Below are 57,259 nucleotides of genomic sequence, written 5' to 3'. Positions count from 1 at the left end.
GAAGGCGAGACCGAGTTCCTCTACCAGCGCCGCAAGATCGCCCCGCGCGCCGGCGACCTGTTGATCGCGCCGGCCGCCTTCACCCACACCCATCGCGGCAACCGGCCCAAGGGCGGCGACAAGTACATCGCCACCAGCTGGATCCTGTTCCAACGCGCCGAACGCCTGTACGCCGCCGGCTGAGCATCGCGGCGGCGCGCGCTCAGCGGCCGCCGCGGCCGAGCGCGGCGTAGACGGCCGGCGCGCGCCGCTTCAGCGCCGCGGCATACAGCGCGGCCAGCACGGCGATGCCCGCCAGCGCGGCTACGATCGACCAGGCCGCCGCGTCGCTGCCGCCGGTCAGCAGCCGCAGGTTGGCCAGGATGGTGCCGAGCAGCGCCGACAACGCCAACACGCTCAACGCCGGCGCGATCCGCGTCGCCAGCGCGCCGCCGCCGCCGTGGGCGCGGAAGTAGCCGATCACCGCCAGGCTGGTGAGAATCTGCGCGCACAGCAGGCTGGCCGCGGCCAGCGCCGAAACCGAGCCCAGCGCGATGCGCAGCGGGTCCTGTTCGACCAAGCCCAGCGCCGACAGCATCAGGATCGACACCATCGCCTGGACCAGGTTGGCGATGTACGGCGTTTCCTGCACCGGGTGCATCTGCGCCAGCGTCGGCCAGATCGCGCCGTCGCGGCCCAGCGCGTAGAGATAGCGCGAGACCACGTTCTGCAGGGCGACGATGGCCGCGAACAGGCTGGTCAACAGCAGGCCCGCCATCGCCGCGGCGACGCCGGCGGGCACGAAATTCGGCGCCACCGCGAACCACAGCTCGCCCGGATGGTGCCAGGCCGCGTCCACGACGCGGTCGGGGCCGTAGGCGGCGATCAAAGTCCACACCGCGACCGTGGTCGACAAGGCGACGGCGAAGATCGCCGCGTACAACGCGCGCGGCACGTTGCGCTGCGGCGCGCGCGCTTCCTCGGCGTAGACCGCGGCGGTCTCGAAGCCGGAAAACGACGCCACCGCGAACGCCATCGCCGCGCCGAAGCCGGCCGAGAACACCCGCGCCGGCGCGAACGGCTCCGCGCTCAGGCCCTGCGGGCCGCCGCCGTGCGCCAGCACCGAAACCGCGAAGGCGGCGATCATCGCGAACTCCGCCAGCGCCAGCGCGCCGATCAGCCACGCGGCGAACACGAGGTTGCGCTGGCTGCACAACGGCACCACCGCGTTGACCAGCAAGGCGTTGAACCACCACGGCCAGCCCTCGCCGAGCAGGCGCAGACTGAGCTGTTCGATGAAGAATCCGATCAGCACGTAGCAACACAGTTGCAAAGCCATGTAGGCGGTGACCGCGAACCCCGCCGTGACCAGTCCCGCCGACGGCGACAGCCCGCGCGCGACGCAGGCATAGAACGCGCCGGCATCGATCACCTGCCGCACCAACGCCGCGAAGCCGACGGTGAACACCAGGTAGGCCGCGCCGACGAGCAGGAAGCAACCGGCCAGGCCGATGCCGTTGCCCTGGGTCAGCCCGACCGGCACCGCGCCGACCAATCCGATCATCGGCCCGGTGGTGGCGAACACGAATGCGAAGATCCGCACCCACCCCACCGAGCCGGCCTTCAAACGTTGCTTGGCTGTATCGTCCATCCGTTCCCCCTGACCGGCCCGGCGCATGACTGCGCGCGGGCGCATCGGTTTCGATCCTCGCCTAGGTGGCTGCCCCCGGCCACCGTGGTCGGCGCCGATGAGCAGATGCACTGGAGTTATCGTGGAAACGGGGCGTTAGACGGACACGCAATCGGTGCGCCGCATTGCATCGATGCGGCGAGTGAGTGCTTTTTTGCGGTTCTTTTTGTGCCTGAAGGATCAGGGCGACGCTCGCCGTCGCCGTCCATCGACGCCAATCGGCCCGTGCGTCGGCCGGCAACGCGGCGCGTGCGTCGGCTCGTTCGTGCGTACGCATGTCGGCACATCCGTCGGCCGGGCGTCGCCTGGCGCGTGGCCCGCTCGAACGTCGGCGTGGCCGTTCGCCTGCCGGTGCGTGCCGAGGCGGCTGCGGTGTCCGCGGCCACGCGCGCGGGCCGAACGGCGCTGAACGCGCAGGGCGGCAACGCGCCGCGCGACCGGCGTTCGAGCGGTCCCGCGGGCGCTCGCCGCGCCGGTGAAGTTCATGGGATACGCCGCAAACCCGCCGGGCCGGGCCCGGTACCGCTTCGCCGGCGGACACGTCCGCCGATGGCCCCGCGCGATCGGCGCGGGCGCGCCGGTCTCAGGGATTGCGCGGGTGGTTCAGCACCAGCCAGTACAGCCCGACCTGCTTGACCGCCCAGACGAACTGTTCGAAATCCACCGGCTTCTGGATGTAGCTGTTGACCCCGAGCGCATAGCTGGCCTCGACGTCGAACGGCTCGGTGCTGGTGGTCAGCACCACCACCGGCAGGGTGCGGGTGGGTTCGTGCGCGCGGATCGCCTGCAGCACTTCGCGGCCGTCAACCTTGGGCAGGTTCAGGTCCAGCAGCACGATCGAGGGAAGATCGTTGGGGTCGCGGTCGGAATAGCGGCCACGGGCGAACAGGTAATCCAGCGCCTCGGCACCGTCGCCCATCACCACCAGCCTGTTGGCGATCTTGGCCTCGTCGAAGGCGAGCCGGGTCAGCTCGACGTCGTCGGGGTTGTCCTCGACCAGCAGGATCTCCTTATGCATCTGCGTCTTCCTCGCCGCTGGACACGAGCGGCAACTCCACTGTGAACGTACTGCCCCGGCCGGGCTCGGACTGGGCGCGCAGGCGGCCGCGGTGGCGTTCGGCCACCCGTTGCGCGATCGCCAGCCCCAGGCCGTGGCCGCCGCCCTGGTCCGGCCCGTGCAGGCGCTGGAAGGGCTCGAACAGCTTGTGAGCATAGCGCATGTCGAAACCGCTACCGTGATCACGCACGGTCAGGGCCAGGACGCCGCCGCGGACCTCGCCGGCGACCTCGATCCGCACCGGCGCGTCCGCGTCGGCCGCCACGCCGGAGAATTTCCAGGCGTTGTGCATCAGCTGGGTGAACATGACCTTGAGCAGGCGCTCGTCGCCCTCGACCTGCAGCCCGGGCTGCACCTCGACCTCGCCGCGGCGCGCCGGGTCGGCGTCCTGCAGCTCGGCGCCGACCCAGTCGGCGAGCAGGCTCAAATCCACCGGCGCGATCCGCATCTCCGCGCGGGTCACGTGCGACAGCTCGGTCAGCATCGCCAGCAGCCCGGTCATGCGCGAGGCGGCGGCGCGGATGCGCGCGAGGTAGTCGCGGTCGGTCTCGTTCAGGCGCTCGCTGGCGCGGTCGGCGAGCAACGCCGAGAAACTTTCGATCGAACGCAGCGGCGCGCGCAGGTCGTGGGCGACCGCGTCGGCGAACAGCTGCAGCTGGCGATGCGAGGCGTCCAGCGCGGCGCCGTGTTCGGCCACGCGCGCGCTCAGGGCGATGCCGGCCTCGCGCTCGCCGCGGATGTCGCGCATGTGCGAGATGAAATAGCGCGGCGCGCCGTCTTCATCGCGCATCACCGCCACGTTCAGCTGCACCCACAGCTCGGACCCGTCGCGGTGCAGGTAGCGCTTGTGCTCGTCCACCGAGGCCAGCTCGCCGCTGACCAGCGCCGCGACCAGGTTCTGGCTGATCGCCAGGTCGTCGGGGTGGGTCACTTCGCTGTAATGGTGGCCGCGCAATTCCTCCACGCGGTAGCCCAGCATCGCGCACAGCGCCGGGTTGAGCTCCAGCCATACGCCGTCGAGCGAGACGATCGCCATGCCGATGTTGGACGCCTTCATCGCCTCGCGGAAACGCCCATCGGCGGCCGCAGGATCGTCTCCGGCGGACAGCGTGGGCGGCAGGGGATGCGGCAGGTTCATCGGCTTGGCGCGTAGCGTCGGCCATCGGCGTCGAATTGACCGGGAAGTGTAGCCAATGCGGTCGTGACGGCAGGGTAGACGGCGCACACGGCGCGGACACGGCCAAGTCCCGCACAATCGCGGGCATGGACTTTTCTCAGATCGCTTTCCTCCTGATCCTGGGCGCCGCCCTGTACCTGTTCGTCAGCGAGCGCCTGCGGGTGGACGTGACCGCCATGCTGACCTTGCTGGCGCTGGTGCTGACCGGGGTGCTCGACGCCAAGCAGGCGCTGTCGGGCTTCGCCAGCGAGCCGGCGATCATCGTCGCGGCGGTGTTCGTGATCTCCGGCGGCCTGGCCGCGACCGGCATCACCGAGCGCCTGGGCCAGTGGATCGGCCGCGCCGCCGGCCACAGCGAGGGCCGCGCGATCGCGGTGACCATGCCGGCGGTGGCGGCGCTGTCCTCGTTCACCCACCACGTCATGGTCACGGCGATGATGCTGCCGATCCTGACCCGGTTCGCGAAGTCGCGCGGGCTGTCGGCCTCGCGCCTGCTGATGCCGATGTCGTTCGCCGCGTCGCTGGGCACGACGCTCACCCTGGTCAGCGCGCCGGCCTTCCTGCTCGCCGACAACCTGATCGAACGCACCGGCGCGCCCGGCCTGGGCATCTTCTCGATCACCCCGATTGGCCTGGCGCTGGTGGTGGTCGGCGTGCTGTACATGCTGGCCGCGCGCTGGATCCTGCCCAAGCGCAGCGGCGACCACGGCGACGACGGCTACCTGCGCCTGGACCGCTACCGCACCGAGCTGCTGGTGGTGGAAGGCTCGCGCTGGAGCACCCGGCCGCTGGCCGAACTGCAGAAGGCGCTCGGCGACCGCTTCGTGCTGACCGGCTGGCTGCGCGACGGCCTGCGCCGCCAGGACCTGGGCCCGAGCAGCCCGCTGATCAGCGGCGACATCCTGCTGGTGGAGGCCTCGGCCGACGCGCTGGCCTCGCTGCACGACGACGCCGGCCTGGACCTCAACGCGATCGCGCGCTTCGGCGAACACGCCCAGGGCGACGGCGAGGCGCAGCTGGTGCAGGCGCTGGTCGCGCCGGGCTCGGAGTTCGTCGGCCGCAGCGTGCGCGAGCTCGACTTCGCCCGCCAGTTCAACGCGGTGATCGCAGGGCTGTGGCGGCGCCAGGGCGCGGTCGCGCCGCGCCTGGCCGACGCGCGTCTGCGCGAGGGCGACCTGCTGGTGCTGTGGGGCCGGCCGGCGCGCTTCGCCGAACTGGCCGCGCACCACGGCTTCCTGATGCTGGTGCCGTTCGCCGGCGAAGCGCGGCGGCGGCTGCGCGCGCCGATCGCGCTGGCGATCCTGGCCGCGACCGTGCTCGCCGCGGCGACCGAATGGCTGCCCGCGCCGCTGGCGTTCCTGCTCGGCGCGGTGGCGATGGTGGCCACGCGCTGCGTCGATGTCGAACAGGCCTATCGCGAGATCGACGTGCGCATCTTCGTGATGATCGCCGGCGTGATTCCGCTCGGCGTGGCGATGGAGCAGACCGGCACCGCGCAGTTGCTCGCCCAGGGCATGCTGCACGTGATCGCCGGCTGGCCGCCGCTGGCGATCTTGCTGGTGATGTTCACCGTCGCCGCGTTGCTGACCCAGATCCTGTCGGACGCGGCGACCACGGTGTTGCTGGGGCCGATCGCGATTTCGCTGGCGCAGTCGCTGGGCCTGCCGGCGACGCCGTTCGTGGTGTGCACGGCGCTGGGCGCGGTGGTGGCGTTCCTGACCCCGATCGGTCACCACGGGAACCTTCTCATCCTCGGCCCGGGCCAGTACCGCTTCAGCGACTTCCTGCGCATCGGCTTGCCCTTGACCGTGCTCATCGCCTTGGTCAGCGCCTGGATGGCGCGCTGGCTCTGGCTCGGCGGTCCGTTCTGGCCGGGCGGCTGAGGCAGCGCCCGCGGGTCGATCTCGCCGGCGACCAGGCTGACCGTGCCGGCGCCGGTCGTCGCCGCCGCCGCCGCGCCGCAGGCCAGCAGCAGGGCCAGGGCCAGCCAGCGCCCGCGAACGCGCCGGGGCGAGCGGGCGGGGGCGGCGACCGGCGTCCTGGCGATGGCGGGCATGCGCGTTCCTTGGCGGCCGCGATGGCGCGGCAACGGCCAAGTTAGGCGCGCTTGCGGCACGGTTGATCCGCCGAAAGTCGTGGTGGCGCCAGCGGTTACAGCCGGCGTTCATCGAATCGGCGCGGTGGCGCGGCGAGGACGACGGCAACCGGCGCGGGTGCGGCGGCGCGGTTTTCGACCGTCGTCCGCTGCACCGCCCGGACGGACGCATCGCCCGGACCCGGGCCGATACCACGACTCGCGGGCCGCGGGCCGGAACCGCCTCGCGAGCGGTTGGTCAGAAATTTCCTACAGCGCGCCTCGGGTTCCCCCGAGGGTAAACAACTGCGGCATGCGTCACTTTATGCGCGCCCCGGCAGCACGATCCATGCGCCGCCAACGGACGCCGCTCAATACCGCTGTCGCTCGCGCGATCAGCCACACGATGGATCGCCGCCCTGAGCACGCGGCGAAGCTGGGCCGGGGCTACTTCGTTCGCCATCCACGCGGGGCGTCATGATCTTCACGGTGCAACTCAACGAATCCACCTACCACGGCCGCACGCTGTCGTGCGACGTATCCGGCGAGCGCTTCGCCGATGCGGCGTCGGCGTCCGCCGCGGCCAAGGCCGAGGCGTTCGACCTGTCGATGCAGCTGCGCGTGGCGGTGGCGATCCGGATCTTCGAAGACAGCCGCATCTATCTGTCGCACATCATGCCCGCGCCGCCGCGCTGAACCGGCGCGGCCGAGACCGCATCGACGTCGAGCAGCGCACGTGGCCCGACCGGCCGCGCAAACCAAACGCATCGGCACCGACATCCTTCTGCGCCGTCGTGGCAGGCACTTCGCTCCCGATGCTTTCCGCCCGGATCGCAACGCCGACCTTTTGCGTTTTTACGCATCGCTCTACGCCACGGCGAACTTCGCGCAAACGCGTAAATCCCGCCGTGCAACTACTTCGTGACCGCATCACGTCGTCGTTGCAACGCGCGCGCACGCAGTTAGACGCGCATCCCACTTCGCCGATCCTGCGTGCCAACACCGCACATGCAAGGTGGGGGGATGCGTATGCCGTCGCGTTCGCAGCAATGGGGAATCGCTGCAACGGATGCGTCTTCACTCGTCGTAAGGCGCATCCGCTGGGCACGAACACGCTCCCTGCCGTTGTGCAGTAACGCCAGGTGCGCGGCTGCGGCCGCGTACCGGCGCTTCGCGTTTCTTTCTCTTTTCGCTTTGCATGACCCGGAGACCCAATCCATGTCCATCAAGCACAAGGTGCTTACCGCATCGATCCTGCTCGCGATCACCGGCACCACCGCGACCGCGCTGGTGACCGCGCAGCGCGACCGCGACGCCGCCGACGCCACCGCCGGCACCCGCGCCGGCGCGCAGGCCGCCACCGCCACCGCGCGCAACGCCGCGCATGCGCCGACCGCGCGCGCCAGCCTCGAACATCCCTTCGCCGATGCCGCGGCGCGCTCGGGCGCGACGCCGACGGCGCAGCTGGAACGCCATCCCGCGGTCGAACGCGCGCGCGGACTGCTGCAGGCCGACAAGGCCCGCAACGCCGCCGCGCGCGGCCTGTCCGGCGCCGGCGCCGACACCGCGCTGGCGGCCGAGAGCTATCAGCCGCGCGACGTGATCGTCGAAGCCGACGGTAGCGAACACGTGCGCTTCCAGCGCGACTACCAGGGCCTGCCGGTGATCGGCGGCGACCTGGTCACCCACGCCCGCAACGGCCTGCTGACCTCGATCAGCAAGACCCTCGACCTCACCCTCGGCAACGGCGCCGCCGCGCCGAAGGCCAAGCTGTCCTCCGCGCAGGCCATCGCCGATGCCGGCACGCACTTCGCCGGCCGCTTCCTTGAGCAACCCAAGTCGCGCATGGTCTATTTCGCCAAGGACAACCAGCCGACGCTGGCGTTCGAGGTGACCTTCCGCGGCCTCAACCAGGCCCAGCGCCCGGTCCACGAACTGCTCTACGTCGATGCCGGCAACGGCGACCTGCTCGGCCGCGACAGCCGCATCTACAGCGCCGAATCCACCGAGGCCGAGGGCTACACCATCACCCGCGGCAAGGTCACCATCACCACCGCCAAGGTCGGCGCCGAGGAAAGCGACGGCCGCGGCCCGGGCTACCTGCTGCGCGACGACAAGCGCGGCGGCGGCAGCACCCACAACACCGGCGGCACCGTGGTCGACCTGATCTTCGGCGGCGGCGACTTCAGCGCGCCGGCGATGTTCGATGCCGACAACGTCTGGGGCAACGAGCAGATGACCAACATCGAGCGCACCGGCGTCGAGGCGCATTACGGCGTGGCCCGCACCTGGGACTACTACAAGAAGTTCTACGACCGCGTCGGCATCTTCGGCGACGGCGTCGGCGTGCAGAGCTTCGTCAACGTCACCTTCACCTACTTCGGCTTCATCGACGTCGGCGGCACCAACGCGTTCTGGGACGGCGACGCCAAGCGCATGGTCTACGGCAACGGCGACTTCGGCGTGTCCAACCCGGTGGTGGCGATCGACGTGGCCGGCCACGAGATGTCGCACGGCGTGACCCAGGCGACCTCGGGCCTGCTGTACTCCGGCGACGCCGGCGGCCTCAACGAAGCCACCTCCGACATCCACGGCACCCTGGTCGAGTTCTTCGACAACAGCCCGAAGGACCCGCCGGACTACCTGATCGGCGAGAACGTGATGCTCGACGGCAAGCCGCTGCGCTACATGTTCAAGCCGAGCCTGGACACCGACGCCGACGGCAACGGTTCCTTCGACTGCTACCCGGCCGGCGGCTTCGACGGCGAAGACCCGCACTACACCTCGGGCATCGGCAACCACTTCTTCTACCTGCTCGCCGAAGGCCAGAAGGTGCCCAAGTCACACCGCAAGACCGTGCTGCCGTCCGACCTGGTCTGCAACGGCGCGACCGGGCTCAAGGGCCTGACCCCGACCGTGGCCGGGCAGATCTGGTACCGCGCCAACACCTTGTACCTGACCTCGCAGGCCAGCTACCCGGATGCGCGCGTGGCGACCCAGACCGCGGCCCAGGACCTGGTCGATCGCGGCCTGCTCAAGGCCAGCGCGGTCAAGACCGTGGCCTGCGCGTGGGAAGCGGTGAACGTCGGCCTGCCGGAAGGCTCGGACGCGGCGCGCTGCAAGCAGTAAGCCGGCGGCGCCGGGGCCACGGGCTCCGGCGCCAAGTCCGGGCGCGGAATCGAAAACCCGAACGCCGGGACTTCCTCAGTCCCGGCGTTTTTCGTCGTCGCACGTCAGCGACTGTAGGAGCGGCTCGAGCCGCGACCGCGAACCGTGGGTGACGGCGCTGGCTCGATGCTCCGCGGTCGCGGCTTGCGCCGCTCCTACGGGAAGACTTCGCGCCGTCCCGCGATCAACGCTGCCCCGGCATGGACTGGAAGTACCAGCCATCGAACGAGCCGTTGTGGCCGCAGAACTCCGACGCGGGATGCGGCTGGCCCTGGGCGTCGAGTTCCCGCACGCGCAGGGCGTTGCCGATGCGGGTCAGTTCCAGCCCGGTGCCCTGGGCGTCGCCGTCGGCGCGTGCGAGCACGCGGTCGTCGCTGCCGCTGCCGCCGAGGTCGGCATCGCACACCCAACGTCCGTCGAGCGGATGGGCCGCGTTGCCGCGCACCCGGTACGCGCCCTTGGCGTCGCGGCTGATTTCCAGGCCGCCGGCGAAGTTGTTCCAGTCGCCGACCAGGCCCTTGCGCGGGTACTCGCGGATACGCTGCAGGTCCTTGAGCCGGCTGTCGAGTTGCTCGCGCAGCACCTGGGCGCGCTCGCCGCGATCGGCGCGTTCGTAGGCCGCGTCGCGCACGCCGACGAACCAGCGCTGGTCCTCGCGCAGGCCCTTGACCGCTTCGCCGCTGAAGCGCGGCAACAGCCCGGCGTAGAGGTGGGCGATCGCCGAGTCGGTGCGCGCGGCGGCCGGATCGGCGCAGATGCCGCGCTCCACCGGGGTCTTGGCCTTGGCGCAGTCGAACGAAGGATGCGCCTGGCCGTCGTCGAGGTAGCGGTAGGCGGAGAAGTCGACCGCGTCGATCTTGTCGCGCGCGACCCGGCGGTAGCGCGAGCCCTCGTCGATCTTGGCGTTGCACGCCGTCGTCTGCGCGTCGCCCCATTGCAGCTCGGCGCCGCATTGCAGCAGGTAGCTCGGCTGTTTCGACGGCGTGCGCGGTTCGCAACCGTTCGCGCCGATCGAGCAGCCTTCCGGATCGAACTCGACCCGTCCTTCGACCACCCGGCCCTTGAACAGGTTGGTGCCGCCGGTATTGCTGGCGCGCCAGTTCCAGGCGCCGCGGATCCGGTCGCCGCGCTGCTCCAGTTGCAGGCTCTGGCACCACAACTCGCCGTCGTAGCGCTGGCAGGCCTGCCAGGTGCCGTCGAACGAGGCGGCGGGAGCGGCGTGGGAGAACAGCGGCGCGGCGAGCAGCGCGGCGGCGGTGGCGATGCGGAAAAACGGGTTCGTCATGAAAGCGTCCTGGCTCAGGAATAGAACGGAATGCGCTGCAGCTTGTACACGCCGTCGACGCGCTTGAACACGCGCTGGCTGTAGATGTCGTCGTTCTCCAGCAGGTACTCGCCCTGCTCGATGACGCCCGGCGCCTGCACTTCGCCGTTCTCGTCCTGGCCCGAATCGCGCTTGCGCGAATACGCGCGCACGCGGTTGGCCTTGAGCGCGGCGCGCACCGAGGCGGTGAGGATGCGGTCGTACTTGGCCACCACTTCGGCCGCGTCGCGGGCGCTGGCCGACTGCTTGCGCTGCTGCGCGTCGCAGGGATCGTTGCCGGGCAGGCAGCTGCTGCCGTGGCTGAAGTCGGCGAACGGGCGCGCGGTCATCTTCGCCACTGCGGCGCGGTCGTCGGCGGCCACCGCCTTGCGGAAGTCGGCGATGAAGACCTTGAAGTCGCCGTGGCGGTCGTAGCGATAGTCGTACTTGTCCTTGGCCGGTGCGGCCTGGGCCGGCGCCGGCAGCGCCTGCGCCCAGTCGCGGCGCATCTGCGCGATGCGCTGCTGGTAGGCGCTGCGGATGCAGGCCGGGTCGCGGCATTCGTTGCGGCCTTCGAGCCAGCGCGCGTTCTCCGCCGCGATCGGATCGACCTCGCGGCCGCTCTCGCCGTCGACGCCGCGGGTTTCGGCGCGGATCTGCCGGTAGAGATCGTTCATTTCGCTGTCCAGGCGCGACAGCTCGGCGTCGGCGCAGATCATCTTTTCGACCGGGGTGCGCGCGCGCCGGCAATCGAAGCCGGCGGCCTGGCTGAGGCCGGCGACGGCGAGCAGGGCCAGCGCCGCACCGGCGCGCAAAGCGTGGGATCGGAACATGCGGAATCCTTGCAGGGAGAGGGAGGCGCGGACGGCCCGGCGCGATGCGTCGCGCATCGCCGCGGAAGCGGGCGGCAGGGCGGGGGACAGCGGAGACGTGGGCATCCTTGCGGGGGCGTCCTTACGTAAGCGTGCTCGGCCGATGCGCGTGCGCCGAGCGCGTTGTGGATCTGCGGGGATTCGACGGGACGCTGTGGACAAGCGCGCGCCTGGCCAGGCGCATCCCGGCGAACGCGCTTTCGCCCCGCGCGGTGCCAATGAAAACCGGCGATCGCGATCCGACCGCCGCGCGCCCGGTCCGCGGCGCGCAGGCCGCATTGTCGGCCACGCCGCACGCGCGTGCCACCGCGGCGGCGCTGCGGCCAGAGTCGGCCAGTTCCGGCCGGGTTCGGCCAGCGATTCGCCCGCGCGAACCCGCCGGCGCGTCCGCCACGACGGCGCCGCTCACGCGATCGGCTTGTACTGGAACAGCCGCTCGCCGATGAAGTCCAGGAACACCCGCAGCTTCGGCGACACGTGCCGGTGCGCCGGCCACAGCGCCCAGAACTGCCCGCGCTGGGTCTCGAACCCCGGCAGCACCCGCTGCAGCCGGCCGGCGGCGAGGTGCTCGCGGACCAGGAAATCCACCGAATACACGATGCCCAGCCCGTGCACCGCCGCCTGCACCGCCGCTTCGCTGTTGTTGCACACCAGCGCCGCCGGCAGGTGCGGCGCGGCCTCGCCGGGCGCCAGCCGCAGCGACCATTCCTGCAGCTTGCCGCTGTTGGCGAAACGGAAGTGGATGCAGTCGTGCCCGGCCAGGTCGGCCGGCGCGCGCGGTTCGCCGCGCCGGGCCAGGTACTGCGGCGCGGCGCAGAGCATGAAGCAGAACGGGCCGAGCCGGCGCGCGCGCAGGCGCGAGTCGGGCATGTCGCCGCTGCGGATGGCCGCGTCGAAACCGCCGTCGATGACGTCGACGATCTGGTCGTTGAAGTCCAGTTCCAGCTCGACCTCGGGATACCGCTGGCGGAACTCGCCCAGCACCGGCATCACGAAGCGGTAGCCCACGGTCGGCAGGCCGATGCGCAGTCGCCCGCGCGGCGCCTGCATGGCGTGGGTCAGCGCGGCCTCGGCGTCTTCGAGCTCGTCCAGCAGCGGCTTGCAGCGCTCGTAGAACTGGCGGCCTTCCTCGGTCAGCTGGACGTTGCGGGTGTTGCGCTGGAGCAGGCGCACGCCGAGCTGCTGTTCCAGCCGGGCCACGCTCTTGCCCACCGCCGAGGACGAGACCCCGAGCTGGCGCGCGGCGGCGACGAAGCTGCGCGCGTGGGCGGTGCGGACGAAGGCGAGCAGGCTGCCGAGCTTGTCCATGCGGCGGTTCTCGGGGGAGGAACAGGCGGGCATTATGTCCGTTTACTCCGCAAAGCATGAACCAATGCGGGGTTTTTCGCCGATTGCGGCCTGCCTAAGCTGTGGCACCGCCCCCACGGCCCTGTCCCATGCCTGCATCGACTCCCGCCGCCGCGCCCGCGCGCGGCCGCCACGACCGTTTCTGGATCCTCGGCGCGATCTGCCTGGCCGGGCTGGTGCTGCCGCTGAGCTTCACCGCCCCGCCGGTGGCGATCCCGGCCATCGCCGCCGAACTCGGCGGCAGCCCGGTGGCGCTGAACTGGATGACCAACGCCTTCATGCTCGCCTTCGGCAGCTGCCTGATGGCCGCCGGCACGCTCGCCGACACCTACGGCCGCAAGCGCGTGTTCGCCGTCGGCATCGTCGCCTTCGCCGCGGTCTCGCTGCTGCTGGCGCTGGCGCCGAGCCTGGCCGCGCTGAACGCGCTGCGGGTGCTGCAGGGCATCGCCGCGGCGCTGGCCCTGGCCGGCGGCAACGCGGCCTTGTCGCAGGAATTCCACGGCCCGGCGCGGATCCGCGCCTTCAGCCTGCTCGGCACCGCGTTCGGCCTGGGCCTGGCGTTCGGGCCGAGCCTGGCCGGCTGGCTGGTGCAGGCGCAGGGCTGGCGCTCGGTGTTCCTGTCGAGCCTGGCCATCGCGCTGCTGGCGACCGTGTTCGGCCTGCCGCGCATGCGCGAATCGCGCGATCCCGACGCCGGCGGCCTGGACTGGCGCGGCAGCCTGAGTTCCACCGCGATGCTGGCGCTGCTGACCATCGGCGTGCTGCAAGCGCCCGAGCGCGGCTGGGGCGATCGGTGGGTGCTCGGCGCGCTGGTCGGTTCGGCGGCGCTGCTGGTGTGGTTCGTGCGGATCGAGAACCGCGCCGAGCGGCCGATGCTCGACCTGAGCCTGCTGCGCTACCCGCGCTTCGTCGGCGCGCAGTTGCTGCCGATCGGCACCGGGCTGTGCTACCTCGCGCTGATCGTGCTGCTGCCGGTGCGGCTGATCGGCATCCACGGCCTGGGCACGCTCGACGCCGGGCTGATGATGATCGCGCTGTCGGCGCCGATGCTGGTGGTGCCGATGCTGGCGGCGGTGCTCAACCACCGCGTCGCCGCCTCGACCCTGTGCGCGTCGGGCCTGCTGCTGGCCGCGACCGGCCTGGCCTGGCTCGGCTGGGCCGCCGGCCGCGGCGAGGTCGCCGGCTTGATCGCGCCGATGCTGCTGATCGGCACCGGCTCGGCGATTCCGTGGGGCCTGATGGACGGCCTGGCGATCAGCGTGGTGCCGAAGGAACGCGCCGGCATGGCCGCGGGCGTGTTCGGCGCCAGCCGGGTGTCGGGCGAAGGCATCGCCCTGGCGGTGGTGGCCGCAGCGCTGGCCGGGCTGCTGCAGTGGCGGCTCGGCCAGGGCGGCGCGGCCGCCGGCGAAGCGCTCAACCAGGCCGCGCAACGGCTGGCCACCGGCGACGCCGTGCGCGCCCAGGCGCTGCTACCGCAGTTCGCGCCGGCGGCCTTGCGCGCGGCCTACGACAGCGCGTTCGCGTGGCTGATGTACGCGCTGGCCGGCGCGACCGTGCTGGTGGCGTGGATGGTGCATGCGCTGCTGGGGCCGGCGGAGGATGCGGCAGCGCCGGACGCTGTTCCCGGCGAGGCTTTGTGCGAGGACGCTGCGGGTTGAAGGCACCGGCGATCTGAAACAAAAGCGTCGGGCCTGAAGGCCCTCCCACAACAGCGGCGCCAAGCGACGGCGGCTCTTGTGGGAGGGGCTTCAGCCCCGACGCTCTTGTTCCCGGTCGCGCCGCATCGCCGCGCTCAGAACAACTCCATCTGCGGCGTCGGCTTGCGCGGCGCGACGAACCGGCTGGTGTCCAGCGCCGGCAGGCGTCCGAACCCATGCCGCTTCCACGCCTTCTGGAAGCGCTGCCCGATCAGCTGCGCGAACGGCCCATGCCCGCGCATGCGGTGGCCGAAGCGGCTGTCGTAGTCCTTGCCGCCGCTCATCTGCTGGATCAGGCTCATCACGTGTTCGGCGCGGTCGGGGTAGTGCAGGCGCAGCCAGTCGCGCCAGACCTGCTTGAGCTCATGCGGCAACCGCAGCAGCACATAGCCGGCGGCGCGCGCGCCGGCCTCGTGCGCGGCTTCGAGGATGCGCTCGATCTCGCCGTCGTTGATCATCGCGATCACCGGCGCCACCATCACCCCCACCGGCACCCCGGCCTGGGCCAGCGTGCGCATCGCCTTGAGCCGCGAATGCGGCGCCGAGGCGCGCGGCTCCATCCGCGCCGAGAGCTGGTTGTCGAGCGTGGTCACCGAGAAATACACCGACACCAATCCGCGCTGCGCCATCGATGCCAGCACCTCGACATCGCGCACGATCGAGGCGTTCTTGGTGATCAGGCTGAAGGGATGCGAGCAGGCGTCGAGCACCTCGATCACCCCGCGGGTGATGCGGAAGCGGCGCTCGATCGGCTGGTAGGAATCGGTGTTGATGCCCAGCGCGATCGGCGCGCAGCGGTAGCCGGGACGCGCGAGTTCGTTCTGCAGGCGCTCGGCGGCGTTGGTCTTGGCGAACAGCCGGGTCTCGAAGTCCAGGCCCGGCGACAGCTCCAGGTAGGCGTGCGAGGGGCGGGCGAAGCAGTAGACGCAGCCGTGCTCGCAGCCGCGGTACGGGTTCACCGACTGGCCGAAGGCGATGTCCGGCGAGTCGTTGCGGCTGATGATGCTGCGCGCGGTTTCCTCGGTGACGACGGTGTCGGCGCGCGAGGCCGGTTCGGCGTCTGCGTACACCGAGCCCCAGCCGTCGTCCTCGCCGTGGGCGGTGCGCACGGCGAAGCGGCCGTCGACGAAGCTGGCCGCGCCGCGGCCCTTGATCGCCGCCGGCTGCATCGAGAGCTGGGTTTTGCGCGCCGAATCCATGCGTCCCAGCCTAAGCCGGCGGCGTCGCAGCGGACGCGACAGGTCCGCGCGGCAGCTGAAGCGCTCAGCCACGCCTGTGGATAAGAATCGGGGCCGGGGGTGTGGACAACTGCGCCTGCGGATAAACGCATTCAGCCTTATCGACAGCAGTTATCCCCAGCCGGCCCCGTTCAGGAAAACCCGCGCCAGCCATCGCTTTGCGCAGGTTTGCGCACAGCGCTGCCCACTAGTTATCCCCAAGCTTGCCGGCGTTCTGTTTCTCGCCACGCAGCGCGACGCCGACAGGGTTCTGGCTACCCTTGTAGGAGCGGCGCAAGCCGCGACCGCGGGGCTGCGGGCTCGCGTCGGACCTTGCGATGCGCTGCATCGCCGGGCCAGCGACGGCTTCCGGCGTTTGTGCGCTGTCGCGGTCGCGGCTCGCGCCGCTCCTACAAAAAAGCGCCGTGGGCTCAGTCGATCGCGAAGCTCGCGTTGACCGTCGCATTGACGCTGATCTGGCCCACCGCCAGCGCGCTGCCCTCGCCGCCGTCGCCGCCGTCGCTGCCGCCCTGCTGGACCACGTTCTGCAACGCCTGCCCGCCGAAGTTGCCCCAGCCGCCGCCGCGCCACCAGCCGCCGGAATACGATTCCGAGGCGCTGTAGACCGCGCCGCGGCGCACGCCCAGCTCGCGCGCCAGGGCGTCGGCCTTGTCCTGCGCGACGCGGATCGCCAACGCGCGCGCCGCGTCGCGGTGCTTGCGCAGTTGCGAGGTGCGGAACTCGATCCCGTGCACGTGCTGCACGCCGTTGGCCAGCAGCCCCGCCAGCACCGGCTCGAACGCGTCGACCCGGGCCAGGCGCACGCCGATGCTCTTGCGCACGATGTAGAACTGCGGCCGCAGTTGGCTGGCCAGGTCGTGCTGGTCGCTGTATTGCGGCTCGATCGCCAGGTAGTCGGTCTGCACGTCCTTGTCGGGCACGCCGTGCGCGCGCAGGAACGCCAGCGCCTTGGCCACGTTCTTGTCGTTCTCGCGCCGGGCCTCGTCCAGGCCGGTCGCGCGCGATTCCACGCCGACGCTCAACAGCACTTCGTCCGGCGGCACCTTGATCTCGGCCGAACCGGACACGCTGATCAGCCGCGCCTCCGGGCCGGGCGCCGGCGGGTACGCGGCGGGCACCGCGGCGGCCGGTATGGCGGCGAGCAGGGCGCAGGACAACAACCAGCAGGCGAGGCGCGGCATGGGCTTGCTCCAACAGGTCGCGAAGGACGGTCATGGGCCAACGCACGGGCGGCGGCGGCGGGGTCGAGGCGGGGCAGACGGCGGTTGCCGGCCGCGGCCGGCGGCGGCTGTGTCTCGAACAGGCCGCGTTGTACGTCGATCGCCAACAAAGCCGCCGTGATCGTGCCGTGTCCTGTCGTTCTCGTCGGGGCCGGTCCAGCGCGCGTCCGCGCGTGCCGCAGCAACCGACCGAATGCACACTTCCGGCTTCAACGCCGCCGGGCTAGCCTAGCCCGGCGCCGGCTGCGGCCGCGCCACCGTCCGATGGAGCTTCCTGTGCCCGACTCGCTGACCGATCTGTGGCAGGACCTGGTCCACATCCCCCACATCGGTTTCTACCTCACCGCCGGCTGGGCGGTGTACCTGGTCTGGCTGGGCACCTGGATCGTGCTGCAGAAGCGCGAACCGGTCGCGACGCTGAGCTGGCTGTTCAGCCTGGCCCTGCTGCCCTACGTCGGCTTCCTGATCTATTTCTTCTTCGGCCCGCAGCGCATCCACCGCCAGCGCCTGCGCCGGGTGCGCGCGCGCGCCGCGCTGCCGCCGCCGCCGCCGGGGCTGACGCCCTCGCCGGAAGCGATCGAACTCTCGCGCCTGGGCCAGGCCACCACCGGCCTGCCGCCGACCACCGCCACCGACGCGCGCCTGCTGGTCGACGGCGGCGCCAAGTACGCATCGCTGCTGGCCGACATCGCCCAGGCCCGCGAGCACATCCACCTGGAGTACTACATCTACCAGCCCGACGGCGTCGGCACCGCGCTGCGCGACGCGCTGGTCGAACGCGCCCGCGCCGGGGTCAAGGTGCGCTTGCTGCTGGATGCGGTCGGCTCCGGCAGCACCTCCCAGCGCTTCCTGCAGCCGCTGATCGACGCCGGCGGCGAGGCGGCCTGGTTCCACCCGATGAAGCTGCGCTGGTTCTGGCACCGGCCGTGGCTCAACCTGCGCACCCACCGCAAGATCGTCGTCATCGATGGCCGCGTCGGCTACACCGGCGGCATCAACATCACCGACGAGGAAGACGAACGCGCGCGCAAGGACGCCTACCGCGACCTGCACCTGCGCCTGGAAGGCGACGTGGTGCGCGAGCTGGAACTGGTCTTCATCGAGGACTGGTGCTACGCCACCAGCCAGCCGCCGCTCAAGCAACTGCACCTGGCGCCGCGGCCGGGCACCATCGCCGCGCAGGTGGTCAGCTCGGGGCCGGACTCGAACTGGGAAGCGATCCACCGCGTCCACGTCGGCGCGATCCACTCCGCGCGCAAGCGGGTGTGGCTGGTGACCCCGTACTTCGTCCCCGGCGAAGCCGCGCGCATGGCCCTGACCTCGGCCGCGCTCGGCGGCCTGGACGTGCGCCTGCTGGTGCCCAAGCTCAGCGACAGCCGCCTGGTCACCTACGCCGCGCGTTCCTACTTCGACGAACTGCTCGAAGCCGGGGTCAAGATCCACGAGTACGGCCCGCGCATGCTGCACACCAAGGCGCTGCTGTGCGACGACGAGAGCGTCATCATCGGCTCGGCCAACTTCGACCACCGCAGCTTCCGGCTCAACTTCGAGATCTCGGTGATGTTCTACAACGCCGACCTCGGCGGCCGGCTGGCGACGCTGATCGAACAGGAATGCTCGCGCGCGCCGCGCGTGCGCAACGACCGCAACCGCTCGCTGTGGCGCGTGCGCCTGCCCGAAGCGCTGGCGCGGCTGGTGTCTCCGCTGCTTTGAGTCTTTCGTTGAGGCGCGCAGCCGCGGCGGGGTTTCGTGCAGGCGATGCACGGACGGCGGCGGGGCTTCAAGCTCGCGCCGGCGGCTGAGGAGGCGCGGTCGCGGCTTGCGCCGCTCCTACAATCGGATTCCGCAGCCGCTGCGATGGCCACGCCCTCCCCCTGCAGGAGCGGCGCACGCCGCGACCGCGCCGCCCCGATCTCGCGCCGCCCCCCGCCTCCGGCCACGCCCCGCCGCCGCTCGGCCCCGATGTGCCGACGGTCGCAGCCGCGCTTCGCCCCGGCTGTGGCCTGCATCGGCCCGCGCTACACTCGACCCGGGCCCGTCCGAGGCCCCGGCCGGACGCGACCCAGCGACCGGCCCGGACAGGGGAACGCCGATTTCGTCAGGGAGCACGCCGTAATGCCTTGGGTTTATCTGTTGCTGGCCATCGCCGCCTTCGGGCTGGCGCTCAAGACCACGTCGCCGGGGCTGATGGCGGTCGGCCTGCTGGCCGCGCTGGGCCTGCTGATCGTCGGGATCATGGGCCTGCTGGCGCGGCGCCTGGACAACAGCAGCCGCGACGTCTCCTCGATGATCGACCCGGCCGAACTGCGCCGCCTGCGCGAGCAGGCCGAGGCGCGCAAGCTCGCCGCCGCCAGCCAGTCCGAGCCGCCCTCGCGCTGAGCCGCGCCGCGGCCGGTTCCTCTTCCACATGCCGCGCCGGCCCTCGCCGCGCCGGCAGATTGCGTACTCGCCGCGGTCCGCGGCGCGCGCTAGGCTTTGGCCATGACCGTCCTGAGCGTCAACGTCAACAAGATCGCCGTGCTGCGCAACTCGCGCGGCGGCGCCGAGCCCGACGTGGTCCGCGCCGCGCGCGCCTGCCTGGACGCCGGCGCGCACGGCATCACCGTGCACCCGCGTCCCGACGCGCGCCATATCCGCGACTACGACGTGTACGCGCTGGCCGAACTGGCCCACGCGCGCGGCGTCGAGTTCAACATCGAAGGCAATCCGTTCGCGCCGCCGCGCCCGGGCTATCCGGGCATGTTCGAACTGTGCCGGCGGACGCGGCCGGTGCAGGCGACCCTGGTGCCCGACGGCGACGACCAGCTCACCTCCGACCACGGCTTCGACTTCCAGCGCGACGCCGACGCACTGCGCCCGCGCATCGCCGAACTGCGCGAGCTCGGCTGCCGCATCAGCGTATTCGCCGATGCCGACCGCGACGGCATCGAGCGCGCGGCCGAACTCGGCGCGCAGCGGGTCGAGTTGTACACAGGCCCCTACGCCGAGGCCTTCGCTGCCGGCGATGCCGGCGCGGCGCTGGCCGCCTTCGCCGACGCCGCGCGCCGCGCCGAGGCCGCCGGCCTTGGGATCAACGCCGGCCACGACCTCAGCCAGGCCAACCTCGGCGCGTTCCTGCGCGCGGTGCCGAACGTGCTGGAAGTGTCGATCGGCCACGCGCTGATCGGCGAGGCCTTGTACGACGGCCTGGATGCGACCGTGCGCGGCTACCTGGCGGTGATCGCCGGCGCTCGCTGAGCGTTCGCGCCGGCGCCGGCTTCGCACTGTCGCTACGCCGGTTCTCTGTCGTCCTGCTCGCGATGGTGTGTGGATAAGCGCGCGACGCTCCGGCGCCGCATCGCTTCCGTTCTTCACCGCAGCTGGCGCCCATGTCATTCGGATCGCGGACCTGCGACCTGTGGATTGCTTCGGATCTCCGCCAAGGTCGGCGTAGAGACTCCGGCCGGCCGCTCACCCGCCCTGTGGACAAGCGCGATCATGCGTAGCGTTCGCGCGAGGTCCGCTCAAGGCGCCGATGCGCTTGGGGAAGTGCGCCCTCGTCCATCCGCCCTGCACGACTGAAGCCGCTTGCGATCCTTCGCGCCGGCGCGGCGCGCATCGCGATCGCAGCTCAAGGGATCGTCGAATCTCGCCTTGTGGACAAGTCCGGAGCCCACTCGCATCGCAAGCCGTGGCGCCGGCGCAGCGAGTGTATGGCCCGGCGCTTGTGGATAAGCAACGGCGCTCGTCGCGGCCAGCAACCAAGGATTGCGTGCCGCCGCGTCGATGCGCGCGTGGCCGGGCAGCCTGTGGACGAACGCGTAGCCAATCGAGCGCGCGAGGCATGTTTTGCGCAGCAGATCATCGGTCGGCCGCGCGGAGTGCGACGGCCTGCGACGTCGCGACAGCCCTACCCAGACCGCGCCACGATGCGGCCCGCAACATCCTGTGGACAACCATGCCCGGCATCGCCGCGCATGCACGGGCGAGAGCCGGCACCGTCGCGGTCACGCCAGATTCGGACAAATGCCCGCCGCGCGCTGCGATGCGCCGCTCACGTCGCAGCCATGCGCGCTTCGTCCACAGACCTCCGGGTTCGCGCGATCTTGTGGACAAGTCTTGTCATAAGTTTTTCGGGCCGTTTATGAAAACGCTTAATTTCAGGCGTTTCTCGGGCCTGTCGACACGCACGGACCGATGTGGACAACTGCTTGGATGCCGCGGTCGCGGAGACATGCCGACGATAGATCGATGAGATCGACGGCGCGACGCCATACCTGCGTGTGTGGACGACTCGCCAGGGTCGCGGCTGCGCCGCCGGATGGAATCGCCGTTCGCCTGTACTTCTATCCACAAGCATCGGAACGAACCCTGCGGTTGGCTTCGATTTTCGGTGGCGCCGCCGCTGCTGCCCACAACCGAAACCCGGTGCGACCGGCGAGCGTGTGGCGAACCGTTTCTCCATGACAAATCCATTGCGAGCGTGTCGCGCAGCACATCGTGGCTGTGGAAAAGTCGCTTCGCAGGCGTTGTCGGCCAGCATCGCGCGGGCAGCATGTGTCGCTGTCCACGCGCATGTCGCCCATGCAGATGTGGATAACCTCGTCTGGTGGCGCGAACCGCTTCGGCACACATAGATCCACGGCAACGCAGGCCGAACATCGCACGCCGATACCGATCGCACGACGCCAGGCGCGATGTTTTGCGCTGTGCATAAGTCTCGCAGTCGCGTGCTGGGCGCCGCACAGCGAGGAAGGTGGGCATTGCAGCGAACGTGCGAGCGCGCGACTCCGATCCAATCCCGCACCGCACATGTCTAGCTTCCGATCCCTCGCTGTGGATAAACGGCAACGCCCGATAGAAGAAAACGACCGCCGCTCCAATCTTCGCTGTGGATAAACAGCGACGCCCGACAAAAGAAAACGGCCACCATTCCGATCTTCGCTGTGGATAAACGACGACGCCCGGCAAAAGAAAACGGCCGCCATTCCGATCTTCGCTGTGGATAAACAGCGACGCCGGCAAAAGAAAACGGCCGCCATTCGGCGGCCGTTTTGTTGGCGTCGGCGCAACGCGCGCCCGACGCGGCGGGCAGGCGATTACCTGGTCGAAAGATTGCGGATCCCCGCCTGGTCGGCCGCCGCCAGCGCCTGGGCGAACGCCTGGTAGTCGGCCTCGGCGTTGGCATCGACGGTCAACACGGTTTCGGGGCTGTCCGCGGCCAGGGCGGCCAGCGCTGTGGACAACTGCGCCCGGCTCAGCGCGCGCCCATCCAGGACATAGCTGCCGTCCTGCTGCACGTTCAACTCGGCCTTCGGCGGCGTGCGCTCGGGAGCCGGCGCGGGCACCGGCAAGCTCAGCTTGAGCTGCCCGGTCACCGCCGGCGCGGTCACCATGAAGATGATCAGCAGCACCAGCATGACGTCGACCAGCGGGGTCACGTTGATTTCGGCCACGGTGTCGTCGCGGAAGCGACCGGCGGCGGAGTACGCGGTAACGGCCATGAGCTACCTCCATCCTTGGGGTGGGATACCCGTCTTCACGTTAGGCCTGTCGCCGGGCGCCGCGCAAGCGCGCGGCGGGGCAGGGCATACGAGCTACGTCGGCAAAGCTTGTCCACAGTCGGTGAGGGCATCCCCAAGCCTGATGGTCCTGGTTGCCCGTCGGTGCAAACGAGGGCGTCCCATGCCCCGCGGGGGCTTTACCTAATCCGGTTTATCCACAGCCCGTCACTTATCCCCAGCTCGGGCGGCTGTACCGGGCGCTGTCTCGGGGACGCGGCGTCTGGATGGCATCGGCAATCCGGCTTATCCACATGCCGGTAGTTATCCCCAGCCTGCCCGGCCTTGTTAGCGCCATCTCCAGGCGGTCTGTTTCACGATCGTCCGGAATCCCCCGCGAGTCCGGCTTATCCACATACCGTGCCTGGTCCCCAGCCCGGCCGGCTTCATGGGGCGCCACCTCCAGGCGGGAGGTTTCACGAACCACCGGACTTCTTCGTAAATCCGGTTTATCCACACAGCACGACTTGTCCCCAGCGCAGCTGGCTTTGTGAGGCGCCGCCTCCAGGCGAGGTTCCACAAACCACCGAAGTTCTTCAGAAGTCCGGCTTATCCACACGCTGTATATCGCCAGCTTGGCCGGCGCCGCAGGGACGCTTCCTGGATCGGATGTTCCACGATTACCCGCAAGCCATCGCGGCTGCGGCTTATCCACACGCCGGCACTTATCCCCAGCCGACCTTATAGCGCGCCGTCTCCAGGCAGAGGGGGGTTCGCGATCCTCCAGAACCCGCCGCCAAACCCGGTTTATCCACAAACCCACGCCTGCCTTCGCGACCGCGGCAGCAAAAAAAAACGCCGCCCAGCTGGGCGGCGTTTCACGACGGTAAGCGTCGGTTCCGAACGGATTACTTCTGGACGAAACCGATCTTTTTCATGTCTGCGTTTTTGGCGTAAGCCAGCACCTTGGCGAGGACGCCGTATTCGGCGTCGTCGTTGGTGTCGATTTCTAGCAGAGGTTGGTTGGTGGGATCGCGCTGCACCGTTTCGTTCATCAGCCCCGGGATCGCCGTGAGCGGCGTGGGGTTGTTGTTCCAGAACACCTGGCCGGTCGCGTCGATGCGCAGGGCAATCGGCGGCGGCGGCTCGGAGGTCTGCGGCGGCGGGTTAAGCGTCGGCTGCGGCAAGTTGACGTCGATCGGATAGGACACCGTCGGCGCCGTGACCATGAAGATGATCAGCAGCACCAGCAGCACGTCGACCAGCGGGGTGACGTTGATGTCCGAGATCGCGCCGCTATCGGAGGAGTTGTTGCTGAAAGCCATGTTCCCGATCTCCGATTAGCGTTCTTTGATCGCGACGAAGCCGACCTTACGCATGCCTTGCTTCTGCGCGATGGTCACCACGTTGTTGATCGTGCGGTACTTGGTGGTGCGATCCCCGCGCACGTTGATCTGCGGCTGCGGGGTTTTCTGCGCCTCGACCGAAAGACGGCTTTCCAACTGGTCGGCGGTGATCGGCTCGTCGTTCCAGTAGATGTGGCCGTCTTCCTGAATCGCCAACGTGATCGGCTGCGTCTTGGGCGCTTCCTCGACCTTCTTCAGCGTGGCCTCGGGCAGCTTGATTTCCACCTTATGCGTCATCAACGGCGCCGTGATCATGAAGATGATCAGCAGCACCAGCATCACGTCCACGAGGGGCGTGACGTTGATTGTGGCCATCGGGCCGCCGGTGTCGCCTGAACTAAAGGCCATGTCCGAACTCCAGGAGCTACGCTAAATGAGGAGGCTGTGTTGCTTAGCGCTTGTTCGACACTTCGCCGACGCGCGAGCCGGTGGCGAAGAAGTCGTGCAGGTCGTGCGCGAAGGTGTCGAACTTGTTGTTCGTCACGCGGTTCAGGCGCACGAAGAAGTTGTACGCGAGCACCGCCGGGATCGCGACGAACAGGCCGATCGCGGTCATGATCAGCGCCTCGCCCACCGGGCCGGCGACGGCCTGGATCGACGATTCGCCCGAAGCGCCCAGGCGCAGCAGGGCGTGGTAGATGCCCCACACGGTGCCGAGCAGGCCGACGAACGGCGCGGTCGAACCGACGGTGGCGAGCACGGTCAGGCCGGCTTCCAGGCGCGAGCTCTCGCGGGTCACGGCCTGACGCAGGGCGCGATCGACGAACTCGGAGCGGTTCAGCGACTCGACCAGGCGCGAACCTTCGTGGCGCTGGTGGTGAGCGGCGGCCTGGGCGGCGTCGAGGGCGATCTTGGAGAACGGCTCGCTGCGCGGCTGCTCTTCCATGTAGCGGATCGCGTCCTGCGCGTTCGGGGTTTCCCAGAAGGTGCTGACGACGCGGTCCGAGGAACCGCGCAGGCGCAGGTTCTTGACGAAGTTGATGACGATCCAATAGACCGACAGAACCGACATCAGCGTGAGCGTGATGAACACGATCCAGCCGACGAGGTCGAAGTTCTGCAACAGATGCGAGAAGCTCATCTGCTGGAGCGCTTCAGCGTTGGAGCCTCCGGCGGCGGCGGTGGTGGTTTGCTGCAGCATGACGCTTACCTTTGAATGTCGTGGAAAGGAAGAAAGGTTTTACGCGGAACGAACGGCACAACGAGCAACTAGCGATCCAGCCGAACCCGATCAGTTCGGCGGGACGAAATCGACCGGGACGCGGACGCGGCTGGCGACCGGCTGACCGTTTTTCATCTCGGGGTTGAAACGCCACTTGCGTGCGGCATCCATGGCCGCGCGGTCCAGGTTGCGGTTGCGACTGGACTTTTCGACCTGCACGTCCAGCACGTTGCCCTGGCCGTCGATGCTGATCACGAGGACTACGGTACCGCCCACGCCCTGACGGGCTTCGGTCGGCGGGTACTTCGGCGGGTTCAGGCGGCGCGAGGACGGATCCACGCTGGAACCGATGTCGCTGGCGGCCGTCGGCGGCGCGGGCGGCGCGGGCGGCGGAGCCGGCGGATCGACCGGGCTCGGATCGAGGTTCTCGATCGGCGGCTGTTCCGGCGGCGGCGGCGTCGGGGTCGGACGCGGCGGCGACAGTTCCTTCGGAGGCTGCTTGATCTCCTTCGGCGGCTCCGGCGGCGGCGGCGGCGGGGGGGGCGGCGGCGGCGGCGGCTTGATGATGTTCACCATCGTCACCTCCTCCTTGTCCTGCTGCTGGGCAGGCGGAGTCATCGGGGCCAGCAACAACAGCAACGCCGCAGCATGCACGGCGATCGCGCAGGTGATACCGGCAATACGTGCCCAGTTCAAACCTTCGCGGTCGTCATCTTTCCTAACTTGGAGTTCGAGGTCTTGCGTCATGCCGTCAGCTCGGGAGGTGTTACCGGACGCCTGGGCGCCTCGGGCCATCGTTCGGTTCCTGCAACCGTTTCCAGTCGCGGGAACCTCCTAGCATATACCAAACCGCGTCACAGGTTTACAAGCGCGGATGGGCCTGCACGCTGAAATTACTTGCCTTTCAGCGCGAGAATCTTTTTGGCGTCGTCGGGCTTTTTCACGCCCTTCGCGATCGCCTGCTTGGCGGCTTCCTTTGCCTCGGGAATGCGGTCTTCCTGCCACAGGACGCGGGCGAGATTCAGGTACGTCTCACCGTCCGGCGCGAGCGGAGCCGCTTTCTTGTATGCGTCGATCGATTTGTTGGCTTGCTCGGAGAAGTAATAGGACTGGGCCAGGGCCACGTAGGCCTGGTAATCCGGCTTGAGGACGCCCTTCTCCAGGCCCTCGTTGATGACGTTCGCCGCTTCCTTCTCCTTACCATCCAGATTGAGGTAGGTGGAGTAGAGCTGGCGATAGTCCTTGTCTTCGGTGAACTGGCCGGCGGCGCGCATCTTCTCGAGCACGGTGGCGGCCTTGTCGAGCATGTCCGACTGCGAGTAGACCGCGGCGACGTTCATCTGCGCGCGCTTGTCGTTCGGGTTCTTGGCGGCGATCTGCTCGGCGATCTTGGCCGCTTCGGCGCCCTGGTTGTTCTCGACGTAGCTGGCCATCAGCAGCTGCAGCCACTCGGGCTTGGCGTCCGGGCTGCCGTCGATGGCCTGCTTGATGACCTTGGACGCGTCGGCGTAACGCTCCAGGCGGTACAGGGCGTTGCCCTTGACGATCAGGTGCTCGGGCTTGGTGCTCTTGGATTCGCTGAGGAAGCGGTCCATGGTCGCCAGCGACTCGGCGTACTGGTCTTCCTGCAGCTGCAGCTGGGCCAGCACGAACATGCGGTCGAAGTGGCTGTTGTTGTCGAGGCCGTTGGTCTCGATGGCCTTCTTCAGGTAGTCCATCGCCGCCTTGTTGTCGTCGGCGTCGTAGGCCACCTGGAAGCCGATCTGCGCGGCGAAGGAGCGTTCGTAAGCGTTGAGACCGGTGTCGGCGATGATCGCGTCGGCCTGGCTGCGGGCCTCCGGGAACTTCTCCTTGTCGTACGCGTCCATCATCTTCTGCAGCTTGGCGCCGCCCTTGGACGAGGCCTTGGCTTCCGGCGAGGTGCGGGTCGCGTTCGGGTACTGGTTCTCGGCCGGCTTGGCCTTGCCGCCGCTTTCCTTGGCCGCGCGGCGCTGGGCGCTGCGCTCGGAGGCGCTCTGGGCATTGACCTGGGTGACGGCACCGAACGCCAGCACCGCACCGATGGCGGCGGCGAGCAGGGTGGTGCTGCGTCGGGTGGGTTGCTTGCTCATGGACTCACCTTGAAGGGTTCAGCGGCCGCAGACGGGGCCTCGCGGCGGACCGGCGCAAGGCCAAGGGGCCGCCAACCTAACAGAAATTCGGGCCTGCGCGATACGGGTTCGGCCCGCCTTTTTCACCTCGCCATCATCCACACCTGGGCGTACGGCCGGCCGCGCGCGCCTGTTCGTAGACCGGGACCAGCGCCCCGGCGCGGGCGTTGAGTTCGTGGATGCGGGCCTGCGGGTCGGGGTGGGTCGACAGCCACTGCGGCGGGCGCGAGCTGCTGGCCGAGATCATGTTTTCCCACAGGTTCACCGCCTGCCGCGGGTCGTAGCCCGCCTGTGCCATAAGTCGTTGACCCACCACGTCCGCTTCGCTCTCCTGGGTGCGCGAGCCCGGCAGCAGGAAGGCGGTCTGCAGGGCCGCCCCGCCGAGCTGGCTGGTGGCGCTGGCGGCGCCTTCGCCGTAGCGCGCGCCGAGCAGGCTGCCGAGGATGTTGAGCGCGGTCTGGCTGCCCATCTGGCGGGTGATGCGTTCGTCGTGGTGGCGCGAGACCACGTGGCCGATCTCGTGCGAGATCACCGCCGCGAGCTGGTCCTGGTTCTTGGCCACGGTGAAAATCCCCGTGTTTACGCCAACCTTTCCGCCAGGAAGGGCAAAGGCATTGGGGGAACTATCCACGAACACGGCCACTTCCCAATTGGCCTGCCAACCCGGCGGCAGTTCGCGCGTGATCGAGCTCACCACGCAGCGCACGTAGGCGTTCTGGCGCGCGTCGGTGCTGATCCGCTCTTTCTTCTTGGTCTCGGCGAAGGCCTGCGCGCCCATCTGGTCGAGCTGCGCCTGCGAGATCGCCCCGACCCGCTGGGTGCGGCCGGTCGGCGAGGTAGTGGTGGCGCAGGCGGCGACCGCAGCGGCGATCGTCAGCCCGAGCAGGATGCGTTTCATACCGGTTTTCCCCAAAGCGATGGCCGTTTGTAGCCCCGCGCGGATTAACGGCCCGTCAATAGCCGCGGCGGCGCCGGGCCGGCCGCCGCTCAGCCGGTCGCGAGCAGGGGCAGGCTGGCCAGCAGGTTGTTGCCGGCATGGGCGAGGTAAGGCACCCAAAGGCTGCCGCTGCGCCGGTAGATCCACGCCAGGACCGCGCCCATGAAGGCGTACACGATCCACAACACCAGCACGCCGGCGCCGCGGCCGGCGCCCAGGCCGGGCGGTTCGTGGACCAGGGCGAAGGCGATCGAGCTCAGGGCCAGGCCGAGCCAGGGCCGCCCCGCCGCCCACAGCCGGCCGAACAGCACCCGCCGGAACAGCAGTTCCTCGTAGGCCGGGGCGATCAGCACGGCGAAGGTCAGCCACAGCGCCGGCTGGGCGCGGATGGCCGGGCCCAGGACCTGGTTGGTCGGGGTCACGTCCAGACCCTGCGCCAGCGCCGCCGCGGCGATCAATGTCGAGCACGTTGTAAGCACGATCGGCGCCGTTACGATCCAGCCCCAGCTCGATCCGCGCCACAGCGCGCGCCACGAGGCGGCCCGCTCGACCGCGTTCGCATTTCGACGAAAGTAGTAGACCGCCAGGGCCGAAATCGCCGTCGCCGAGAGGCTGATGGCGATCACCGCGTTCAGGTCCGGCGCCGCTTGCGCACCATCGAGGCCGCGCAGCCCCTGGACGAAGCCCCAGCCGACGGTGCCAAGCACGCTCAGGCCGGCGACCAGGGCCAGCGCCAGCAGCAGATCGATGCCGAACGCGACCAGCAGCGGCGTCAGCGGGGCGGGGCGCGGGTACGCAAGCGGTGCAGCGCCTGGGCGCGACGCCCCAGGCAGGACCGGCGTCGGCGAGAGCGGCGACGAGGCGACGGCGCGCGTGGAACCGGCCGCAGCCGGGTTTAAAACCTGGGAACCGGCCAGGCCGGAACCGGATGCGCCCGAGCCGGCGGACTCGGGCTCCTCGGGCGGATCGCCCGCGGCGACGTCGGCAGCAGCCGGGCCGTCGCGCGGGGCGTCCGGCCCGGGCTCAGACATCGAGGTTGGCCACCTTGAGCGCGTTGTCCTCGATGAACTCGCGACGCGGTTCGACCACGTCGCCCATCAGCGTGCTGAAGATCTGGTCGGCGGCGACCGCGTCCTCGATCCGCACCTGCAGCAGGCGGCGGGTTTCCGGATTGACCGTGGTGTCCCACAGCTGCTCGGGATTCATCTCGCCCAGGCCCTTGAAGCGCTGGATCTGGCGGCCCCTCTTGGCCTCGTCCATCAGCCAGGCCTGGGCCTGGGCGAAGCTGGAGACCGACTGGGCGCGGTTGCCGCGCACGATCTGCGCGCCGTCGCGGACCAGCCCGTGCAGCTGCGCCGCCGCCTCGCGCAGCGCGCGCAGCTCGCCGCTTTCGAACGAGGCCAGCGGCAGCACCTGGGTCAGTTCCTGGCCCATGTGGGTGCGCTTGACCAGCAACGCGGCCTGGCGGGTTTCGTTGGCCCGGTGCAGGGTCAGCGAGTAGCGCGGGCGGCCCAGGCCGGACTCGTTGAGGCGCGCTTCCAGCGCGGCGAAATCCACCGGCTGGTTGAGCAGGTGGTCGCTGTCGAGCGGGGTGAAATCGATCAGCGCGCTCAGCACGTTCGGATCGTAGCGGTGCGCGCTGCGGGCGATGGTTTCCTTCGCCGCGGCGTAGGCCAGCAGCAGCTTCTCCAGCGACGCGCCCTCGATCGGCGGCTCGCCTTCGGCCGGGATCAGGCCGGCGCCTTCGACCGCGTTGCCGGCGAGGTAGGCGTCGAGCGCCGCATCGTCCTTGAGGTAGATCTCGTTCTTGCCCTGCTTGATCTTGTACAGCGGCGGCAGGCCGATGTAGATGTGGCCGCGCTCGATCAGCTCCGGCATCTGCCGGTAGAAGAACGTCAGCAGCAGGGTGCGGATGTGCGAGCCGTCGACGTCGGCGTCGGTCATCAGGATGATGCGGTGGTAGCGCAGCTTGTCCGGGTTGTACTCGTCCTTGCCGATGCCGGTGCCCAGCGCGGTGATCAGCGTGCCGACTTCGGCGCTGCCGAGCATGCGGTCGAAACGCGCGCGTTCGACGTTGAGGATCTTGCCCTTGAGCGGCAGGATCGCCTGGGTCTTGCGGTTGCGGCCTTGCTTGGCCGAGCCGCCCGCGGAGTCGCCCTCGACGATGAACAGTTCGCTGAGCGCCGGGTCTTTCTCCTGGCAGTCGGCGAGCTTGCCGGGCAGGCCGGCGATGTCGAGCGCGCCCTTGCGGCGGGTCAGGTCGCGCGCCTTGCGCGCGGCTTCGCGCGCGCGCGCGGCGTCGATGATCTTGCCGGTGATCGCGCGCGCTTCGTTCGGGTGTTCCTGCAGGAACTCTTCCAGGCGCGCGCCGAAGGTGCTTTCCACGACCGGACGCACTTCCGAGCTGACCAGCTTTTCCTTGGTCTGCGAGGAGAAGCTCGGGTCGGGCACCTTCACCGACAGCACCGCGATCATGCCTTCGCGCATGTCGTCGCCGGACAGCGAGATCTTCGCCTGCTTGGCGATGCCGCTCTGCTCGATGTAGTTGGTCAGCGTGCGCGTGAGCGCGGCGCGGAAACCGATCAGGTGGGTGCCGCCGTCCTTCTGCGGGATGTTGTTGGTGAAGCAGAACATCGTTTCCTGGTACGAGTCCGTCCACTGCAACGCGACGTCGACGGTGATGCCGTTCTGTTCGCCCGACACCGAGATCACGTGCGGATGCAGCGGCGTCTTGACCTGCGCCAGATGCTCGACGAAGGAGCGGATGCCGCCTTCGTACTGGAACACGTCGCGGCGGCCTTCGCCGCGCTCGTCGATCAGGGTGATCTTGACGCCCGAGTTGAGGAACGACAGCTCGCGCAGGCGGCGCGCGAGGATGTCGTAGTGGAACTCGACGTCGGTGAAGATCTCCACGGCCGGCTTGAAGCGCAGCGTGGTGCCGCGCAGGTCCGAGGCTTCCAGCTGCTTGAGCGGATAGACCGGCTCGCCGAGCGCGTATTCCTGCTGGTAGTGGTGGCCGTCGCGCCAGATGTCGAGCCACAGGCGTTCGGACAATGCGTTGACCACCGACACGCCGACGCCGTGCAAGCCGCCGGAGACTTTGTAGCTGTTGTCGTCGAACTTGCCGCCGGCGTGCAGCACGGTGAGGATCACCTCGGCCGCGGAGACGCCTTCTTCCTTGTGGATGTCCACCGGAATGCCGCGGCCGTTGTCGTAGACCGAGACCGAGCCGTCGGTGAGCAGGGTGACGACGACATCGTCGGCGTGGCCAGCGAGCGCTTCGTCGATCGCGTTGTCGACGACTTCGAACACCATGTGGTGCAGGCCGGTGCCGTCGTGCACATCGCCGATGTACATGCCGGGCCGCTTGCGCACGGCCTCCAGGCCGCGCAGCACGGTGATCTTGCTGGAGTCGTACGAGGTCGAGGGCGGAGTCGGAACGGTTTCGTCGGTCATTCGCTTCGGGTCGGCTGCAAAGGCTGGCTGGGCCGGGTCGGATGTGCGTGCCCCGGCCAGACATTAGCTATTGGGATCCAGAGGGGAATTATAGCACTTCGCGCCCCCTCCCCCCTGGGTCCCCAGCCCTGGGCCCGGCGACGGCCTCTCAGCGCGTCCCAGGCGCCAGCAGGGCCTCGACGTCGACCACGTCGACGTCGTGCATCTGCCGCAGGTAGGCGTCGAGGTAGGCCTTGTGCGAGGCGCCGACGATGTCGAGCACGCGCACGCCCGGGCGATTGCCGAAGGCCTCGCGCAGGTTCGCGGCCATGCGCAGGTTGCGGGTCTCCCACCAGGCGGCGTACTGGCGGCCGTAGCGCTCGGGCGAGGCCTCGCGCAGGGCCGCGCCGAAGTCCGCGGCGATCGCGGCCTGCTGCGCCTGCGGGCTGTTGATCAGGCGGTACAGGCCGAGCAGGTCGCCCCGGTCGGTGAACGCCTTTTCGCGCTCGACGTAGGGGTTGGAATACCCGGCCCAGACCGCCTTGATCGCCGCCTCGTAGCCCTTGCCGGCGTCGCCGGTGATGCGGTCGGCGCTGTGGTCGTCCACGGCGTGCACCCGCTGCAGGCCCAGCCGCGCCGCCAGGACCGCGCCGATGCGGTAGTTCTCGTTGCGGCCGCGGGTTTCCAGCCGCTGCAGCTGGGTCGCCAGGGCCTCGTCGAGGCCGTCGCCGGCGCGGCGCTCGGCCGCCGGCAGCTGCAGCCATTGGGCCAGGGCGGAAGGGCGGTCGTTGGCGGCCAGCAGCACGCTGGCCAGGCTGCGGCGCTGGGCCGGGGTCGGCTGCGCCGGCCAATCGGCGTAGCGCTTGCGCGCCTCGACCACGGCGGCGTGGACGTCCAGGCCGGTGGCCTTGCGCGCGGCCTCGGTGTCGGCGCAATAGCTCTCGGCGGCGCCGTCGAACAGCTCGTGGTAGCGGGCCAGGTGGTCGCAGCCCTCGCCGGACACCGCCTCGATCGCGATCACGTCGGGCTTGAACGCCGCCAGCCGCTCCAGCACCGGCTCCAGCGCCTTGAGGTCGTAGTCCTCGGGCAGGCCGTTGAGGTGGGTCGTGCCGAGAACGGCGACCTGGGTGCGCGGGCCGACGGTACCGCGGCTGAGGGCGCCGAGGTCGACCTGGGCGAGGGCGGGCGCGGCCTGGGCAGCGAGGCACAGGCCGAACATGGCGCAAACAATCGATCTCAAGCGGGTCCCCTGGAGTGGTTCGTCCGAAAGGGATGCGGCGTGGGCGCGTTCGGTTTACACGCGATCTTCCGCGCCTGTTCCACGTGGAACATCACCCGCGTGGCGCGGATGGGCCGTTTCACGGGCTTCGATCCGGTTCCACGCCGGCCGTGGATCACTCCGGCGTCAGAGTTCCATGTTCCACGTGGAACCGAGCGATCTCGACGTCCATGTCGGCCAGGGCCGGTGGCGCCTCGGTGCCGGTGATGAACACCTGAGCGCGGCTGCCGATCAGGCGCTCGAGCACGCGGCGTTGATGGCGTCGATCCAGCTCGGACGCCAGATCGTCCAACGCGATGACCGGCCATTCGCCCTGCACCTGCGCGTGTTGCTCGGCCTGGGCCAGCAGGGCGACCAGGGCGACGAGCTTGGCTTGGCCGCGCGACAGGGCCTCCCGGCCCGGAATCGCGCCGTAGCCGATGCGCCAATCGGCCCGGTGCGGGCCGACCGAGGTAAAGCCTTGTTGCTGGTCGCGTTCGCGGGCCAGGAGCAGGGCATCGGCCAGCGGAAACTCCTCGCGGCGCCAGCCCGGCACGTAATCCAGGCGGATCGAGCCCAAACCCGGGGCCAGTTCGGCGGCGAGGGCGGCGAACCTGGGCTGCAGCTCGTCCAGGTACTGCTGGCGACGCCGGCTGAGCGGTTCGCCGGCCTCCGACAGCTCTCGATCCCAGGCGTCGAGCTGCCCGTCGCGCGCCCGCGCCTTGAGCAGGGCATTGCGCTGCTTCAGCGCCCGCGTGTAGCGACGCCACAGCGGAGTGAAGTCTGGTTCCACGTGGAACAGCCCCCAATCGAGGTAGCGCCGGCGGATTTCGCCGGGCCCGGTGATCAGGGAATGGCTGCCGGGCTCGAAACTGACCACGGCCAAGGCCGCGCACAGCTCGCCGAGCTGGGATACCGAGGCGCCATCGAGCCGGCCGACCCAATCCTGGCCGCTGTGGCGCAGCCCGGCCTTGCGGCGCTGGTCGCGGCGCACTTCCTGCCATTCGACGAAGACTTCCAAGGCCGGATCGCCGGCGCGGATCAAGCCATCGCGGACCCGGCCCCGGAAACTGCGGCCGTAGGCCATCAGGTGCAGGGCTTCGAGCAGGCTGGTCTTGCCCGCACCGTTCTCGCCCGTGATCAGATTGATCCCAGGCGCCGGCAGCAGGCTTACGTCGGCGAAGCGGCGCAGGCCGCGGGCGTCCAGGCGGGTGACGTGCATCGGGAAATGATCGCAGATTGGGGGACGGGACGAGGCAGGACGCGCGGTCAAACGGTGGCTGCAGCCGCACGGGCTACCTGCAGCAGCGGCGCGAGCCGCGACAACCCGAAGCGGGGCACGAGTCCAGGCTCAACCCGGCCGGAAGCCACACACTCGGGGCGTATCCGCTTGTAAATCAGTGGTTTCCACGGACGCACGCGCCCCAATCCGTCTGCGGCGCCGGCAGCTCGCAAGGTCGATTCGAGCCAGCCGCGGGCCTCTACCGCGTCCGGAAACACGCCAAATCTCCAAAACGAACACGCCCGGCAGATGCCGGGCGTGCGTCGTGTTCCACGTGGAACCGAATCGAACCCGCGTGGATCAGAGCCGCAGCGGCATCACCACGTGGCGGCAACGCTCGTTCGAGGCTTCGCGCACCAGCGCCGAGGAGTTGGCGTCGCGCAGCGCCAGCACCACGTGCTCGTCGCGCAGCGCGGTCAGGGCGTCCAGCAGGTAGTTGACGTTGAAACCCACCGCGAGGTCGTCGACCTTGGTGTCGGCTTCGACTTCTTCCTGCGCTTCTTCCTGTTCCGGGTTGTGCGCGCTGATCTTCAGCTGGCCCGGCGACACCTCGATGCGCACGCCGCGGTACTTCTCGTTCGACAGGATCGCCGCGCGCTGCAGCGACGCGCGCAGGATCTCGCGCTCGATCCGCACTTCCTTGTCGGCGCCGATCGGAATCACCGCTTCGTAGTCCGGGAAACGGCCGTCGATCAGCTTGCTGGTGAAGGTGACATCGTCGCGCTTGATCCGGATGTGGCCGCGGCCCATCTCCAGCTCGACTTCGCGATCGCCGCCTTCCAGCAGGCGCTGCAACTCCTGCACGCCCTTGCGCGGAACGATGATCTGGCGCTTGGTCTGGGCGCCGCCTTCGAAGTTGGCTTCGCACAGCGCCAGGCGGTGGCCGTCGGTGGCCACGCAGCGCAGGCTGGATTCGCGCAGGTCGAACAGCAGGCCGTTGAGGTAGTAGCGCACGTCCTGCTGGGCCATCGCGAACGCGGTGCGTTCGATCAGTTCCTTCAGCGCCGCTTCCGGCACGCGCACGCGCTCGGTGGCTTCGACTTCGTCGATCGACGGGAAATCGTTGGCCGGCAGGCTGGACAGGGTGAAGCGCGAACGTCCGGCCTGGACGGTGATCTTCTCGGCCGTCTGGCTCACGGTGACCTTGCTGCCGTCGGGCAGGGCGCGAACGATCTCGAACAGCTTGCGCGCCGGGATCGTGGTCTCGCCGTCCTTCGCATCGTCGACGTTGACGCGCGAAATCATCTCGACTTCCAGGTCGGTACCGGTCAGCGACAACTGCCCGTCCTTGACCTGCACCAGCAGGTTGGCGAGGACCGGCAGCGTCTGCCGGCGTTCGACGACATTGACCACTTGGGCCAACGGCTTGAGAAAAACTTCGCGTTGCAGGCTGAAACGCATGCGGACCCCTTGGCCGGTCGGTGGGCGCAAGCCCAATTACAAAAGAGATGTATAAATCAAAAGCTTAGTGGCGGTGGAGCGGCGAAAAACGGTTGAGAACCGACTTAAACCCATGATTTACAAGTGTTTTTAGCTACTTCAAACGCGGGTAGAACTGGCCCTGGAGGATAGGTGGATCCTGTGGATAACCTCGGCGCGGCGACGCGACCTGAACTTTATCCACAGCTTGTACGAACCTAGTCCCCGAACTTATGCCTTTCGTATCAGCAACTTAGCGACTACCTTGTGTCCACCGGCGGCGCGGTGCCCCTTTTGGGGCCCGGATCGCCGGGGCCGGGTTGTACCGGACTGGATCGCCGATCGCCCGCGGCTTGCGCGTGCGTCTTTGCGCCTGTCGGATGCAGCCCGATCCTGCGGCACCGCCAACGACGAAACACCCGCCCGGCCCTGCAGCCGCGGTCCTGCGATCTCTACGGATGAGCGCGGACGGCAGCGCGGCGACCGGACGGCCGTGCGGCTGCGTTGCGCTCGTCGTCGTGGATTCCGGCAGGAGCCGCCCTACGCGAACGAGCCGCTGGCCCGTTCGCCTGGCGAGAGTCGCGGCCGGTTCGCCGGCCTGAAGGCCGGAATGCGGCGCCAGCTGGGCGCGGGCGGCGCGACGCCGCCGGCAGCGCGATGTCGGGATCGCGCCGTCGGCGCTGCCGCGCATCCCAGGCCGAGGCCGGCGCCCGCCGAACGGGCGCTGCGGATCACTCGCTGAGCTTGCGGATCAGCTTGTCCCAGTCTTCCCGCAGCTTGCCGTCGGTTTCCATCAGGGTGCGGATCTGACGACAGGCATGCAGGACGGTCGTGTGGTCGCGACCGGCGAAGGCATCGCCGATCTCCGGCAGCGAGTGTTCGGTCAGCTCCTTGGTCAGCGCCATGGCCACCTGGCGCGGACGGGCGAGCGAACGCGTACGCCGCTTGGACAACAAGTCCTTGATCTGGAGGCCGTAGTAGTCTGCCACGGTCTTTTGGATGTTGGGGATGCCGATCGCCTGCTGCTGGGCGCGCAGCAGGTCGCGCAGGGTCTCCTGGGCGAACTCGGCGGTGATCGCGCGGCCGGTGAAGTTGGCGCGCGCGGTCAGGGTGTTGAGCGCGCCTTCCAGATCGCGCACGTTCGAGCGCATCTTCTTGGCCAGCAGGAAGGCGACTTCCTCGGGAATCGCGGCGCCGCGCTCCTTGGCCTTGGAGATCACGATCTGGGCGCGGGTCTCGAAGTCCGGCGGCTCGATCGCCACCGACAGGCCCCAGGCCAGGCGCGACTTCAGCCGCGGCTCCAGGCCCTCGACCTCGCGCGGGTAGCGGTCGCAGGTCAGGATGATCTGCTGCTTGCCGTCGAACAGCGCATTGAAGGTGTGGAAGAACTCTTCCTGGGTGCGGTCCTTGCCGGCGAAGAACTGGATGTCGTCGATCAGCAGCGCGTCGACGCGCTGGAACTGGCGCTTGAACGCATCCATGGTCTTGTCCTGCAGCGCTTTCATCATCGCGCTGAAGAACTGCTCGGAACGCAGGTACATCACCCGCATCGCCGGATTGGCGTCGCGCATGGCGTTGCCGGCGGCGAACATCAGGTGGGTCTTGCCCAGGCCGGTGCCCCCGTACAGCAGCAGCGGGTTGTGCGCGCGCTCGCCCGGCTTCTGCGCGGCCTGCCACGCGGCGGCGCGGCCGAGCTGGTTGCTGCGGCCTTCGACGAAGTTGTCGAAGGTGTAATGCGTATCGAGATTGCCCTGGAACGGCTCGACCGGCGCGGTCACCGCGGCCGGCGCCTGGCGCACCGCGCTGGTGGTGGTTTCCAGCGGCAACGGCTGGGTGCTGCCCGGCGCACGCGGCAACGAACCCACTTCCAGGCTCACGTCCTCGCTGCCGGCGAAGTACGACAGCAGCTCGCGGATGCGCGCGAGGTAGCGCTCGCGCACGTGCTCGACCACGAACGCGTTGGGCGCGTAGAGCACGGTCTTGCTGTCGCGCTGCGCGGCCTGCAGCGGCTTCAACCAGGTATGCACGTCCTCGACCGGGAATTCGGCTTCGAGGCGTTCGAGGCAGCGGGGCCAGGCTTCCATCTGTAGCGTGTCTTCTTTATGCGTGATGCGGTCGGCCGCGGCGGCGGATCGGCCGGCGACGGACGAAAGCGGCCCAACGCACGATGCGGACATCGCGACGCAGGAAGCCGGGGGGTCGGTCAGACTACCACCGAGGCCGGGTTCGGAACAGGACTAATCCACAGGTTCATGCACAGCTCGTGCACAGGCTGTCCCTCGCCGCTTTGGCGGCACGCGTCGCGGATCGGCAATGTCAGGCGGAACAAAGGCTTGACCCTGACTCGGGTGCGCCGCTAGAATCGGCGGTCCACTTTCGTCGTTACCTTTGCGAGCCTGTCATGGCCACCAAGCGCACCTACCAGCCCAGCAACCTCAAGCGCAAGCGCGACCACGGTTTCCGTGCCCGCATGGCGACCGCCGACGGCCGCAAGATCCTCGCCCGTCGTCGCGCCAAGGGCCGCAAGCGCCTGACCGCCTAAGCGTCGCTGGCCGCTGCGTCGCGATCGTTCCCGGCTCCGGCCCGGATGATCCCGCACCGCGCGGCCGCCCGCCTGCAATGAATTCGTCCCGCTTCCCGCGCACCGCGCGGGTACGCGCGCGCTCCGATTTCGACCGCATCTTCAAGCATGGACGGCGCGTGGCGCTGCCCGTGCTCGCGTTGCATTTCCAGGCCGATGCCGCCATTCCGGCGCGGCTGGGACTGGCGGTCTCGCGCAAGGTCGATCCCAACGCGGTCGGCCGCAACCGCATCAAGCGCGTCTTCCGCGATGCCTTCCGCCACCTGCGCGCCGACCTGGCGCCGGGCGACTATGTGCTGGTCGCGCGTCCCGGCGCGTCCAAGCTCTCGGGCGAGGAACTCCGCGCGGCGTTCCACAGTCTGCTCAAGCGCGCCGGCGCCCGGAACGCGCTCGCATTGCCCGAGACTGCGGCCCCCGGCACAATGCCGGCCGCTTCCCCTTCTCACCCCCTGCCGGACCCCGGTCCCGGCTGAGCCCGCCTGCTGCCCATGAACCAGACCCGTGCTTTCCTGATCCTCGCCTGGCTGATGGTGGCGACCCTGCTGTGGATGGAGTGGGGCAAGGAGAAGTCGGCGCCGCCGGCCGCGCCGCCGACCGTGGTCGCCCCGGCCAACAGCGTGCCCAGCGCCGCCGGCCTGGCCACGCCGCCCGGCGTACCGGGCGCGCCCGCCGCGCCTTCGGCCGCGCCGCCGGTCCCCGGCGCGACGCCCGGCGCCAGCGCCGTCCCGGCCAGCGACGCGCCGGTGGTGGTCAGCACCGACGTGTTCCGGGTGATCCTGCACGGCGGCGAGATCAGCGAAGCCGACCTGCTGCGCTATCCGGTCGGCACCGAGCCGAACAGCCCGCCGATGCGGCTGCTGGCCAACGACTCCACCCTGTACTTCGTCGCCCAGAGCGGCTGGGTCAGCCAGAGCGGCGGCGCGCCGACCCACGCCTCGGGCTTCCGCTACGCCGGCGATTCGCGCGAGCTCAAGCTCGCCGACGGCGCCAAGGACATCGCGGTGCCGTTCGTGTGGACCGGCGCCAACGGCGTGACCATCACCCGCACCTACACCTTCCGCCGCGGCGACTACGTCATCAAGGTGCGCGACGACGTCGCCAACGCCGGCGCCGCGCCGTGGCAGGGCTACATCTACCGCCAGCTCAGCCGCGTGCCGCGCGAACTAGCGCGCAAGGGGCCCTTCAGCCCCGAGCAGTACAGCTTCCAGGGCGCGGCGTGGTACAGCCCGACCGACAAGTACGAGAAGCGCAAGTTCGACAAGTTCAGCGCCGACGGCAACCTCAACAAGCAGGTGACCGGCGGCTGGATCGCGATGCTGCAGCACCACTTCTTCGCCGCCTGGATCCCGGGCGAGAAGGACTCGGGCCAGTTCTCGCTGGAGCAGCTCAACGCCGGCGGCGCGCCGCAGTACCTGATCCGCGACCTCGGCCCCGGCGTCAATCTCGCCCCGGGCCAGAACGCCAGCACCGAGGCACGCCTGTGGGTCGGCCCGAAGCTGGTCAAGGCGATCGAGGCGCAGAAGGTGCAGGGCCTGGACCGCGCGGTCGACTTCAGCAGCTACTCGATCTTCGCCACCCTGGCCAACGGCCTGTTCTGGCTGCTCGACAAACTGCACGGCCTGTTCGGCAACTGGGGCTGGGCGATCATCGGCCTGGTGGTGCTGCTGAAGCTGGCGCTGTATCCGCTGTCGGCGGCGCAGTACAAGTCGCAGGCGAAGATGCGCAAGTTCCAGCCGCGCGTCGCCCAGCTCAAGGAGCGCTACGGCGACGACAAGCAGAAGTTCCAGATGGCGCTGATGGAGCTGTACAAGAAGGAGAAGATCAACCCGGTCGGCGGCTGCCTGCCGGTGTTGCCGAGCATCATCATCTTCATGACGCTGTACTGGATGCTGGCCGAGTCGGTCGAGCTGCGCCACGCGCCGTGGACGCTGTGGATCCACGACCTGACCTCGCGCGATCCGTTCTTCGTGCTGCCGCTGTGCAACATCGCGATCATGTGGGCGACGCAGAAGCTGACCCCGATGACCGGCATGGACCCGACCCAGCAGAAGATGATGCAGTTCATGCCGCTGGTGTTCGGCGTGATCCTGGCGTTCCTGCCGGCCGGCCTGGTGCTGTACCAAGTCGCCAACGGCGGCCTGGGCCTGCTGCAGCAGTGGATCACCACCAAGCGCTACGCCGAGGACAACGCGGCCGGCGGCGGTGGCGGCAAGGACAAGTAACCGTTCGGCCTGGCCGGATCGGTTCCGCGAAGCCCGCCGCAAGGCGGGCTTTTGCGTTCTTGGGGATAAGTCGCGGGCTGCACCGCAAGGACGGCCAGCCTCTTGTGGGAGGGACTTCAGTCCCGACGCCTTTGTTCCAGATCGCCGCGACCTGAGCCGAAGGCGTCGGGGCTGAAGCCCCTCCTACAAGAGCAGAGTTATCCCCAACCCGGGCCAGCCACTATCATTCGCCCATGACCCCCTCCGCGCCCGCCCGCGACACCATCGCCGCCATCGCCACCGCGCCCGGCGCCGGCGGCGTCGGCATCGTGCGCCTGTCCGGCGCGAACGCGCGCGCGATCGCCGAAGCCATGAGCGGCCGTACGCTGCAGCCGCGCCACGCGCATTACGTGCGCTTCACTGACGCGGCCGGCGACACCCTCGACGACGGCATCGCGCTCTACTTCGCCGCGCCGGCCAGCTACACCGGCGAGGACGTGGCCGAGCTGCAGGCGCACGGCGGTCCGGCCCTGCTCGAAGAACTGCTCGCACGCGCCTGCGCGCTGGGCGCGCGCCGCGCGCGGCCGGGCGAGTTCAGCGAACGCGCATTCCTGGAAGGCCGGCTCGACCTGGCCCAGGCCGAGGCCGTCGCCGACCTGATCGCAGCCGCCGACGCGCGCGCGGCGCGGGCGGCGCGGCGCGCCCTCGATGGCGAGTTCTCGCGCCGGGTCGAAGCGCTCGCCGGCGACTTGCTGGCGGTGCGCGTGCACGTGGAAGCGGCGATCGACTTCGCCGATGAACCCATCGACACCCTCGGCGGCGGCGCCCTGCGCGAGCGCCTCGCCGGCGCCGCGCGCGCGCTGGACGATTTGCTCGCCGCGGCCGAACGCGGCCGCCGCCTGCGCGACGGTTTGCATGCGGTGATCGTCGGCCCGCCCAACGCCGGCAAGAGTTCGCTGTTGAACGCCTTGGCCGGCAGCGAGCGCGCGATCGTCACCGACATCGCCGGCACCACCCGCGACCTGCTGCACGAGACGATCAAGCTCGACGGCGTCGAACTGACCCTGGTCGACACCGCCGGCCTGCGCGACGGCGGCGACGCGATCGAACGCGAAGGCATGCGCCGCGCGCGCGGCGAACTCGACCGCGCCGACCTCGCCATCGTCGTGCTCGACGCGCGCGACCCGCACGGCGGCCTGGCCGCGGTCGCCGATGCGATCGCGCCGGTGCCGGCGCGGTTGTTCGTCTACAACAAGATCGATCTGCTCGAATCGGACTACGACTCGCCGGGCCCGGCCGATGTCGGCGGCGAGGATCGCGTGTTCGTGTCCGCGCAGACCGGCGCGGGACTGGATGCGCTGCATGCGCGTTTGCGCGCGCTGGCGCAGGGCGACGCGGGCGAAGCGATGGAAGGCGCGTTCACGGCGCGGGCGCGGCACGTGGATGCGCTGATCCGTGCCGGCGAAGAACTGAGCGAGGCGCGCGCGCAGCTCGACCACGAGATGCTCGACCTCGCTGCCGAAGCTTTGCGGCAGGCGCACGACGCGCTAGGCGAGATCACCGGGCGGGTGCGCGCAGACGATCTGCTCGGGCATATCTTTTCGAGCTTTTGCATCGGCAAGTGAGGCCGGCATGCGCGCCGTTCGGCAGCGCGAGCCGCGAGTGGTCTCATTGCAGAAGCGATGTTAGGCCGCGACCTTATCGCTGAAGTTGCTTCGCAAGCGTGGTGTCGCGGTCGCGACTTGCGTCGCTCCTACAGTCGCTGCGTTGAAGCGGCGCAAGGCTGTGGATAAAACGAACACGATGATCCTGCCTTCAAGATCGCGACGATCTTGGTGACCTACCTGTAGGAGCGGCGCGAGCCGCGACCGCGTCATCACAGTTGCGTCGTATTGCGGTATCGCAGTCGCGACTTGCGTCGCTCGTACAGTCGCTCGGTGGCGACTAAGCCGCCCGCGGATAGTCCGTGTAGCCTTCCGCGCCGCCGCCGAAATAGCGCGAGCGATCGCCTTCGCTCAACGGCACATCGTGTTGCAGCCGATACGGCAGATCCGGGTTGGCGATGAACGGCCGGCCGAAGCCGATCAGGTCGGCCCAGCCGCGCGCCAATGCGTCCTCGGCGCGCGCCTTGGTGTATTTGCCCGAGTAGATCAACGTGCCGCGGTAGATCAGCCGCAACGCTTCGCGGAAGGCATCGGGCATGCCGGGGGCGTCGTCCCAGTCGGCTTCGGCGATGTGCAGGTAGGCGACGCCGATCTCGTCGAGCAGCTTCGCTGCGGCCAGGTAGGTCGCTTGCGGGGTGTCGTCGACCGCGCCCTGCAGCGTGGTCAGCGGCGCCAGGCGCACGCCGACGCGGTCGGCGCCGATGGCGTCGCTGACGGCCTGTGCGACTTCGCGCAGGAAGCGCAGGCGGTTGCGCAGCGAGCCGCCGTAGGCGTCCTCGCGCGCGTTGGCCTGCGAGTCGATGAACTGGTTGATCAGGTAGCCGTTGGCGCCGTGCAGTTCGATGCCGTCGAAGCCGGCGACGATGGCGTTGCGCGCGGCCTGGGCGTAGTCGGCGACGATGGCGGGGATTTCGTCCAGGCGCAGTGCGCGCGGGGCGGAGTGTTGGACCATGTCGCCGACGCCGGCTTCCGGGCCGCGGCCGTCGAGGTCGACGAACACCTTGACACCTTCGGCCACCAGCGCCGACGACGACACCGGCGCGGCGCCGCCGTCCTGCAGGGCGACGTGGGAGACGCGGCCGACGTGCCAGAGCTGGGCGAAGATGCGTCCGCCGGCGGCGTGCACGGCGTCGGTGACGCGGCGCCAGCCGGCGACTTGCGCGGGCGTGTGGATGCCGGGCGTCCAGGCGTAGCCCTGGCCCTGGCGGCTGATCTGGGTGCCTTCGCTGACGATCAGGCCGGCGCCGGCGCGCTGGGCGTAGTACTGCGCCATCAGTTCGGTGGCGACTTCGCCGCGGCCGGCGCGCGAGCGGGTCATCGGCGGCATGACGATGCGGTTGGGGACGTCGAGGGCGCCGATGCGGTGCGGGGTGAACAACATGGGGGAATCTCGCGGGAGTTGAGGACGATGTGGGACGCGGCGCGCGCGTGGGTAGGCGTCGCGGCGCCGATGTTGTGTTGCGTGGGTGAGGTTGCGGGGCGAACGTGCGCGATGGCGGTCGCGACTCGCGTCGCTCCTACAGGGAGATCGCGTAGCGGCCGCGGCTCGCGTAGGAGCGACGCGAGTCGCGACCGCGAAAACTCAACGGCTGCGCAGCCGCCTCAATCCCACGCCGGCGCCAAACCGTCCGGATCGGTCAAGCGCTCGCCGCGATCCAGCGCCGCGATGCGCTGCATATCCTCATCGTCCAACCGCAGCGAAACCGCGAGCAGATTGCCGGCCAGGTTCTCGCGCTTGGTCGAAGACGGAATCACCGCGTAACCCGACTGCATCGCCCACGCCAACGCCACCTGCGCCGGCGTGGCGCGATGTTTGCCGGCGATATCCACAAGCGTCGGATCGTTCAACACCTTGCCGTAGGCCAGGGTCATGTACGAGGTCAGGCCGATGCCGGCGTCGCGCGCGAACTGCGCGAGCTTGCGGTTCTGCAGGTACGGATGCAGCTCGACCTGGTTGGTGGCGATCTCGTCGGCGCCGACCGCGGCGATCGCGCGCTGCATCAGGTCGATGGTGAAGTTGGACACGCCGATCGCGCGGGTCAGGCCGTCGCGCTTGGCTTGCAGCAGCGCGGCCATGAATTCGTCCACGGCCACCGCGTCGTTCGGCGAGGGCCAGTGGATCAGGGTCAGGTCGACATAGTCGCTGCGCAGCTTGGCGAGGCTTTCGCGCAGGCTGGGAATCAGCCGTTCGCGCGGGAGGTTGTCGATCCAGATCTTGGTGGTGAGGTACACCTCGCCACGCGCCACGCCGCTGTCGGCGAGGGCCTGGCCGACTTGCGCTTCGTTGCCGTAGATCTGCGCGGTGTCGATGGCGCGGTAGCCCAGTTCCAGGCCGGTGCGGACGGAATCGATGACGGTCTGGTCCTTGAGGCGGAAGGTGCCGAGGCCGAAGGCGGGGACGTTCATGTGGATATCTCCGGAAAACGAGGGGAACGAATCAGTGCGCGGCGACGGCGATGCCGTCGCCGCGGTCGACGAGGCCGTCGCGGCGATCCAGGCGGCCGCTGAGCGCGGTCAGGCCGAACGCGGCGAACACCACCAGCGCGGCGATCCACGGCGTGTGCGCCAAGCCGAGGCGGGCGACGACCTGGCCGCCGGCCCAGGCGCCGCCGGCGACGCCGAGGTTGAACGCGGCGATGTTGAAACCGGCGGCGGTGTCGACCGCCTGCGGCGCGTAGCGCTGCGCCTGCTTGACCACATACACCTGCAGGCCGGGCACGTTGCCGAACGCGACCGCGCCCCAGGCCAGCGCTGTGAGTACCACCAACCACGGGCTGTGCGCGGTGAAGGTCAGCGCCAGCAACACCGCGGCGAGCAGGGCGAAGATGGTCTTGAGCGCCTTCACCGGGCCCTGGCGGTCGGCCAGGCGTCCGCCCCAGACGTTGCCGACCGCGACCGACACGCCGTAGGCCAGCAGCACTGCGCCGACCAAATTCGGGCTCAGGCCGGCGATGTCCTGCAGGATCGGGGCGAGGAAGGTGAAGGCGATCAGCGAGCCGCCGTAGCCGACCGCGGTCATCGCGTAGACCAGCAGCAGGCGCGGCTGCAGCAGCAGCGCCGCCTGCTGGCGCAGCGGCGCCGGTGCGGCGTGGGCGATTCGCCGCGGCACGAACAGTGCGCTGCCGACCAGCGCGATCAGGCCGAAGCCGGCGACGGCGAGGAAGGTCGAACGCCAACCGAAGTGCTGGCCGAGGAAGGTGCCCAGCGGGATGCCGGTGACGAAGGCCACGGTCATGCCGCTGAACATGGTGGCGATGGCGCTGGCGGCCTTGTCCTTCGACACCAGGCCGGTGGCGATGATCGAGCCGACCGAGAAGAACACGCCGTGGGCCAGGCCGGTGAGCACGCGCGCGACGATCAAGGTGGCGTAGCCCGGCGCCAGCCAGGCGACCACGTTGCCGACGGTGAACAAGGCCATCAGGCCGACCAGCAGCGCCTTGCGCGGGACCCGCGCGGTCAGGGCGGTCAGCAGCGGTGCGCCGATCGCGACCGCCAGCGCGTACAGGCTGACCAGCAGGCCGGCCGAGGGCAGGTCGACGCGCAGATCGGCGGCCAGGGTGGGGATCAGGCCGACGATGACGAACTCGGTGGTGCCGATGGCGAAGGCGCCGAGGGTCAGGGCCAACAGGGCGAGGGGCATGGCGGGCATCCGGGGGGCCGAGGGATTCGGCGATTCGCGATGCGCAGTGTCGGCCGGTCGTCCTTGCCGAAAAATATGGTTTTCGGCGAATTACATTTGACTTCAAGTCAAATATTTAGCCCCAGCCGCTTGTGGATAACGCCCGCGGGCCGTCGTTTCCGCGGCCCGCGCGCCGGCGCCGAAGCCTTGCCCGGCGCGGGAATGCGCCGGGTGCGGCCGACCCGGGCAGGCTGTGGATAAAAGCCGGGGCAATTGCGGCCACCGCCGCCGCGTGCCGGCGCGCGGCGATGGCCCCTGACCTGTGGACAAGTCCGGGGCCGGGGCGGGTTCAGCCCTTGGCGGCGTCGACCGCCATCACCAGCAGCAGCCCGCCGAACAGAACGACCGCCGCGAACAGCGCGGCGAAGAAGATCTTGACCCAGCTGTAGGGCCGCTCGCCGGCCAGCGCGCCGGTGTAGCCGTTGGCCAGCACCTGATAGTTGCGCGAGCCGTAGGTGTAGCTGACCAGCCACACCGGCACCAGCACGTGCTTGAAAGTGCGCCGGCTCAGGGTCGCGTCGACCTGCAGGTTGCGCTGGGTGTCGCCGGGGACCTCCGCCGAGCAGGCGTCGCGGGTGCGTTCGCGCATCTGCGCCTCGCCGCGCTGGGCGGCCTGGCGCAGGTCCACCTGGTAGCGCTCCACGGTCCAGCCGCGCACGAACTCCGGCGAGTACGGCGAAAGGTCGGTGGCGGTGGGGAAGTCGCCGATCTTCTGCAGCAGGTCCGCGTGCACGCCGACCGTGCCGGGCACCAGCTCGTCGTTGAAGAACAGCTGCAGCGCGCCCGAGGCCGGCTCCCAGCGGACCTTGCGCACCTCGCGGGTCTTGCGCTCGCCGTTCTCGGTGTAGCTCTCGGTGACGTAGTAGTAATGCCCGGCCTCGGCGGTCCAGCGCGCGGACACGTCGGCGTCGAAGGTCCAGTACGGCAGGTACACGCCCTTGAGCGTATCGGTCAGCGCCGCGGTCTTGAGCCGGTTCGGCGCGAACCAGCGGGTGCCGTACCACTTGCGGATCGCCTCGCGCACCTGGCCGTCGCTGACCTTGAACGGCAGCAGGCTTTCCGGGGTGATCGCATCGCCGAGCGACTCGTGGTCGATGATCGAGGGCGAGCCGCAGAACTCGCAGCGGTCGGCGACCTTGCCGTCGACGAACACCGAGATCGCGTGGCAGCTCTGGCACTGCACCTCGCGCCGCTGCGCGCCGTAGCCGCGCTGCTCGGGCGGGGTCGCGGCCATGCTGTGCAGCAGGTCGATCGCGCCGCCGTTGCGCGAGCCCTTGAGCTCGAACTCGCCGCTCGGGCTGCTGGCCTTCACGCTCCAGCTGCTGGCGCCGACCGGCGCGCCGCCGGACGTGCGCGCCAGCCGCTCGATGGTGGCGTGGATCGCGGCGAGGTCGGGGTCCTGCGCGGCGGCCGCGCTCGCGGCCGCCGCGTCAGTGCGCGCGGATTCGGGCGGCAGCCGCGCCAGCGCCTGCTCCAGATCGTGTTCGACGATCTGCGCGCTGCCGTCGCCGGCGCCCTGCGGCGCCTGCGCCAGCGGCACCACCGTGCCGCAGTACGGGCAGGCCAGCGCCTGCTTGGCCGCATTCCATTGCAGGTCGCCGCCGCATTCGGGGCAGGGACGCTTGCCGACGGTGGCGTTGTCCATCAGCCGCGCAGGAATTCTTCGAGCGCGGACTTGGCGATGCGGGTCGCGTTGCCGATCTTGCGCGCCTTGAGGTCGCCGGCGGCGATCGCCGCCATCACGTCCTCGACCGAAACGCCGAGCGCGCCGGCGGCCTGCTCGGGCGTGAGCACTTCCAGCCCGGCGCCGGCCGGCGCGGCGTCCGCGGCCGCCGCGGCGGGCGCCGCAGCCTGCGGCGCGCCCTGCATGCCGCGCATCATTTCCTGGGCGATGCCGAAGCCGACCGCCATCTGCGCCGGCACCGCGGCCGAGGCGTCGCCGCCCTGGCCCATCGCGCTGCCCATCTGGAACTTGACGTAGTCGTTGAGGTTGCCGACCGCGCTCATGCTCGAACGCGCGTCGATGGCCTTCTCCACGTCCGGCGGCACCGACACGTTCTCCAGCACGAACGAGGTGATCTCGATGCCGTACTTGGAGGTCATCGCCGGGTTGATCACCGGCAGCAGCGCGTCGCCGAGTTCGCTGTAGCGCGAGGCCACGTCCAGCGCCGGCACCTTGGCGGTCGCCAGGGCCTCGGTGAACACGCTGACGATGCGCGAACGCATGGTGTCGGCGAATTCGTCGAGGCGGAAATTCTGGTCGGTGCCGGCCACTTCGCGCAGGAACCGGGGCGGGTCGACGATGCGGAAATCGTAGGTGCCGAACGCGCGCAGGCGGACCACGCCGAAGTCGGCGTCGCGCATCATCACCGGGTTGGCGGTGCCCCACTTGTTGCCGGTGAACAAACGGGTGTTGAGGAAGTAGACATCGCACTTGAACGGCGAATCGAAGCCGTACTTCCAACCCAGGATCGTCGACAGGACCGGGATGTTCTCGGTCTTGAGGGTGTGCTTGCCGGGGCCGAACAGGTCGGCGTACTGGCCGGCGGCGACGAACTGGACCTGCTGCGACTCGCGCACGATCAGCTGCGCGCCGTTCTTGATCTCCTTGTCGTCGTCCGGATAGCGGTAGGAGAGGGTGTCGCGCGAGTCATCGGTCCACTCGATGATCTCCAGCAGTTCGCCCTTGATGAAACCCAGAATGCTCATGGTGCCGCTCCCGCTTCCTGCCTGTGGTGCGGCCGATTCTAAGACAGCCGGTTCGCGCGCCGCATGCGCTCGCGCCCGCCGGTGCCCGGACGCGGCTGCCGGGGCGGCGCGATGGCGGTCGCGGCGGTCGGCCCGGCGTCGGCCCGGCCGGCGCCGGGCGGTGCCGCGCCGCCACGCCAGGCGGCGTGCGAGGCCGGGCCGATGCGGCGTCGAACCACATCGATTCCATGCCCGTTCGCGCCGCGGCCGCGCGGCGTCCATCCGCGGCCGCACAAGGTACCGCCGCGGGCCGCGAGCAAGCGCGAGAACTGTGGCGACGGTCGCGCGCGCCGCCGCGAACCGACACACCCGGTATCGGTGCGCCCCGCGATGGATGGCACACTCGGCCCCTGACGCCCATCGCGGGGGCCGCGGCAACCTGAATGCTTGACAAACGCGGCTCGCTGGCGCGTTCTATCCGGCGTGCGCCCGGCCCCGTATCGGACGGGGACTCGCGTACTTCAGGGGAGCTTTTATCGATGATCGCCAATAACGACCGGCATTACAGCCGGCTGTCCGCTGTGAAGCAGGTGTCCGCCGTTTTCGCGCTCGGATGCGCGCTGGCGGCCTGCGGTAAGAAAGAAGAAGCCGCCCCGGCCGCGCCGGAGCAGGCCGCGCCGAACGCCGCCGCGCCGGCGGTGAATGCGAGCAACGCCGTTTCGGCCAAGGTCTCGGCCCTGACGGTGGACCAGTTGCGCGATGCCGCGCGCAAGGCGTACGCGGAAAACCGCCTGTACGCGCCGGCCGAAGACAATGCGGTGGAGTACTACCTGGCCCTGCGCGAGAAGGCGCCGGCCGATGCGGTCGCCTCCAGCGCCCTGACCGACCTGCTGCCGATGACGGTGATCGCTACCGAGCAGAGCATCGGCCGCGAGGATTTCAGCGAAGCCCAGCGCCTGTCGGCGCTGATCGAACGCGCCGACCCGCAGCACCCGGCCCTGGCCCGGCTCAAGGCCTCCATCGGCGCCGCCCAGCTGGCGGTGACCAAGCGCGCCGAGCAGGAAAAGCTCACCGCCGAGGACCAGGCGCGCAAGCAGGCCGAGCTGGAGAAGCAGCGCCTGGCCCAGCAGCAGCAACAGCAGCAGCAGGCCGCGCAGCAGCTGGCGACCCAGCAGGCCGCCGAGCGCCAGGCCGCGACCCAGCGCGCGGCCGAGCAACGCGCCGCCGAACAGCGTGCGGCCGAGCAGCGCGCCGCCGCGCCGGCCGCCGCGCCGGAACGTCCGGCCCCGGCGCCGGCCGCGCCGAGCGCCCCGGCCGCCGCGCCGAGCGAACTGCGTGCGGTCTCGACCCCGGCCCCGCGCTACCCGCCCGACGCGCTGCGCGCCGGCACCTCCGGCGAGGTCCAGGTCGAGTTCACCGTCGGCACCGACGGCTCGGTCACCGCCGCGCGCGTGGTCCGCGCCAACCCGCCGCGCGTGTTCGACCGCGAAGCGGTCAACGCGGTGCGCAAGTGGCGTTTCCAGCCGGTGGCCGCGCCGGTCACCACGCGCCGCACGATCGGGTTCAACCCGGGCGGTTGATCGCCGCGGGCGGCACCGAAGCGAAACGAAAAAGCCCGGCGCACGCCGGGCTTTTTCTTGGGAGAAGGCCTGCTTTTGTGGGAGGGCCTTCAGGCCCGATGCTTTTGTTTCAGGTCGCGGCGATCGGATCGAAGAGCGTCGGGCCTGAAGGCCCTCCCACAGGAGGCCTGCAGCGGGCCTGGGCAGCAGGCCCGCACAGCAGGCCCGCGACGGATCAGCCCGAAATCGCCAGCCGCTCGTTGTGGTAGCGCCGCACCGCCGCGATCCACAGCAGCGCCGCCAGGCCGAAGCCGCAGGCCAGGTACATCGCCCAGGTCCGGCCGTCGATGGCTTCGCCGCGGATCACCTTGAGCAGCAACTGGTTCTGCGCCAGGAACGGGACTGCGAACTGCCACAGCTGGGTCTTGAGCGGATTGACCATCAGCACGAAGGTCGGCAGTAGCGGCAGCAGCATCAGCCAGGTCACGTGGCTCTGCGCTTCCTTCAGGCTCTTGGCCGCGGCCGACAGATAGGTCAGCAGCGCGGTGCCGATGAACGACATCGGCAGCAGGATCAGCAGCATCTTGCCGATCGAGTACAGGCTGACGTCGAGCATGCGTCCGATCCCGCTGCTCATCTGCGCGCTGAGCTTGAACGCGAGCAGGGTCAGCAGCAGCGAGAACAATCCCAGCACGCAGGCCGCGGCGATCTTGCCGCTGACGATCGCCGAGCGCGGCGCCGGCGTGGCCAGCAGCGGCTCCAGCGATTGCCGTTCGCGCTCGCCGGCGGTGGCGTCGATGATCAAGAACGCGCCGCCGGCGAAGGAAGTCATGATCAGCAGGTACGGCAGCAAGGCCGACAGCACCAGCCCGCGCTTGGCCTCGGCGGTGGCGACGTCGCGGTCGGCGACGTTGACCGGCTGGACCACGTTGGCCGAGATCCCGCGCGCCAGCAGCCGCAGCGCGCCGACCTGGCGGCTGTAGCCCTCCAGCGCCGCGTGCAGGCGCCGCGCCGGGATGTCGGCGTCGCGGCGGGTGCTGTCCTGGACGATCTCCACCAGCGCCGGTTGCCCGGCCTTCCAGTCCTTGGCGAAGTCGGCCGAGACGATCAGGCCGACGTCGTGGTCCTGGTCGCGCACCGCCGCGTCCATGTCTCTGGGCGCGGGCACGGCGACGATGTTCTGGGTGGCCAGGAACTTGATCAGGTTCGGCGCGTGCTCGGCGCCGCGCACCGGCACCTTGAGCGCGCTGTCGAGCTGGGTGCGGGCGCGGTTCTCGGCCAGCGAGCCCATGCCCAGCATCAGCAGCGGATACAGCAGCGGGCCCATCAGCAGGGTGATGGCGAGGGTGCGGCGGTCGCGCGAGATGTCGCGCAGTTCCTTGCGCACCACCGACCAGAAAGCGGCGAAGGCGTGGGTCTTCATGCGTGCAGGCCCTCGTCGCTGCCGATCGCCTTGACGAAGGCGTCTTCCAGGTTGTCCTCGCCGGTGTGCGCGCGCAGTTCGTCGGCGGTGCCGGCGGCGACGACCTGGCCCTTGGCGATGATCACGATGCGGTCGCACAGCGCGGCGACCTCTTGCATGATGTGGCTGGAGAAGATCACGCAGCGTCCTTCTTCGCGCAGTCCGCGCAGGAATCCGCGCATCGCGCGGGTGGTCATGACGTCCAGGCCGTTGGTGGGCTCGTCCAGGATCACGTTGCGCGGGTCGTGCACCAGCGCGCGGGCGATCGCGGTCTTGGTGCGCTGGCCTTGCGAGAAGCCTTCGGTCTGGCGGTCGAGGATGTCGCCCATGTCCAGCGCCTTGGCCAGCGCTGCGGTGCGCTGTTCGATCTGGGCGCGGCCCAGGCCGTGCAGTTCGCCGAAGTAGGCGATGTTCTCGCGCGCGGTCAGGCGCTTGTACACGCCGCGCGCGTCGGGCAGCACGCCCAGCGCGCGTCGCACCGCGGCGGGGTCCTTGGCCGCGTCGACGCCGTCCACGCGCACCTCGCCGCGGTCGGGGCGCATCAGTGTGTAGAGCATGCGCAAGGTGGTGGTCTTGCCGGCGCCGTTGGGCCCGAGCAGGCCGGTGATCTGGCCGTCGCGCGCTTCGAAGTCGACGCCTTGCACGGCGGCGACGGTGCCGGTCTTGGTCTTGAAGGATTTATGCAGGTCGTGGGCGGTGATCATGGCGGCCTTGAGAGAAAGGGGAGCGAAGGGAAAGAAGGACTCGGGGAACCCGGGAGACGCGATCGCGGCTGCGATGCCGGGCGATGCGGGGCGCGTAGCGGAGGCATGCCGATCCCGCCATTCCCCGTTCGCCGCGGTCTCCTCGTTCCCTGGCCTTCAACTCACGGTTCCCACCCATTGAAGGAAACGAACGGCGGCACATAGCCCAGCGCGTCCAGGCAGCGCGCGTCGAGCTTCTTGGCGTCGGCGCTCTCCAGGAACTGGCCGAGCAGCTTCGGCGCGCAGCCGATGCGCAGGGTGCTGTGGCCCTGGCCGCGCAGGATCAGGTGGCGGCCGTTGGGCAGGTGCTTGAGCACCTGGTCGCCGTAGCGCGGCGGGGTCACCGGGTCGAGTTCGCCCGACAGCAGCAGCACCGGCACGTCCGAGCGCAGCGGTTCGTGGAAGTTCTTCGGCCGCGCGCCGGTCGGCCACGCCTTGCACTGGGCGGTGAGCGCGTCGGTCATCGCCGCGCCGAGCACGGTGTCCTTGTCGGCCGGGTCGGCGACGAACAGGTCGGCGTCCTCGGCGCAACTCACCGACAGCTGCATGCCGTAGTTGATCTCCTCGCTGAGCTGGCCGCCGATCATCTTCGACAGCGCCAGCAGCGGCGCGTAGCGGCCCTGGTCGGCCTCCGACAGCACCAGCGGCAGCAGCGAGGCGGCCTCGGGCTGGTAGGAGAACATGCGCGTGAGCATCGCCACGTGGCCGGCGGTGACGCGTTCGCGGCCGGGCTCGCCGGTGGACGGGTCGCGGTAGTCGACCTCGACCGGATCGGCCTGCAGCCGCGCCATCAGCTGGCGCAGCTGCTCGCGCGGGGCGGCGCCGAAACGGCTGCGGCAGGCCGCAGTCTGCTGGCACAGCTTGAACTGCTGGGCCAGCGCGGCGTCGAGGTTGCGCGCGTGCTCGGTGCCCAGCACCAGTTCGTTGGGCACCACGCCGTCGAGGACCACCGCGCGGGTGTGCTGGGGATAGCGCCCGGCGTACTGCTGGGCGACGCGGGTGCCGTAGGAGACGCCGACCAAGTCGATCTTGGCCGCGCCGATCGCCGCGCGCACCGCGTCGAGGTCGGCGATGGCGTCGGTGGTGGTGAAGCGGCGCGCGTCGACTTTCAGGTTCTGCGCGCAGCGCCGCACCGCGGCGAGCGAGTCGGCCATGATCGCGGCTTCGTCGCGCTCGCCGGCGTCGTCGGGCACCGCCTCGGCGCACGTCAGCGGCGAGGACTTGCCGGTGCCGCGCTGGTCCACCAGCACGATGCTGCGGCGCTTGCGCACGTCGCGGAAGGACGAATCCACCGACGGCCAGCTCGCCACCGCGGCCTGGCCGGGGCCGCCGGCGAGGAAGAACACCGGGTCGTCGTCGACCGCTGCGTTGTCGGTCGGCGGCAGCCAGGCCAGGTTGAGTTCGATCTGCTTGCCCTTGGGCTCGGCGTGGTTCTCCGGCACCTTGAAGCGCGCGCACTGGGCGGCGATGGTGCCGCTGGCGAACGGCGAGGCCAGGGTGCAGGGTTCGAACGCGATCGCGCCGTAGCGGCGCTTGGGCGCGCTGCCGTCGCCGGCCTGGGCGTCGGCGGCGCGGTCGCAACCGGCCAGGACGCTCGCGGCCGCGAGCGCGGCGATCAACGCGAAGGCCGCGCGCAGCGGCCGGGGGTGCTTGCAAACGATGGGCATGTTCCGTGGTCTCGTCGCCAGGGCGGTGTGCGCCTGCAAGAATGACAGACCACGGTCGTGGGAAGAATGTGACCGCTCGGGGTGGATTTTTTTTGCGGCGACGGGTTTCGCCTTGCGCGGCGCGGCGAGCGGAGCCGAAAGCGGCGGGCCTGAAGGCCCAGCCACAAACGCCCAGGCCCTCCCGCCGCAGCATCGGACCGGCCCGGTCCAGGCTGCGGCGGGAGGGCCTTCAAGCCCGATCGTTTTCTGTCGGCCGGGACGCCCCGGCCGGCCGGCTCACTTGGACGAGACGTACTTCTCGCGCCGGATCTGCGGCACCGGCAGCCCATAGCCCTTGAGCGCCTCGAAACACGCATCGACCATGTTCGGATTGCCGCACAGGTAGGCGATGTCGCCGGCGCCGTCGGGCGCGAATTCGTCGATGAACTGCTGCACGTAGCCGTGGCGCACGTCGGCGTGCGGCTGCGCCGGCAGCTCGCGCGAGAAGCACGGCACGAAGCGGAAGCCCGGCACGCGCTCGGCGAAGGCGCGGAACTCGTCGCCGTACAACAGCTCGGCCGGGGTGCGCGCGCCGAACAGCAGCACCACCTCGATGCCGCGCTCGCGGATCTGCTGCTCCAACTGCGGCAGCATCGCCCGGTACGGGGTCACGCCGGTGCCGGTGGCGATCAGCAGGTAGCGGCGGTTGGCGTCGGCCGGCATCAGGCAGAAGCGGCCGAACGGGCCGCTGGCCTGGACCGTCTCGCCGTCGGCCAGGCCTTCGAACAGCGCGGTGGCGGCGCCGCCGGGCACGTAGCTGACCGCGATCTCCACCGCCTCGCCCGGACCCAGCGCGTGGTCGTGGATGGTCGCCAGCGAATAGCTGCGCTTGGTCGTGGTGCCGTCGGCGTACTGGAAGTGGATCTGGACGAACTGCCCGGGGATGTAGTCCAGCGGCTCGCCGTCGTCGCGCTGGAACACGTAGTGGCCGACGGTCGGCGCGAGCATGCGGCGCGAGACGAGCTTGAGCGGGAATTGCTTCATTGCAGCAGGGTTCTCGATGGGCCCCCGGCCGGAGCCGGACGGGCGCGGAAAGGGGTCCGGCCGCGCCGGGGTGCGGGCGAAGCGCCCGTCTGCGCAAAATGCCGGCCGGACGGCGCCCGGGCGCTGCGCGAATCCGGGATTCGCAACAGTCTGTGGCCGGAGTGCCGCCGCGCGGCCGCCTATACTAAGCCATTCGCCGCGAGGCCCGCGGCCAGCGACCGAGACCCTCCCGCAATGACCCAGCTAACGGCCCCCGCCACGGGCCCTCGACCGGCCACGTCCGGCACCGCCACGGTCGCCGCCCCCGCCCGCGCCGACGCCGTCCCCGCCCTGCGCGTGCGCGAGCTGCGCAAGACCTACGACAACAAGGTCCAGGCGCTCAAGGGCGTGTCCCTGGACGTCGCCGAAGGCGACTTCTTCGCCCTGCTCGGCCCCAACGGCGCCGGCAAGTCCACCCTGATCGGCATCGTCAGCTCGCTGGTCAACCTCAGCGAGGGCTCGGTGGAGATCTTCGGCACCGACCTGCAGCGCCGGCGCGACCAGGCCATGCGCCTGATCGGCCTGGTGCCGCAGGAAATCAACTTCAACATGTTCGAGAAGCCGCTCGACATCCTGGTCAACTACGCCGGCTTCTACGGCGTGCCGCGCGAGCAGGCGCTGGCGCGCGCCGAAGAGGAACTCAAGCGCGCGCAGCTGTGGGACAAGGCCGACAAGATGAGCCGCACCCTGTCGGGCGGCATGAAGCGCCGGCTGATGATCGCGCGGGCGATGATGACCCGGCCGCGCCTGCTGATCCTCGACGAGCCCACCGCCGGCGTCGACATCGAGATCCGCCGCGGCATGTGGAAGACCCTGCGCGAGATCAACGCCGCCGGCACCACCATCATCCTCACCACCCATTACCTGGAAGAGGCCGAGAGCCTGTGCCGCAACCTGGCGATCATCGACCAGGGCCGGATCGTGCAGCAGGGCCCGATGAAGGCGCTGCTGGCGATGCTCGACGTGGAAGGCTTCCTGCTCGACATCGACGGCACGCTGCCGGCCGCGCTGCCGCAGATCGAAGGCGCGACCCTGGCCGCCGCCGACGACCACACCCTGGACCTGGAAATGCCGCGCGCGATGGACCTCAACCGGATCTTCGCCGCGCTCGGCGAAGCCGGCATCCGCGTGCGCTCGATGCGCACCAAGTCCAACCGCCTGGAAGAGCTGTTCGTGCGCATGATCGCCCAGCCTTCCGCCGCCGCCACCGGAGGCGCCGCATGAGCACCGACATCCAACCCGCGAGCAGCGCCGAGATTTCGCCGGCGCGCCGCAACCTGACCGCGCTGGGCACCATCGTGCGCCGCGAGGTCACCCGCATCCTGCGCATCTGGGGCCAGACCCTGGTGCCGCCGGCGATCACCATGACCTTGTACTTCCTGATCTTCGGCGGCCTGATCGGCTCGCGCATCGGCGACATGGGCGGCTACAGCTACATGGAGTTCATCGTCCCCGGCCTGGTGATGATGAGCGTGATCCAGAACAGCTACGGCAACATCTCCTCGAGCTTCTTCGGCGCCAAGTTCGGCCGCCACGTCGAGGAACTGCTGGTCAGCCCGATGCCGAACTGGGTGATCCTGTGGGGCTACGTCGCCGGCGCGGTGCTGCGCGGGCTGATGGTCGGCGCGATCGTGCTGCTGATCGCGATGTGCTTCACCAAGGTGCGCATCCCGCACCCGCTGGTGACCTTCACCACCGTGCTGCTGGGCGCGACGATCTTCTCGCTGGCGGGCTTCATCAACGCGGTGTACGCGAAGAAGTTCGACGACGTGGCGATCGTGCCGACCTTCATCCTGACCCCGCTGACCTACCTGGGCGGCGTGTTCTATTCGGTCAAGCTGCTGCCGCCGTGGGCCGAAGCGGCGACCCACGCCAACCCGATCTTCTACATGGTCAACGCATTCCGCTACGGCCTGCTCGGCAGCAGCGACGTACCGCCGTGGGTGGCCTACGCGCTGATGCTGGCGTTCGTGGCGGCGTTGTCGTCGCTGGGCTTGTGGCTGCTCAAGCGCGGGATCGGCCTGCGCAGCTGAGGCCGAACGGCGGCGCGGCCGGCTCGCGCCGGCGCCGCTGCAGGTCCTGGCTGGATTCGTATCGCAGACGGCAACGGCGCGAGCTGCGGCCAGGCCAACGCGATCGCTCCGCACTGCATCGACCTATCGAGATTCCGGCAAAAGCCGGAATCTATTTCGCCGTTGCCGTTGCCGTTGCCGTTGCCGTTGCCGTTGCCGTTGCCGTTGCCGTTCGCTCGGACGCAACCTCACGTGAAGCACATGCCCGCAGCCCCGGAGGGCGCGCGCATGGATGCGCGCGCGCGCCATGGGGCAGGATGCCCCTTATGGCGCGGCCCCGCGCCCGGTGCTGGACCTAGTGGCTCTTGATTCGAAAAAAGAATGCACTTTCTTTGGTTACTTTCTTTGTTGCTTTGGACAAAGAAAGTGACCCGGCCGCTTGCGGACGGAAGCTTTGGATCTTCGCTTGTCGTCGAGCGTACGAACACGCAAAGACCGAACCCACCGCGGCACGCCCCCTGTAGGAGCGGCGCAAGCCGCGACCGCGCCATCGCAGCGATTGCGAAGGTTTCGTCGTAGTTGCATTGTCG

46 protein-coding genes (1 of these 46 cut by a window edge) are annotated in these 57,259 nt (G+C 69.7%); 16 read left to right on the top strand and 30 right to left on the bottom strand.

Going from position 1 to position 57,259, the window contains the following annotated elements; all coding sequences use genetic code 11:
* On the top strand, nt 1-183 hold the final stretch of the coding sequence (locus tag BLV01_RS22285; protein ID WP_091805339.1) for a 2OG-Fe(II) oxygenase. 561 nt of this gene lie to the left of the window's left edge; 183 of the gene's 744 nt are visible here — the last part of the coding sequence; its start codon lies off the left edge, out of view; the stop codon is at nt 181-183.
* 19 nt (nt 184-202) lie between these two features.
* Here BLV01_RS22285 and BLV01_RS22280 read toward each other — a convergent pair whose 3' ends face one another.
* From BLV01_RS22280 to BLV01_RS22270, 3 genes are all read right to left on the bottom strand, one after another.
* Nucleotides 203-1,630: an APC family permease gene (locus BLV01_RS22280; protein WP_175486203.1), complete on the bottom strand. Its 1,428-nt coding sequence runs from the start codon at nt 1,628-1,630 to the stop codon at nt 203-205.
* A 622-nt stretch (nt 1,631-2,252) separates the two neighbouring features.
* Entirely contained in the window at nt 2,253-2,687 is a 435-nt protein-coding gene (locus tag BLV01_RS22275; protein WP_031374300.1) for a response regulator, read from the bottom strand.
* Complete coding sequence (locus BLV01_RS22270; RefSeq protein WP_091805334.1) at nt 2,680-3,864, bottom strand: sensor histidine kinase; 1,185 nt, start codon at nt 3,862-3,864, stop codon at nt 2,680-2,682. Before BLV01_RS22270 ends, BLV01_RS22275 begins: the two co-directional genes overlap by 8 nt.
* 125 nt (nt 3,865-3,989) lie before the next feature.
* On the opposite strand from BLV01_RS22270, the gene BLV01_RS22265 reads away from it, so the two are divergent.
* From BLV01_RS22265 to BLV01_RS22255, 4 genes are all read left to right on the top strand, one after another.
* Nucleotides 3,990-5,786 carry an SLC13 family permease gene (locus BLV01_RS22265; protein ID WP_091805330.1) on the top strand — a complete coding sequence of 599 codons (1,797 nt, stop codon included), beginning with the start codon at nt 3,990-3,992 and terminating at the stop codon, nt 5,784-5,786.
* Between the two features lie 668 nt (nt 5,787-6,454).
* The gene (locus BLV01_RS22260) at nt 6,455-6,673 is read left to right on the top strand and encodes a hypothetical protein (protein WP_091805327.1); all 219 of its coding nucleotides are present in this window, start codon (nt 6,455-6,457) and stop codon (nt 6,671-6,673) included.
* Nucleotides 6,674-6,713: 40 nt separating this feature from the next.
* Nucleotides 6,714-6,902 (top strand): hypothetical protein, encoded by a 189-nt coding sequence (locus BLV01_RS25910; RefSeq protein ID WP_139179073.1) that lies wholly within the window; start codon nt 6,714-6,716, stop codon nt 6,900-6,902.
* Between the two features lie 293 nt (nt 6,903-7,195).
* Nucleotides 7,196-9,106: a M4 family metallopeptidase gene (locus BLV01_RS22255; RefSeq protein ID WP_091805324.1), complete on the top strand. Its 1,911-nt coding sequence runs from the start codon at nt 7,196-7,198 to the stop codon at nt 9,104-9,106.
* A gap of 223 nt (nt 9,107-9,329) precedes the next feature.
* Here BLV01_RS22255 and BLV01_RS22250 read toward each other — a convergent pair whose 3' ends face one another.
* From BLV01_RS22250 to BLV01_RS22240, 3 genes are all read right to left on the bottom strand, one after another.
* Nucleotides 9,330-10,430 carry a lysozyme inhibitor LprI family protein gene (locus tag BLV01_RS22250; protein ID WP_091805321.1) on the bottom strand — a complete coding sequence of 367 codons (1,101 nt, stop codon included), beginning with the start codon at nt 10,428-10,430 and terminating at the stop codon, nt 9,330-9,332.
* A 14-nt stretch (nt 10,431-10,444) separates the two neighbouring features.
* Nucleotides 10,445-11,281 carry a lysozyme inhibitor LprI family protein gene (locus BLV01_RS22245; protein WP_139179071.1) on the bottom strand — a complete coding sequence of 279 codons (837 nt, stop codon included), beginning with the start codon at nt 11,279-11,281 and terminating at the stop codon, nt 10,445-10,447.
* A gap of 444 nt (nt 11,282-11,725) precedes the next feature.
* Complete coding sequence (locus tag BLV01_RS22240) at nt 11,726-12,628, bottom strand: LysR family transcriptional regulator (protein WP_091805314.1); 903 nt, start codon at nt 12,626-12,628, stop codon at nt 11,726-11,728.
* Nucleotides 12,629-12,756: 128 nt separating this feature from the next.
* Here BLV01_RS22240 and BLV01_RS22235 point away from each other — a divergent pair, with 128 nt between their 5' ends.
* Nucleotides 12,757-14,325, top strand: a complete 1,569-nt coding sequence (locus tag BLV01_RS22235) for an MFS transporter (RefSeq protein WP_091805311.1) — start codon at nt 12,757-12,759, stop codon at nt 14,323-14,325.
* A gap of 134 nt (nt 14,326-14,459) precedes the next feature.
* Here the strand turns inward: BLV01_RS22235 and BLV01_RS22230 are convergent, their stop codons facing one another.
* Together BLV01_RS22230 and BLV01_RS22225 are read right to left on the bottom strand one after the other, a co-directional pair.
* Complete coding sequence (locus BLV01_RS22230; RefSeq protein WP_175486201.1) at nt 14,460-15,563, bottom strand: PA0069 family radical SAM protein; 1,104 nt, start codon at nt 15,561-15,563, stop codon at nt 14,460-14,462.
* 449 nt (nt 15,564-16,012) lie between these two features.
* Nucleotides 16,013-16,783, bottom strand: a complete 771-nt coding sequence (locus BLV01_RS22225; RefSeq protein ID WP_091805308.1) for an SIMPL domain-containing protein — start codon at nt 16,781-16,783, stop codon at nt 16,013-16,015.
* 315 nt (nt 16,784-17,098) lie between these two features.
* Here BLV01_RS22225 and cls point away from each other — a divergent pair, with 315 nt between their 5' ends.
* The 3 genes from cls to BLV01_RS22210 all read left to right on the top strand — a co-directional run bounded on the left by cls (nt 17,099) and on the right by BLV01_RS22210 (nt 20,059).
* Entirely contained in the window at nt 17,099-18,535 is a 1,437-nt protein-coding gene (gene cls / locus BLV01_RS22220) for a cardiolipin synthase (protein ID WP_254782732.1), read from the top strand.
* 402 nt (nt 18,536-18,937) lie between these two features.
* The gene (locus BLV01_RS22215; RefSeq protein WP_091805303.1) at nt 18,938-19,201 is read left to right on the top strand and encodes a hypothetical protein; all 264 of its coding nucleotides are present in this window, start codon (nt 18,938-18,940) and stop codon (nt 19,199-19,201) included.
* Between the two features lie 102 nt (nt 19,202-19,303).
* Nucleotides 19,304-20,059, top strand: coding sequence for a pyridoxine 5'-phosphate synthase (locus BLV01_RS22210; RefSeq protein WP_091805300.1), 756 nt, complete (start codon nt 19,304-19,306; stop codon nt 20,057-20,059).
* A 1,841-nt stretch (nt 20,060-21,900) separates the two neighbouring features.
* Here the strand turns inward: BLV01_RS22210 and BLV01_RS22205 are convergent.
* From BLV01_RS22205 to dnaA, 13 genes are all read right to left on the bottom strand, one after another.
* On the bottom strand, nt 21,901-22,305 hold the full coding sequence (locus BLV01_RS22205) for an ExbD/TolR family protein (protein WP_091805297.1): 405 nt from the start codon (nt 22,303-22,305) through the stop codon (nt 21,901-21,903).
* A 905-nt stretch (nt 22,306-23,210) separates the two neighbouring features.
* Nucleotides 23,211-23,627 (bottom strand): ExbD/TolR family protein, encoded by a 417-nt coding sequence (locus BLV01_RS22200; RefSeq protein WP_057949723.1) that lies wholly within the window; start codon nt 23,625-23,627, stop codon nt 23,211-23,213.
* A 15-nt stretch (nt 23,628-23,642) separates the two neighbouring features.
* A complete protein-coding gene (locus tag BLV01_RS22195; RefSeq protein WP_091805294.1) occupies nt 23,643-24,056 on the bottom strand; it encodes an ExbD/TolR family protein in 414 nt (137 codons plus the stop codon).
* A gap of 43 nt (nt 24,057-24,099) precedes the next feature.
* Nucleotides 24,100-24,849, bottom strand: a complete 750-nt coding sequence (locus BLV01_RS22190; protein ID WP_057949725.1) for a MotA/TolQ/ExbB proton channel family protein — start codon at nt 24,847-24,849, stop codon at nt 24,100-24,102.
* 90 nt (nt 24,850-24,939) lie between these two features.
* Nucleotides 24,940-25,617 carry an energy transducer TonB gene (locus tag BLV01_RS22185; protein ID WP_057949726.1) on the bottom strand — a complete coding sequence of 226 codons (678 nt, stop codon included), beginning with the start codon at nt 25,615-25,617 and terminating at the stop codon, nt 24,940-24,942.
* Between the two features lie 146 nt (nt 25,618-25,763).
* Complete coding sequence (locus BLV01_RS22180; RefSeq protein WP_091805291.1) at nt 25,764-26,981, bottom strand: tetratricopeptide repeat protein; 1,218 nt, start codon at nt 26,979-26,981, stop codon at nt 25,764-25,766.
* Nucleotides 26,982-27,114: 133 nt separating this feature from the next.
* Nucleotides 27,115-27,918, bottom strand: a complete 804-nt coding sequence (locus BLV01_RS22175; RefSeq protein WP_091805288.1) for a M48 family metallopeptidase — start codon at nt 27,916-27,918, stop codon at nt 27,115-27,117.
* An 89-nt stretch (nt 27,919-28,007) separates the two neighbouring features.
* Nucleotides 28,008-28,988, bottom strand: coding sequence for a CPBP family intramembrane glutamic endopeptidase (locus tag BLV01_RS22170; RefSeq protein ID WP_091805285.1), 981 nt, complete (start codon nt 28,986-28,988; stop codon nt 28,008-28,010).
* On the bottom strand, nt 28,981-31,413 hold the full coding sequence (gyrB, locus tag BLV01_RS22165; protein WP_091805281.1) for a DNA topoisomerase (ATP-hydrolyzing) subunit B: 2,433 nt from the start codon (nt 31,411-31,413) through the stop codon (nt 28,981-28,983). The genes BLV01_RS22170 and gyrB overlap by 8 nt, the downstream gene beginning before the upstream one ends.
* Nucleotides 31,414-31,561: 148 nt before the next feature.
* Entirely contained in the window at nt 31,562-32,611 is a 1,050-nt protein-coding gene (locus BLV01_RS22160) for a DUF5694 domain-containing protein (RefSeq protein ID WP_091805278.1), read from the bottom strand.
* Nucleotides 32,612-32,786: 175 nt separating this feature from the next.
* Nucleotides 32,787-33,872, bottom strand: coding sequence for a DNA replication/repair protein RecF (recF, locus tag BLV01_RS22155; protein ID WP_091805275.1), 1,086 nt, complete (start codon nt 33,870-33,872; stop codon nt 32,787-32,789).
* Between the two features lie 360 nt (nt 33,873-34,232).
* The gene (gene dnaN, locus BLV01_RS22150; protein ID WP_091805272.1) at nt 34,233-35,333 is read right to left on the bottom strand and encodes a DNA polymerase III subunit beta; all 1,101 of its coding nucleotides are present in this window, start codon (nt 35,331-35,333) and stop codon (nt 34,233-34,235) included.
* 749 nt (nt 35,334-36,082) lie between these two features.
* Nucleotides 36,083-37,435 (bottom strand): chromosomal replication initiator protein DnaA, encoded by a 1,353-nt coding sequence (dnaA, locus tag BLV01_RS22145; RefSeq protein ID WP_217633570.1) that lies wholly within the window; start codon nt 37,433-37,435, stop codon nt 36,083-36,085.
* A 317-nt stretch (nt 37,436-37,752) separates the two neighbouring features.
* On the opposite strand from dnaA, the gene rpmH reads away from it, so the two are divergent.
* The 4 genes from rpmH to mnmE all read left to right on the top strand — a co-directional run bounded on the left by rpmH (nt 37,753) and on the right by mnmE (nt 41,758).
* Nucleotides 37,753-37,893, top strand: coding sequence for a 50S ribosomal protein L34 (gene rpmH, locus BLV01_RS22140; RefSeq protein WP_027083663.1), 141 nt, complete (start codon nt 37,753-37,755; stop codon nt 37,891-37,893).
* 77 nt (nt 37,894-37,970) lie between these two features.
* Nucleotides 37,971-38,405: a ribonuclease P protein component gene (gene rnpA, locus BLV01_RS22135; protein WP_091805266.1), complete on the top strand. Its 435-nt coding sequence runs from the start codon at nt 37,971-37,973 to the stop codon at nt 38,403-38,405.
* A 15-nt stretch (nt 38,406-38,420) separates the two neighbouring features.
* On the top strand, nt 38,421-40,154 hold the full coding sequence (gene yidC / locus BLV01_RS22130) for a membrane protein insertase YidC (protein WP_091805263.1): 1,734 nt from the start codon (nt 38,421-38,423) through the stop codon (nt 40,152-40,154).
* Between the two features lie 233 nt (nt 40,155-40,387).
* Complete coding sequence (mnmE, locus tag BLV01_RS22125) at nt 40,388-41,758, top strand: tRNA uridine-5-carboxymethylaminomethyl(34) synthesis GTPase MnmE (protein ID WP_091805260.1); 1,371 nt, start codon at nt 40,388-40,390, stop codon at nt 41,756-41,758.
* 319 nt (nt 41,759-42,077) lie between these two features.
* Here the strand turns inward: mnmE and BLV01_RS22120 are convergent, their stop codons facing one another.
* The 5 genes from BLV01_RS22120 to BLV01_RS22100 all read right to left on the bottom strand — a co-directional run bounded on the left by BLV01_RS22120 (nt 42,078) and on the right by BLV01_RS22100 (nt 48,185).
* Nucleotides 42,078-43,178 (bottom strand): alkene reductase, encoded by a 1,101-nt coding sequence (locus BLV01_RS22120; protein WP_091805258.1) that lies wholly within the window; start codon nt 43,176-43,178, stop codon nt 42,078-42,080.
* A gap of 221 nt (nt 43,179-43,399) precedes the next feature.
* Complete coding sequence (gene dkgB / locus BLV01_RS22115; protein ID WP_091805255.1) at nt 43,400-44,203, bottom strand: 2,5-didehydrogluconate reductase DkgB; 804 nt, start codon at nt 44,201-44,203, stop codon at nt 43,400-43,402.
* Between the two features lie 31 nt (nt 44,204-44,234).
* Nucleotides 44,235-45,437 carry an MFS transporter gene (locus BLV01_RS22110; RefSeq protein ID WP_091805380.1) on the bottom strand — a complete coding sequence of 401 codons (1,203 nt, stop codon included), beginning with the start codon at nt 45,435-45,437 and terminating at the stop codon, nt 44,235-44,237.
* A gap of 328 nt (nt 45,438-45,765) precedes the next feature.
* A complete protein-coding gene (locus BLV01_RS22105; RefSeq protein ID WP_091805252.1) occupies nt 45,766-47,121 on the bottom strand; it encodes a TFIIB-type zinc ribbon-containing protein in 1,356 nt (451 codons plus the stop codon).
* Nucleotides 47,121-48,185: an SPFH and helix-turn-helix domain-containing protein gene (locus BLV01_RS22100; protein ID WP_091805249.1), complete on the bottom strand. Its 1,065-nt coding sequence runs from the start codon at nt 48,183-48,185 to the stop codon at nt 47,121-47,123. Before BLV01_RS22100 ends, BLV01_RS22105 begins: the two co-directional genes overlap by 1 nt.
* 518 nt (nt 48,186-48,703) lie before the next feature.
* Here BLV01_RS22100 and BLV01_RS22095 point away from each other — a divergent pair.
* Nucleotides 48,704-49,744 carry an energy transducer TonB gene (locus BLV01_RS22095; RefSeq protein ID WP_091805246.1) on the top strand — a complete coding sequence of 347 codons (1,041 nt, stop codon included), beginning with the start codon at nt 48,704-48,706 and terminating at the stop codon, nt 49,742-49,744.
* A 214-nt stretch (nt 49,745-49,958) separates the two neighbouring features.
* Here BLV01_RS22095 and BLV01_RS22090 read toward each other — a convergent pair whose 3' ends face one another.
* The 4 genes from BLV01_RS22090 to BLV01_RS22075 all read right to left on the bottom strand — a co-directional run bounded on the left by BLV01_RS22090 (nt 49,959) and on the right by BLV01_RS22075 (nt 54,618).
* Nucleotides 49,959-51,146: an ABC transporter permease gene (locus BLV01_RS22090; protein ID WP_091805244.1), complete on the bottom strand. Its 1,188-nt coding sequence runs from the start codon at nt 51,144-51,146 to the stop codon at nt 49,959-49,961.
* Entirely contained in the window at nt 51,143-51,889 is a 747-nt protein-coding gene (locus BLV01_RS22085; protein WP_091805241.1) for an ABC transporter ATP-binding protein, read from the bottom strand. The genes BLV01_RS22090 and BLV01_RS22085 overlap by 4 nt, the downstream gene beginning before the upstream one ends.
* Nucleotides 51,890-52,050: 161 nt before the next feature.
* The gene (locus BLV01_RS22080; protein WP_091805238.1) at nt 52,051-53,595 is read right to left on the bottom strand and encodes an alpha/beta hydrolase; all 1,545 of its coding nucleotides are present in this window, start codon (nt 53,593-53,595) and stop codon (nt 52,051-52,053) included.
* A gap of 276 nt (nt 53,596-53,871) precedes the next feature.
* Nucleotides 53,872-54,618 carry a ferredoxin--NADP reductase gene (locus BLV01_RS22075; RefSeq protein ID WP_091805235.1) on the bottom strand — a complete coding sequence of 249 codons (747 nt, stop codon included), beginning with the start codon at nt 54,616-54,618 and terminating at the stop codon, nt 53,872-53,874.
* Between the two features lie 234 nt (nt 54,619-54,852).
* On the opposite strand from BLV01_RS22075, the gene BLV01_RS22070 reads away from it, so the two are divergent.
* Entirely contained in the window at nt 54,853-55,881 is a 1,029-nt protein-coding gene (locus BLV01_RS22070) for an ABC transporter ATP-binding protein (protein WP_091805233.1), read from the top strand.
* Nucleotides 55,878-56,690: an ABC transporter permease gene (locus BLV01_RS22065; RefSeq protein ID WP_091805230.1), complete on the top strand. Its 813-nt coding sequence runs from the start codon at nt 55,878-55,880 to the stop codon at nt 56,688-56,690. The genes BLV01_RS22070 and BLV01_RS22065 overlap by 4 nt, the downstream gene beginning before the upstream one ends.
* Nucleotides 56,691-57,259 lie beyond the last annotated feature (569 nt).

It is taken from the genome of Lysobacter sp. yr284, from assembly GCF_900107375.1.
Taxonomy (GTDB): Bacteria; Pseudomonadota; Gammaproteobacteria; order Xanthomonadales; family Xanthomonadaceae; genus Lysobacter.
The sequence above is the reverse complement of the archived record's forward strand: the minus strand, read 5'-3'. Positions and strand labels throughout refer to the sequence as shown.

Bases quoted from the DNA above. Each gene is read 5' to 3' on its own strand.
- BLV01_RS22190 (WP_057949725.1), bottom strand. From the start codon at position 24,849: ATGCTGCAGCAAACCACCACCGCCGCCGCCGGAGGCTCCAACGCTGAA.
- dnaA (WP_217633570.1), bottom strand. From the start codon at position 37,435: ATGGAAGCCTGGCCCCGCTGCCTCGAACGCCTCGAAGCCGAATTCCCG.
- BLV01_RS22235 (WP_091805311.1), top strand. From the start codon at position 12,757: ATGCCTGCATCGACTCCCGCCGCCGCGCCCGCGCGCGGCCGCCACGAC.
- BLV01_RS22090 (WP_091805244.1), bottom strand. From the start codon at position 51,146: ATGAAGACCCACGCCTTCGCCGCTTTCTGGTCGGTGGTGCGCAAGGAA.
- BLV01_RS22100 (WP_091805249.1), bottom strand. From the start codon at position 48,185: ATGAGCATTCTGGGTTTCATCAAGGGCGAACTGCTGGAGATCATCGAG.
- BLV01_RS22185 (WP_057949726.1), bottom strand. From the start codon at position 25,617: ATGACGCAAGACCTCGAACTCCAAGTTAGGAAAGATGACGACCGCGAA.
- BLV01_RS22085 (WP_091805241.1), bottom strand. From the start codon at position 51,889: ATGATCACCGCCCACGACCTGCATAAATCCTTCAAGACCAAGACCGGC.
- BLV01_RS22280 (WP_175486203.1), bottom strand. From the start codon at position 1,630: ATGGACGATACAGCCAAGCAACGTTTGAAGGCCGGCTCGGTGGGGTGG.
- BLV01_RS22240 (WP_091805314.1), bottom strand. From the start codon at position 12,628: ATGGACAAGCTCGGCAGCCTGCTCGCCTTCGTCCGCACCGCCCACGCG.
- rnpA (WP_091805266.1), top strand. From the start codon at position 37,971: ATGAATTCGTCCCGCTTCCCGCGCACCGCGCGGGTACGCGCGCGCTCC.
- rpmH (WP_027083663.1), top strand. From the start codon at position 37,753: ATGGCCACCAAGCGCACCTACCAGCCCAGCAACCTCAAGCGCAAGCGC.
- BLV01_RS22170 (WP_091805285.1), bottom strand. From the start codon at position 28,988: ATGTCTGAGCCCGGGCCGGACGCCCCGCGCGACGGCCCGGCTGCTGCC.
- BLV01_RS22180 (WP_091805291.1), bottom strand. From the start codon at position 26,981: ATGAGCAAGCAACCCACCCGACGCAGCACCACCCTGCTCGCCGCCGCC.
- yidC (WP_091805263.1), top strand. From the start codon at position 38,421: ATGAACCAGACCCGTGCTTTCCTGATCCTCGCCTGGCTGATGGTGGCG.
- BLV01_RS22260 (WP_091805327.1), top strand. From the start codon at position 6,455: ATGATCTTCACGGTGCAACTCAACGAATCCACCTACCACGGCCGCACG.
- BLV01_RS22225 (WP_091805308.1), bottom strand. From the start codon at position 16,783: ATGCCGCGCCTCGCCTGCTGGTTGTTGTCCTGCGCCCTGCTCGCCGCC.
- BLV01_RS22200 (WP_057949723.1), bottom strand. From the start codon at position 23,627: ATGGCTTTCAGCAACAACTCCTCCGATAGCGGCGCGATCTCGGACATC.
- BLV01_RS22215 (WP_091805303.1), top strand. From the start codon at position 18,938: ATGCCTTGGGTTTATCTGTTGCTGGCCATCGCCGCCTTCGGGCTGGCG.
- dnaN (WP_091805272.1), bottom strand. From the start codon at position 35,333: ATGCGTTTCAGCCTGCAACGCGAAGTTTTTCTCAAGCCGTTGGCCCAA.
- mnmE (WP_091805260.1), top strand. From the start codon at position 40,388: ATGACCCCCTCCGCGCCCGCCCGCGACACCATCGCCGCCATCGCCACC.
- BLV01_RS22075 (WP_091805235.1), bottom strand. From the start codon at position 54,618: ATGAAGCAATTCCCGCTCAAGCTCGTCTCGCGCCGCATGCTCGCGCCG.
- BLV01_RS22255 (WP_091805324.1), top strand. From the start codon at position 7,196: ATGTCCATCAAGCACAAGGTGCTTACCGCATCGATCCTGCTCGCGATC.
- dkgB (WP_091805255.1), bottom strand. From the start codon at position 44,203: ATGAACGTCCCCGCCTTCGGCCTCGGCACCTTCCGCCTCAAGGACCAG.
- BLV01_RS22095 (WP_091805246.1), top strand. From the start codon at position 48,704: ATGATCGCCAATAACGACCGGCATTACAGCCGGCTGTCCGCTGTGAAG.
- recF (WP_091805275.1), bottom strand. From the start codon at position 33,872: ATGCACGTCACCCGCCTGGACGCCCGCGGCCTGCGCCGCTTCGCCGAC.
- BLV01_RS22265 (WP_091805330.1), top strand. From the start codon at position 3,990: ATGGACTTTTCTCAGATCGCTTTCCTCCTGATCCTGGGCGCCGCCCTG.
- BLV01_RS22110 (WP_091805380.1), bottom strand. From the start codon at position 45,437: ATGCCCCTCGCCCTGTTGGCCCTGACCCTCGGCGCCTTCGCCATCGGC.
- gyrB (WP_091805281.1), bottom strand. From the start codon at position 31,413: ATGACCGACGAAACCGTTCCGACTCCGCCCTCGACCTCGTACGACTCC.
- BLV01_RS22175 (WP_091805288.1), bottom strand. From the start codon at position 27,918: ATGAAACGCATCCTGCTCGGGCTGACGATCGCCGCTGCGGTCGCCGCC.
- BLV01_RS22195 (WP_091805294.1), bottom strand. From the start codon at position 24,056: ATGGCCTTTAGTTCAGGCGACACCGGCGGCCCGATGGCCACAATCAAC.
- BLV01_RS22070 (WP_091805233.1), top strand. From the start codon at position 54,853: ATGACCCAGCTAACGGCCCCCGCCACGGGCCCTCGACCGGCCACGTCC.
- BLV01_RS22270 (WP_091805334.1), bottom strand. From the start codon at position 3,864: ATGAACCTGCCGCATCCCCTGCCGCCCACGCTGTCCGCCGGAGACGAT.
- BLV01_RS22205 (WP_091805297.1), bottom strand. From the start codon at position 22,305: ATGGCCGTTACCGCGTACTCCGCCGCCGGTCGCTTCCGCGACGACACC.
- BLV01_RS22275 (WP_031374300.1), bottom strand. From the start codon at position 2,687: ATGCATAAGGAGATCCTGCTGGTCGAGGACAACCCCGACGACGTCGAG.
- BLV01_RS22080 (WP_091805238.1), bottom strand. From the start codon at position 53,595: ATGCCCATCGTTTGCAAGCACCCCCGGCCGCTGCGCGCGGCCTTCGCG.
- BLV01_RS22120 (WP_091805258.1), bottom strand. From the start codon at position 43,178: ATGTTGTTCACCCCGCACCGCATCGGCGCCCTCGACGTCCCCAACCGC.
- BLV01_RS22245 (WP_139179071.1), bottom strand. From the start codon at position 11,281: ATGTTCCGATCCCACGCTTTGCGCGCCGGTGCGGCGCTGGCCCTGCTC.
- BLV01_RS22105 (WP_091805252.1), bottom strand. From the start codon at position 47,121: ATGGACAACGCCACCGTCGGCAAGCGTCCCTGCCCCGAATGCGGCGGC.
- BLV01_RS22160 (WP_091805278.1), bottom strand. From the start codon at position 32,611: ATGTTCGGCCTGTGCCTCGCTGCCCAGGCCGCGCCCGCCCTCGCCCAG.
- BLV01_RS22230 (WP_175486201.1), bottom strand. From the start codon at position 15,563: ATGGATTCGGCGCGCAAAACCCAGCTCTCGATGCAGCCGGCGGCGATC.
- BLV01_RS22210 (WP_091805300.1), top strand. From the start codon at position 19,304: ATGACCGTCCTGAGCGTCAACGTCAACAAGATCGCCGTGCTGCGCAAC.
- BLV01_RS22065 (WP_091805230.1), top strand. From the start codon at position 55,878: ATGAGCACCGACATCCAACCCGCGAGCAGCGCCGAGATTTCGCCGGCG.
- BLV01_RS22250 (WP_091805321.1), bottom strand. From the start codon at position 10,430: ATGACGAACCCGTTTTTCCGCATCGCCACCGCCGCCGCGCTGCTCGCC.